The 56615-nt window shown below is 53.0% G+C and carries 56 protein-coding genes and 2 tRNA genes (2 of these 58 running past the window's edge); 33 read left to right on the top strand and 25 right to left on the bottom strand.

Going from position 1 to position 56615, the window contains the following annotated elements; translation table 11 throughout:
- From DWB63_RS04770 to rpsT, 7 genes are all read left to right on the top strand, one after another.
- Positions 1-211, top strand: partial view of a peptidylprolyl isomerase gene (locus DWB63_RS04770; protein WP_128327671.1) — the end only. The gene continues 896 nt to the left of window position 1, outside the view; only the last 211 of its 1107 coding nucleotides appear in the window; its start codon lies off the left edge, out of view; the stop codon is at positions 209-211.
- A gap of 96 nt (positions 212-307) precedes the next feature.
- Positions 308-1279, top strand: coding sequence for a SurA N-terminal domain-containing protein (locus tag DWB63_RS04765; RefSeq protein WP_128327670.1), 972 nt, complete (start codon positions 308-310; stop codon positions 1277-1279).
- Positions 1276-2244 carry a helix-turn-helix domain-containing protein gene (locus tag DWB63_RS04760; protein ID WP_128327669.1) on the top strand — a complete coding sequence of 323 codons (969 nt, stop codon included), beginning with the start codon at positions 1276-1278 and terminating at the stop codon, positions 2242-2244. Before DWB63_RS04765 ends, DWB63_RS04760 begins: the two co-directional genes overlap by 4 nt.
- A 29-nt stretch (positions 2245-2273) precedes the next feature.
- A complete protein-coding gene (gene recO, locus DWB63_RS04755) occupies positions 2274-3032 on the top strand; it encodes a DNA repair protein RecO (protein WP_128327668.1) in 759 nt (252 codons plus the stop codon).
- A gap of 13 nt (positions 3033-3045) precedes the next feature.
- On the top strand, positions 3046-3915 hold the full coding sequence (glyQ, locus tag DWB63_RS04750; protein WP_128327667.1) for a glycine--tRNA ligase subunit alpha: 870 nt from the start codon (positions 3046-3048) through the stop codon (positions 3913-3915).
- A gap of 41 nt (positions 3916-3956) precedes the next feature.
- A complete protein-coding gene (glyS, locus tag DWB63_RS04745; protein ID WP_128327666.1) occupies positions 3957-6065 on the top strand; it encodes a glycine--tRNA ligase subunit beta in 2109 nt (702 codons plus the stop codon).
- A gap of 119 nt (positions 6066-6184) precedes the next feature.
- Positions 6185-6451: a 30S ribosomal protein S20 gene (gene rpsT / locus DWB63_RS04740; protein ID WP_128327665.1), complete on the top strand. Its 267-nt coding sequence runs from the start codon at positions 6185-6187 to the stop codon at positions 6449-6451.
- Positions 6452-6529: 78 nt separating this feature from the next.
- Here rpsT and DWB63_RS04735 read toward each other — a convergent pair whose 3' ends face one another.
- Positions 6530-7204, bottom strand: coding sequence for a Crp/Fnr family transcriptional regulator (locus tag DWB63_RS04735; protein ID WP_128327664.1), 675 nt, complete (start codon positions 7202-7204; stop codon positions 6530-6532).
- An 86-nt stretch (positions 7205-7290) separates the two neighbouring features.
- Between DWB63_RS04735 and DWB63_RS04730 the strand changes: the two genes are divergently transcribed.
- From DWB63_RS04730 to DWB63_RS04700, 7 genes are all read left to right on the top strand, one after another.
- Complete coding sequence (locus DWB63_RS04730; protein ID WP_128327663.1) at positions 7291-8622, top strand: 4Fe-4S binding protein; 1332 nt, start codon at positions 7291-7293, stop codon at positions 8620-8622.
- Positions 8623-8651: 29 nt separating this feature from the next.
- Complete coding sequence (locus DWB63_RS04725; protein WP_128327662.1) at positions 8652-9443, top strand: 4Fe-4S binding protein; 792 nt, start codon at positions 8652-8654, stop codon at positions 9441-9443.
- A 12-nt stretch (positions 9444-9455) separates the two neighbouring features.
- On the top strand, positions 9456-9773 hold the full coding sequence (locus tag DWB63_RS04720) for a cupin domain-containing protein (RefSeq protein ID WP_128327661.1): 318 nt from the start codon (positions 9456-9458) through the stop codon (positions 9771-9773).
- 1 nt (position 9774) lies between these two features.
- Positions 9775-10440 carry a nitrite reductase gene (locus tag DWB63_RS04715; RefSeq protein ID WP_128327660.1) on the top strand — a complete coding sequence of 222 codons (666 nt, stop codon included), beginning with the start codon at positions 9775-9777 and terminating at the stop codon, positions 10438-10440.
- A gap of 25 nt (positions 10441-10465) precedes the next feature.
- On the top strand, positions 10466-11125 hold the full coding sequence (locus DWB63_RS04710; protein ID WP_128327659.1) for an NAD(P)/FAD-dependent oxidoreductase: 660 nt from the start codon (positions 10466-10468) through the stop codon (positions 11123-11125).
- 168 nt (positions 11126-11293) lie between these two features.
- Positions 11294-12661 carry a Trk system potassium transporter TrkA gene (gene trkA / locus DWB63_RS04705; RefSeq protein WP_128327658.1) on the top strand — a complete coding sequence of 456 codons (1368 nt, stop codon included), beginning with the start codon at positions 11294-11296 and terminating at the stop codon, positions 12659-12661.
- Positions 12662-14122, top strand: a complete 1461-nt coding sequence (locus DWB63_RS04700) for a TrkH family potassium uptake protein (protein ID WP_128327657.1) — start codon at positions 12662-12664, stop codon at positions 14120-14122.
- 23 nt (positions 14123-14145) lie between these two features.
- Here the strand turns inward: DWB63_RS04700 and DWB63_RS04695 are convergent, their stop codons facing one another.
- The 4 genes from DWB63_RS04695 to nadC all read right to left on the bottom strand — a co-directional run bounded on the left by DWB63_RS04695 (position 14146) and on the right by nadC (position 18544).
- Positions 14146-14403 (bottom strand): hypothetical protein, encoded by a 258-nt coding sequence (locus DWB63_RS04695; RefSeq protein ID WP_128327656.1) that lies wholly within the window; start codon positions 14401-14403, stop codon positions 14146-14148.
- A 602-nt stretch (positions 14404-15005) separates the two neighbouring features.
- Positions 15006-16595, bottom strand: a complete 1590-nt coding sequence (gene nadB, locus DWB63_RS04690) for an L-aspartate oxidase (RefSeq protein ID WP_128327655.1) — start codon at positions 16593-16595, stop codon at positions 15006-15008.
- Positions 16596-16622: 27 nt separating this feature from the next.
- Positions 16623-17663 (bottom strand): quinolinate synthase NadA, encoded by a 1041-nt coding sequence (gene nadA / locus DWB63_RS04685; RefSeq protein ID WP_128327654.1) that lies wholly within the window; start codon positions 17661-17663, stop codon positions 16623-16625.
- An 11-nt stretch (positions 17664-17674) separates the two neighbouring features.
- A complete protein-coding gene (gene nadC, locus DWB63_RS04680; protein WP_128327653.1) occupies positions 17675-18544 on the bottom strand; it encodes a carboxylating nicotinate-nucleotide diphosphorylase in 870 nt (289 codons plus the stop codon).
- A gap of 159 nt (positions 18545-18703) precedes the next feature.
- Between nadC and mgtE the strand changes: the two genes are divergently transcribed.
- Positions 18704-20038 carry a magnesium transporter gene (mgtE, locus tag DWB63_RS04675; RefSeq protein ID WP_128327652.1) on the top strand — a complete coding sequence of 445 codons (1335 nt, stop codon included), beginning with the start codon at positions 18704-18706 and terminating at the stop codon, positions 20036-20038.
- A 95-nt stretch (positions 20039-20133) separates the two neighbouring features.
- Here mgtE and DWB63_RS04670 read toward each other — a convergent pair whose 3' ends face one another.
- The 7 genes from DWB63_RS04670 to ileS are packed head-to-tail and all read right to left on the bottom strand — an operon-like array spanning position 20134 to position 26428.
- A complete protein-coding gene (locus DWB63_RS04670; protein WP_128327651.1) occupies positions 20134-20871 on the bottom strand; it encodes a protein phosphatase CheZ in 738 nt (245 codons plus the stop codon).
- Between the two features lie 21 nt (positions 20872-20892).
- Positions 20893-21411: a PilZ domain-containing protein gene (locus DWB63_RS04665; protein ID WP_128327650.1), complete on the bottom strand. Its 519-nt coding sequence runs from the start codon at positions 21409-21411 to the stop codon at positions 20893-20895.
- 16 nt (positions 21412-21427) lie between these two features.
- The gene (locus DWB63_RS04660; protein ID WP_128327649.1) at positions 21428-21871 is read right to left on the bottom strand and encodes an NIL domain-containing protein; all 444 of its coding nucleotides are present in this window, start codon (positions 21869-21871) and stop codon (positions 21428-21430) included.
- Positions 21872-21920: 49 nt separating this feature from the next.
- Positions 21921-22865 (bottom strand): tetratricopeptide repeat protein, encoded by a 945-nt coding sequence (locus DWB63_RS04655; RefSeq protein ID WP_128327648.1) that lies wholly within the window; start codon positions 22863-22865, stop codon positions 21921-21923.
- 2 nt (positions 22866-22867) lie between these two features.
- Positions 22868-23089 (bottom strand): PLD nuclease N-terminal domain-containing protein, encoded by a 222-nt coding sequence (locus tag DWB63_RS04650; RefSeq protein WP_128327647.1) that lies wholly within the window; start codon positions 23087-23089, stop codon positions 22868-22870.
- Positions 23090-23118: 29 nt separating this feature from the next.
- Entirely contained in the window at positions 23119-23607 is a 489-nt protein-coding gene (gene lspA / locus DWB63_RS04645) for a signal peptidase II (RefSeq protein ID WP_128327646.1), read from the bottom strand.
- A gap of 4 nt (positions 23608-23611) precedes the next feature.
- Complete coding sequence (gene ileS, locus DWB63_RS04640; protein ID WP_128327645.1) at positions 23612-26428, bottom strand: isoleucine--tRNA ligase; 2817 nt, start codon at positions 26426-26428, stop codon at positions 23612-23614.
- 213 nt (positions 26429-26641) lie between these two features.
- Between ileS and DWB63_RS04635 the strand changes: the two genes are divergently transcribed.
- Positions 26642-27262 (top strand): tetratricopeptide repeat protein, encoded by a 621-nt coding sequence (locus DWB63_RS04635; protein ID WP_128327644.1) that lies wholly within the window; start codon positions 26642-26644, stop codon positions 27260-27262.
- 64 nt (positions 27263-27326) lie between these two features.
- Here DWB63_RS04635 and epsC read toward each other — a convergent pair whose 3' ends face one another.
- The 5 genes from epsC to DWB63_RS04610 form a co-directional block, all read right to left on the bottom strand.
- Positions 27327-28247 carry a serine O-acetyltransferase EpsC gene (gene epsC / locus DWB63_RS04630; protein WP_128327643.1) on the bottom strand — a complete coding sequence of 307 codons (921 nt, stop codon included), beginning with the start codon at positions 28245-28247 and terminating at the stop codon, positions 27327-27329.
- A 10-nt stretch (positions 28248-28257) separates the two neighbouring features.
- Positions 28258-29178 carry a cysteine synthase A gene (cysK, locus tag DWB63_RS04625; protein ID WP_128327642.1) on the bottom strand — a complete coding sequence of 307 codons (921 nt, stop codon included), beginning with the start codon at positions 29176-29178 and terminating at the stop codon, positions 28258-28260.
- A 2-nt stretch (positions 29179-29180) separates the two neighbouring features.
- A complete protein-coding gene (gene nifS, locus DWB63_RS04620; RefSeq protein WP_128327641.1) occupies positions 29181-30377 on the bottom strand; it encodes a cysteine desulfurase NifS in 1197 nt (398 codons plus the stop codon).
- Positions 30378-30379: 2 nt separating this feature from the next.
- Positions 30380-31234 (bottom strand): Fe-S cluster assembly protein NifU, encoded by an 855-nt coding sequence (nifU, locus tag DWB63_RS04615; protein WP_128327640.1) that lies wholly within the window; start codon positions 31232-31234, stop codon positions 30380-30382.
- Positions 31235-31342: 108 nt separating this feature from the next.
- Complete coding sequence (locus DWB63_RS04610; RefSeq protein WP_128327639.1) at positions 31343-31603, bottom strand: DUF493 family protein; 261 nt, start codon at positions 31601-31603, stop codon at positions 31343-31345.
- Between the two features lie 216 nt (positions 31604-31819).
- On the opposite strand from DWB63_RS04610, the gene DWB63_RS04605 reads away from it, so the two are divergent.
- From DWB63_RS04605 to DWB63_RS17210, 5 genes are all read left to right on the top strand, one after another.
- The gene (locus DWB63_RS04605; RefSeq protein ID WP_128327638.1) at positions 31820-33958 is read left to right on the top strand and encodes an EAL domain-containing protein; all 2139 of its coding nucleotides are present in this window, start codon (positions 31820-31822) and stop codon (positions 33956-33958) included.
- A gap of 42 nt (positions 33959-34000) precedes the next feature.
- Entirely contained in the window at positions 34001-34183 is a 183-nt protein-coding gene (locus DWB63_RS04600; RefSeq protein ID WP_128327637.1) for a hypothetical protein, read from the top strand.
- Positions 34184-34330: 147 nt separating this feature from the next.
- Positions 34331-34747 (top strand): Hsp20/alpha crystallin family protein, encoded by a 417-nt coding sequence (locus DWB63_RS04595; protein ID WP_128327636.1) that lies wholly within the window; start codon positions 34331-34333, stop codon positions 34745-34747.
- 19 nt (positions 34748-34766) lie between these two features.
- Entirely contained in the window at positions 34767-37268 is a 2502-nt protein-coding gene (locus DWB63_RS04590) for an AAA family ATPase (RefSeq protein WP_128327635.1), read from the top strand.
- A 71-nt stretch (positions 37269-37339) separates the two neighbouring features.
- On the top strand, positions 37340-37510 hold the full coding sequence (locus DWB63_RS17210; protein WP_206613138.1) for a hypothetical protein: 171 nt from the start codon (positions 37340-37342) through the stop codon (positions 37508-37510).
- A gap of 53 nt (positions 37511-37563) precedes the next feature.
- Here DWB63_RS17210 and DWB63_RS04585 read toward each other — a convergent pair whose 3' ends face one another.
- A complete protein-coding gene (locus DWB63_RS04585; RefSeq protein WP_128327634.1) occupies positions 37564-38163 on the bottom strand; it encodes an NAD(P)H-dependent oxidoreductase in 600 nt (199 codons plus the stop codon).
- A 358-nt stretch (positions 38164-38521) separates the two neighbouring features.
- Here DWB63_RS04585 and ilvB point away from each other — a divergent pair, with 358 nt between their 5' ends.
- The 3 genes from ilvB (at position 38522) to DWB63_RS04570 (ending at position 41452) form a co-directional block, all read left to right on the top strand.
- Entirely contained in the window at positions 38522-40198 is a 1677-nt protein-coding gene (gene ilvB, locus DWB63_RS04580) for an acetolactate synthase large subunit (protein WP_128327633.1), read from the top strand.
- Positions 40191-40469, top strand: coding sequence for an acetolactate synthase small subunit (ilvN, locus tag DWB63_RS04575; RefSeq protein ID WP_128327632.1), 279 nt, complete (start codon positions 40191-40193; stop codon positions 40467-40469). Before ilvB ends, ilvN begins: the two co-directional genes overlap by 8 nt.
- Before the next feature lie 137 nt (positions 40470-40606).
- Positions 40607-41452 (top strand): flagellin, encoded by an 846-nt coding sequence (locus DWB63_RS04570; RefSeq protein ID WP_128327631.1) that lies wholly within the window; start codon positions 40607-40609, stop codon positions 41450-41452.
- Positions 41453-41926: 474 nt separating this feature from the next.
- Here the strand turns inward: DWB63_RS04570 and DWB63_RS04565 are convergent, their stop codons facing one another.
- The 3 genes from DWB63_RS04565 to DWB63_RS04555 form a co-directional block, all read right to left on the bottom strand.
- Positions 41927-42682, bottom strand: a complete 756-nt coding sequence (locus DWB63_RS04565; protein WP_128327630.1) for a transporter substrate-binding domain-containing protein — start codon at positions 42680-42682, stop codon at positions 41927-41929.
- Positions 42683-43089: 407 nt separating this feature from the next.
- Positions 43090-43165: transfer RNA gene (locus DWB63_RS04560), tRNA-Thr, on the bottom strand.
- A 65-nt stretch (positions 43166-43230) separates the two neighbouring features.
- Positions 43231-43307 (bottom strand) — tRNA-Pro (locus tag DWB63_RS04555).
- Between the two features lie 284 nt (positions 43308-43591).
- Between DWB63_RS04555 and DWB63_RS04550 the strand changes: the two genes are divergently transcribed.
- On the top strand, positions 43592-44131 hold the full coding sequence (locus DWB63_RS04550; RefSeq protein WP_128327629.1) for a chemotaxis protein CheW: 540 nt from the start codon (positions 43592-43594) through the stop codon (positions 44129-44131).
- A gap of 58 nt (positions 44132-44189) precedes the next feature.
- Here the strand turns inward: DWB63_RS04550 and DWB63_RS04545 are convergent, their stop codons facing one another.
- On the bottom strand, positions 44190-44915 hold the full coding sequence (locus DWB63_RS04545) for a Smr/MutS family protein (RefSeq protein ID WP_128327628.1): 726 nt from the start codon (positions 44913-44915) through the stop codon (positions 44190-44192).
- A gap of 146 nt (positions 44916-45061) precedes the next feature.
- Here DWB63_RS04545 and DWB63_RS04540 point away from each other — a divergent pair, with 146 nt between their 5' ends.
- From DWB63_RS04540 to DWB63_RS04520, 5 genes are all read left to right on the top strand, one after another.
- On the top strand, positions 45062-45820 hold the full coding sequence (locus DWB63_RS04540; protein ID WP_128327627.1) for an ABC transporter ATP-binding protein: 759 nt from the start codon (positions 45062-45064) through the stop codon (positions 45818-45820).
- Between the two features lie 22 nt (positions 45821-45842).
- Complete coding sequence (locus DWB63_RS04535; RefSeq protein ID WP_128327626.1) at positions 45843-47003, top strand: SufD family Fe-S cluster assembly protein; 1161 nt, start codon at positions 45843-45845, stop codon at positions 47001-47003.
- A gap of 153 nt (positions 47004-47156) precedes the next feature.
- Complete coding sequence (locus DWB63_RS04530) at positions 47157-47732, top strand: TetR/AcrR family transcriptional regulator (RefSeq protein ID WP_128327625.1); 576 nt, start codon at positions 47157-47159, stop codon at positions 47730-47732.
- A 32-nt stretch (positions 47733-47764) separates the two neighbouring features.
- The gene (locus DWB63_RS04525) at positions 47765-48220 is read left to right on the top strand and encodes a metal-dependent hydrolase (RefSeq protein ID WP_128327624.1); all 456 of its coding nucleotides are present in this window, start codon (positions 47765-47767) and stop codon (positions 48218-48220) included.
- Positions 48221-48352: 132 nt separating this feature from the next.
- Positions 48353-49441, top strand: coding sequence for a glycosyltransferase (locus DWB63_RS04520; protein WP_241648620.1), 1089 nt, complete (start codon positions 48353-48355; stop codon positions 49439-49441).
- An 18-nt stretch (positions 49442-49459) separates the two neighbouring features.
- Here the strand turns inward: DWB63_RS04520 and sucD are convergent, their stop codons facing one another.
- The gene (gene sucD, locus DWB63_RS04515) at positions 49460-51541 is read right to left on the bottom strand and encodes a succinate--CoA ligase subunit alpha (protein WP_128327623.1); all 2082 of its coding nucleotides are present in this window, start codon (positions 51539-51541) and stop codon (positions 49460-49462) included.
- A 146-nt stretch (positions 51542-51687) separates the two neighbouring features.
- Here sucD and DWB63_RS04510 point away from each other — a divergent pair, with 146 nt between their 5' ends.
- On the top strand, positions 51688-52461 hold the full coding sequence (locus DWB63_RS04510; protein WP_128327622.1) for a hypothetical protein: 774 nt from the start codon (positions 51688-51690) through the stop codon (positions 52459-52461).
- Between the two features lie 120 nt (positions 52462-52581).
- On the opposite strand, the gene DWB63_RS04505 is transcribed toward DWB63_RS04510, so the two are convergent.
- Positions 52582-53493, bottom strand: coding sequence for an exopolyphosphatase (locus DWB63_RS04505; RefSeq protein WP_128327621.1), 912 nt, complete (start codon positions 53491-53493; stop codon positions 52582-52584).
- Between the two features lie 116 nt (positions 53494-53609).
- On the bottom strand, positions 53610-54719 hold the full coding sequence (locus DWB63_RS04500) for a tRNA nucleotidyltransferase (protein WP_128327620.1): 1110 nt from the start codon (positions 54717-54719) through the stop codon (positions 53610-53612).
- A 51-nt stretch (positions 54720-54770) separates the two neighbouring features.
- On the opposite strand from DWB63_RS04500, the gene DWB63_RS04495 reads away from it, so the two are divergent.
- A complete protein-coding gene (locus DWB63_RS04495) occupies positions 54771-55637 on the top strand; it encodes a biotin--[acetyl-CoA-carboxylase] ligase (RefSeq protein WP_241648619.1) in 867 nt (288 codons plus the stop codon).
- Positions 55638-55709: 72 nt separating this feature from the next.
- A protein-coding gene (locus tag DWB63_RS04490) for a pyruvate carboxylase (RefSeq protein WP_128327618.1) crosses the window boundary here: on the top strand, positions 55710-56615 show its beginning. Its footprint extends 2796 nt past the window's final position; 906 of the gene's 3702 nt are visible here — the first part of the coding sequence; the start codon lies at positions 55710-55712; its stop codon lies off the right edge, out of view.

Genomic DNA, 56615 nt, shown 5'->3' with positions numbered 1-56615 from the left:
GCATCTCCTGGCAGAGGCTCAGGAGGAGGTCAATGACTTCCCGCTGATTCCTGATGAGCAGGAGGTCCAGGAGCCAGAACAGCCTGAGGAGATTGATATAATGGCCCCTGATGTCCCTGACACGGAAGATGATGCAGGGCAGGAATCGGTCGAGGAGTCCGTTGAGGAATCCATGCCGGCCGAAGGGGCGACCGACGACTCTGGAATCTGATCAGGACCATTCATTGCATAGTCCATACAAAGTGACTAGAATTCGACAAAATGGTCGAAGGGTATTCATTCCCTTCGATGCCAAGGAGTAAACCGCGTGGTGAAACTACTTTCCGTGCTCATCGGAGCCGTACTCATGATATCTCCTGTTTCTGCCCAGGCTGCCGAGACGGTGATTAACCGTATCCTGGTGAAGATTAATGATAATATCATCACACAATATGATCTTGATGAGGAAATGAAGCCGATTCTCGAGCAGGTGAAGGGGCGGCAGCTTGGCGACAAGGAAAAGGAACAGCTCAACGCTCTGCGCAAAAGGGCGCTGGAGAGTCTGGTCAATGACATTTTGATACAGCAGGAAGTGGCCAAATATGGAATCGGGGTCACTGATGAGAATATGGATAAGGAAATTGATCGGGTACGTGCGGAGCGCGGCTTGACGCTTGAAGAGTTTGAGAACGTGGTTCGTGAAGATGGCCTTGAGATGGAGGAGTTTCGGAGCCGGTTGAAAGAGATGCTTGAAAAACAGGAACTCATAAGCCATATGGTGACCAGCAAGGTGCTGGTCACGGATTCGGAAATTCAGGAAGAATATGAAGCCCGTCATGACGACTATCAACTCGACAAGATGGTTGAACTCGCCATCATTCTTTTGCCTTCGGATGTCTCGGCAGTGGAGGTCAGGGAACGCATTCTTGAAGGCGAAATGACTTTTGCCGAGGCTGTCCAGAAATATAGTGTGGGACCTGGTAAGGATTTAGGCGGATCCATCGGCGAATTGAGCTACGTTGACCTGGCCGTCGAGTGGAAAGAGTCCTTGGAGGGAGTGGCTGCTGGGGGAGTCGGCACGCCGTTGACCATCCAGGGCAAGGAGGCATTGTTGTCTCCGGTCACTATTGCCGAGGATCGTCTCGTGCCTCTCGATGATGTTCGGGACGACATATATAAACAATTGATGCAAAATAAGCGGGAAACGCTCTTTTCAGAGTATTTTGAAAAACTGAAACAAAGTTCGGTTATCGTTTATATGGATAAAACCCTGGAACCCGACAACGGAGTATCCCAATGAATTTTCAGGAACTCGGCCTTGCGTTGCAGCGTGAACGTGAAACTAGAGGGTTGACCATTAAGGAGGTCATGGAGTCCACTAAGATCAGTCGTATCAATTTGCTTGCCTTGGAGAGCGGTGACAGTTCTTCTTTGCCGCATCCCGTATATACAAAAGGATTTGTTAGGAGTTACGCACGATTGCTCGGCCTTGACGCAGATGAATTGTCGATGGTTGTTGATCGAGAGTATCAAATGGAAGAGCAAAATGCCGGGGGGCTTTCTTACGATGTTTCCCCCAACGCGGAAAAGGCCTTTCATGAAGCAGATGCGCCCGCTGTTCGCAAGCGGTCGGTTTGGCCCTCCATCTTCGTTGTCATTATCCTGTGTTGTGCCGCTTTGGTTCTCGTGTTGAATCTGAACAAGGGCGGCATGGAACAAACGGCTCCGCCCGCTACGTCCATGGAGTCAACGACAGAGCCTGTCCGACCTGCTGAATTGGCTGAACCCGAGGGGGTTCAGCCTGAGGGTGAAGGGGGAGAGGACGCTGCTGTTCCAGCGGACTCGGAGGTTCAATCCGAAACGGTTGGGCAGGCCGTTCCGTCCGACCAGGCCCTGCCGGTCGTGTCGTCTGAAAAGGCCACGCCCGTTGTCAAGCCTGCACCTGCGTCGACCATGTCCGAGATGGTCGACGATGAGGCTACGGATAATCAGGAGGCAAGTGCTGAAGCGGCAAAATACGCTCATGTGGTGATCATCAGGGCTAACACCAACAAGGGGTGCTGGATCGGCGTTTGGCGCGGGGATGAACTGGATATGGCCCGTGATTTTGTTTTGACAAAAGGAGAACCCCTGCGTTTGATGTTCAACAGTCCCCGCAGGATTCGCATCGGCAACGCGGCTGGTGTCAGCGTGACTTACAACGGAGCACCGTATCCCCTCGATCAAGCCAAGGGCAATATACAGACGATCCTCTTCGGTATGTAACCCGGTCACCGGAGCAGGACAGGTACTGCATGAACGGCACTGAAAAATGTCTCGTACTCAAGGTCGGACGTTTTCGGGAGGCCGATGTCTGGGTCAAGCTCCTTACGCCCACACGCGGCGTTTTCAACGGATTCGCTTTTGGAGGCAGCCGCAGCCGACGCAGGTTTGTCGGGTGTCTCGATCCTCTCAGCCATGTTCTCTTCACCATAGGAACCAACAAGACCGGAACGTATACGGTTCTTGAAGAAGGTTCCCTGCTGCACAATTTTCCGATGGTTAGAAAGGATCCTGTCAGGACCGGTCTGGCCGTCAATTGCATCAAGTTCATTGAAGCCGTCGAGATCGATCCCTCCGATGCCAGGCCTGTTTATTCTCTGTTGCTTGAAACATTGCACATGTTGGAGTCGGGTGGCGGTAGCAGCGACTTCACGCCATGGCTTTTCAGGGCCAAGCTGGCGTTCGAAATGGGCTACACACCGGACTTCCTCACCTGCGGAACCTGCGGTCTAACGATAGCCGGACAGGACGGGTACAGGTTCGGCGTCGAGAAGGGCCAGGTGGCCTGTCGGACTTGTCTTTCGGGCGGGAAACCGTTAGAGGGACTTGCTCGACCGATTTCCACGGGAGTGCTTCGCGCCTTGGATTGGATTCAACAAAGTCGACCAGCGGACTGGGTTACCGTTGCCATGGACAGTGAGGTCCGGCGTCAATCCAGTCAATTGATCGAACTATTCGTGGCCTACCACCTGGGTCTGTCCTGGGAAGGCGGCATGTATAAAAAGGTATGAGTTGGAGTAAGTCATGAATTTTCAGGATGTTATACTGAAATTGCAAGGTTTTTGGGCGGACTATGGCTGCGCTGTTGTTCAGCCCATGGACATTGAGTGCGGTGCGGGGACGTTCAATCCCTCCACCTTTTTCCGGGTCATCGGTCCCGAACCATGGAAGGTCGCCTATGTGGAGCCTTCGCGCCGTCCCACTGATGGCCGTTACGGTGAAAACCCCAACCGGCTGCAGCATTATTATCAATTTCAGGTGGTTTTGAAGCCGTCTCCCGACAATATTCAGGAATTGTATCTTGAAAGTCTGGGGGTGCTGGGCCTTGACGCAGCAGCCCAGGACATCCGTTTCGTGGAGGATGACTGGGAATCGCCCACGCTCGGCGCCTGGGGCCTTGGCTGGGAAGTCTGGCTCAACGGCATGGAGGCGACTCAGTTCACCTATTTTCAGCAGGTGGGCGGCATCGATCTCAAGCCCGTGTCCGTGGAAATCACCTACGGTCTTGAGCGCATCTGCATGTATCTGCAGGAAAAGGAATCCGTCTACGACCTCATGTGGAATGATGAGGTTACCTATGGTCAGATATTCCACCAGAACGAGGTGGAGATGTCCAAATACAATTTTGAGCTGTCCAACGCGGACATGTTGTTCGACCTGTTCAACAAGTTCGAGGCCGAATGCCTCAAGCTGTGCGAGGAAGGCCTGCCCTGGCCTGCCTATGACTGCTGCCTGAAATGCTCCCATTCGTTCAACATGCTGGACGCACGCGGTGCGATATCCATCACCGAGCGCGCCACCTACATCGGTCGCGTACGCAACCTGGCCTCCAAGCTCGCCAGGCTTTATGCGGATCAGCGGGAAGAGATGGGTTATCCCATGCTCAAGAAGTAAGCGACGCCACCGATAAGAAATAGAGAGAAAAGAGAAGAAAAATGGCCGAATTCATTCTGGAAATCGGAACCGAGGAAATGCCCGCCCGCTTTGTTCCTAAGCTGGCTGATGAACTTGAGAAGGCCTTTGCCGAGGCGCTCACCGAGTCCATGGTCGAAAACGGGGGCGTCAAATGCTACGCCACCCCGCGTCGTATCACCGCGCATGTTGCCTCCCTGGCTGTGACGCAGCTTCAGGAGGAGGAGACCGTCACAGGTCCTCCCGTTCGCATAGCCTATGACGGCGATGGCAACCTGACAAAAGCCGGGCAGGGGTTTGCCAAGACCCAGGGCGTGGCCGAAGACGCCCTGTTCAAGATGAAGACCGACAAGGGTGAGTATCTGGCTGCCAAGAAGACCGTGGGCGGTGGCAAGACAGCTGACATTCTGCCCGCCATTTGTACCAAGTGCATAGAATCGCTTTCTTTTCCCAAGAAGATGCGGTGGGGCGGATATGACTTCGCCTTTGGTCGTCCCGTGCGCTGGCTCCTGGCTCTGCTCGACAGTGAGGTCATCGAATTTACCCTGGAGAACCTGACCTCGGGCCGCGAGACCCGCGGTCATCGGGTCATGGGTTTCGGCCCGTTTGCCGTGAATTCGGCGTCTGAATATTTTTCCATAGTCCGGGACAAGGGCAAGGTGGTCATTGATCCCGAGGAGCGCAAGAAAATCATCGTTGACCAAGGCAATCGTCTGGCCGGTGAGTTGGGCGGCGAGATCGTCTGGAACGAAGGCTTGCTCGATGAGGTCGCCAACCTGGTGGAATACCCCAAGCCGCTTATCGGGGATATCGACAAGCTCTACCTGGAACTGCCCCGTGAAGTGCTGCTCACCTCCATGCAGTCTCATCAGAAGAGCTTCGGTGTTCAGGACGGCGAGGGCAATCTGTTGCCGCACTTCCTGACCACTCTGAACCTCGACCCCCTGGATGTTGCCCTGGTCAAGAAAGGTTGGGAGCGTGTACTCAAGGCCCGCCTTGAAGATGCCCGCTTCTTCTGGGAGGCGGACTGCAAGGTCGACTTCAAGGTCTGGCTGGACAAGCTGGAGAACGTGGTTTTTCTCGGCCCTCTCGGGTCCGTGGGCGACAAGTCGCGTCGTATCAAATCCCTGTGTGCCAAATTGATTGAGAAGCTGGGTGAATCAAAGTCCATCCTGCCTGGAGAGTATGAAAAGTTCGCCATGGCCGGACGGCTGGCCAAGGCGGATCTCGTTTCCGAAATGGTCATCGAGTTCGATAGCCTGCAAGGCAAGATGGGGGGCATCTACGCCGAGCGCGCTGGCAAGGGCGAGATCGTTTCCAGCGGCATCTATGAACAGTATCTGCCTGCTGGGCCGGACAGCCCGGTTCCGTCCAGTCTGTCCGGTGCGTTGGTCTCCATGGCCGACAAGGTGGACACCATGGCCGGTTGTTTCGGGCTGGGCAAGGTGCCTACCGGGGCCAACGACCCCTATGCTCTGCGCCGTTGTGCCTTGGGTATCGCCCGCATCATCATGGAACACGAACTGAACGTGGACCTGGGTGTACTGCTCAAATGGGCTCAGGAAGCGTATACCGGGGTCAAATGGAAGATTGAGAAACCAGAGGCCCTTGCCAAGCTCAAGGACTTCTTCGGTCAGCGTCTGCGTGCCCTGTTTATAGGCCAAGGGTTCGACACGCGTGTGGTTGATGCTGCGCTTGGTGCCGGATTCAGCGACATCCGGACCTTGAAGGCTCGGCTTGAGGCCTTGGGTGAGTTCAGCAGGGAAGCGGATTTCGAGCAGGCCGTGCTGACCTTCAAGCGTGCTGCAAATATCATCCGCAAGCAGGGCGATGAGGCTGGTCAGCCCCTGACCGGCAGCTATGATGCGGATCTGTTTGAGGACGAACACGAACAGGCCTTCGGCACCAATCTGGAGGCGTTGGCACCTCGCTTTGATGATCTGTGGGAGAACGGCGATTTTGCCGGATTATTTGGACTTCTCGGGGAGTTGCGTCCTTCTGTGGACGGTTTCTTCGACAATGTCATGGTTATGTGCGATGAGGTTGATGTCCGGCTGAACCGTTTGAATCTACTCAAGGCATTGGTCGACCGTCTAAGCCGTTTGGCCGACTTCAATGCTTTGCAGGTGTAGTTCAAATTAGAAAACGCTTGACATCGGGGGAAGAGTCCATATAAAAAGCTCTCCCTTCGGGAAGAATAGCAAACAAACGCTTTTTTAATACGATAATTTATTGATCAGGAGAAATTACCTTGGCTAATCACAAATCCGCCTTGAAGAGGCACCGTCAGAGCTTGAAGCGTCGCGCCCGTAACCGCATTTCCAAGACCCGCATCAAGAACACCGTCAAAGCTGTTCGTCTTGCCATCGAGGAAAAGGACGTTACCAAGGCACAGGAAGCCCTCAAGGAAGCCTCTTCCATTTTGGACAAGGCTGCCCGCAAGAGCATTATCCACGAGCGCCAGGCTCAGCGTCGCATCGCCCGCCTTCAGACGGCCGTCAACAAGATCGCTGAATAGTCTTTTCCGTTGCCATGTATCAGCCCGCTGCACGTATGTGCAGCGGGCTTTTTGCGTTGGGCTGGTGTCTGGGCTTCATCAGCGTCCCTGATCTGCGATCTCCCCGAGGGCGGCTTTGTCGAGGATGGTGATCTCTCTGCCGTTCAGATGGATAAGTCCTTCCTCGGTAAACCGTTTCAAAATGCGGGACAGTGTTTCCTGAATGGTGCCGAGATAGAGAGCGATCTGTCCCTTTGGAAGGTCGAGTTTGAAGGTGTCCGATTCTTGGGATGAGCGGAGCAGCAGGAGATAGGACGCCAGCCTTGACGGCGTCTCCTTCAGGCTCAAATCGTCTATTTTGCTGACAAGAATGCGCAGCCGCTGGGAAAGCATGGCCATCATTTTCATGGCCAGGTCAGGGTCTTCCCGAATGATGTTCCTGAAATCCTGGCGCGGAAAGAACAGGGCTTCACAGAGTTCCACGGCTTCGCATTGGGCAGGAAAGTTGCTGCCTTCGAAGACCGGGACTTCTCCCACTGCTTCGCCTGGTCCGAATATGTGGATGATCTGTTCCTTGCCTGACGGCGAGCTTCGGAAGACCTTGACCCGTCCAGTTACAAGGGAAAAGAACCCATGGGCCGGGACATCAGCCAAGAATAAAGTCTCGCCTTTCCCATACCGCTTGATAACGGCGATGTCAGCCAGTTTGCCGAGTATCTCGTCAGGCAAGCCTTCAAAAAATGTGACATCCTTCACGGCTTCAAGTTTGTTCATTAATCATTTGCTCCATTTTTCATTGTAGTATGGGTAATTTGACCTAAGTCATGGTTCCCGTCAAAAAAAAGGTTCATCTTCAAATCATGAAGACCGCAACAACAAATCGATACCTCTTGATTTTCCCTGCCTTGGCCTTGCTGCTTTTGAGCGCGCATGCCCTCAGGCAAGGCGATTACGGTTTGAGTATTTCCTTTGCAGCTCTGGTCGGACTTTTGTTAACCCGTCAGGCGTGGGTGCGCATGCTCGTGGTGGCAGCGCTTGTGTGGGGCGGGTACATCTGGGCGAACGCCACTGTGGAATTCATCTCTTTCCGCCAGGCTTTCGGGGCTCCGTGGCAGCGGCTCGCCTCCATCATGGCGGGTGTGATCCTTCTTGACGGTCTGGCCCTGGCCGTGATGCTGGGCAATCGTATGCGGACATATTTCCATGCGGGGGCGCAGTGGGCCGTGCCGCGCGCAGTCCTTTTCATGCTTACCGCCTCGGGGTTGGCCATGATCAGGAGCATGACGCCTTTTCCGATGCTGCTGGCTGACCGCTATCTGATCGGGTGGGGGTGGTTGGAAATATTCGGATTGGCTCTGTATGCCCAGTGGATCGGAAACCTCATGCTCTCGCCCAAGGGACACAGGAAGTACCGTCCTCGTATCTGGGAATTCTTTTCTGTGCTGTTTTTCCTGCAACTGGGGCTTGGCCTGCTCGGCATGGACCGGATGCTCATGACCGGCAGCCTGCATCTTCCGGTCCCGGCTTTGATCGCGGCTGGTCCGGTCTTTCGCGGCAGCGGCTTCTTCATGCTCATCCTGTTCGGCGTCACAGTGATGCTGGTCGGTTCGGCCTGGTGCAGTCATCTGTGCTACATAGGGGCCTGGGACGATGCCATGAGCAGCATTGGGCCGCGTCCGGCCCATTCTTCCGTGATTGGTCGTCTGAGCATGATTGGACGCGGGGCTACACTGTTGCTGGTCCTGATCACCGCCTGGATTCTGCGTTGGGCAGGCGTGCCCGGCATCACGGCCGTTTGGTTCGGAGTAGCTTTCGGGCTGGCAGGTGTGGGGATCATGGCGTTTATTTCCCGTAAGAGCGGAATGATGGTACACTGTACTGCCTATTGCCCCATGGGGTTGGTTGGGAATCTCTTTGGCAGGATTTCGCCTTGGCGCATTCGCATCGATGCGGATTGCACCCGGTGCGGTGCCTGCTACTCGAAGTGCCGCTACAACGCATTGGACGAGCATAGGATGGAATTGGGCAGCCCGGCTCTTTCCTGTACCTTGTGCGGCGATTGTGTTTCGGCTTGTGCGCATCAGCAGATCGGATACGCTTTTCCGGGCCTTTCAAAAGAAACTGCCAGGACCGTGTTCATAGTCCTGGTCGTCAGTCTTCACGCCATTTTTGTCGGCGTGGCAAGAATGTAAATAACTTAATAATAAAAGAGGATAGTAAAATGATAAGTAAAAGAAAAATGATCACCATCAATGAGGAATTGTGTAATGGCTGCGGCCAGTGCGTACCTTCCTGCGAAGAAGGGGCCTTGGCAATCGTTGACGGCAAGGCCAGACTGGTCAAGGAGATTTATTGCGACGGCTTGGGCGCGTGTTTGGGCGATTGTCCCACTGGTGCGCTTAAGGTGGAGGTCCGCGAGGCGGATGATTTCGATCCCGATGCCGTTGCCCGGCACCTGAAAGCCCAGGGACGGACTGTGCCGAAGCACATGCCGGATCCCGAGAGCCTGCGGCTGGACAAGCCGGGCAAGACACCCGGGCGCGGCGGTTGTCCAGGGGCGGCCTTGAAAACCATGACTCCGTGTGGGCAGGCCAATATCCCCACGACACAGCCTGCGGGCGGTTCTGCGTTGTCCCATTGGCCTGTACAACTCCGGCTTGTGCCGCCCACTGCGCCGTTTCTCAAGGGAGCCGACCTGCTGCTGACAGCGGATTGTGTGCCTGTGGCAATGCCGTCCTACCATGGTGAGTATGTACCCAATCGAGTGGTGCTCATGGGCTGCCCGAAATTTGATAACCAGATGGAATATATCGAGAAACTTGCAGAGATCATAGCCGAAAACAATCTCAATTCAATTACCGTCATGGAGATGGAGGTGCCATGTTGTGCGTCGATGAGTGTCATATTGCGCGAAGCGGTCAAGCGGGCTGGCAGTGCCGTCGACACGGTGCGCGTGACCGTGGCCCGCACCGGTGCTGTGCTGGAAACCGTTCCGTTGAATTTTGAAGTATAAGGAGCAGGACTCATGAAGAAGATTGAATTATATAACGAACATGGTTTCAAGGACTTGACGTTCTCTAACTACCTGGTACACGAGTCTGAGTTCATGAAGGTGATTAATTTCAACTTCAAGGCCGGACAGAAGCTTCCCGTACATTCTCACGATCTGGAAGGGGAACTGACCCTGACCATCCTGGAAGGTGAGGGCGAGTTCCTTGCAGCGGACGGTGCAAGCATGCCCGCCCACCCTGGTGATGTATTGGTTTCGGATATTGCCGAGCCTCATGGCGTTCGGGCCATAACGGACATGCGTGTCCTTGTAACCATAGCCCCTCCGATCTGATATGGATATTAATAGCTATATTGAAAAGTTACCGATGCGAGCCGTCAAGTTGAGAAAAGACGGCTCGTATACGGTGGTGCCACGAATGAGTCAGGGGCGGATCAATGCCGAACAGTTGCTGGCGATCTACAGCGTGGTGCAGGAACACAACCTGCCAGGCGTGCGTCTGACCGCCGGACAGAGGCTCATGCTCGATGGCATCCCGGCAGAGGTACTTGAAGCCGTTGTCGAAAAAATCGGGCCGGTGGGCGATGTCTATCGCCACAAGGTTCAGGCCTGTCTGGGAACTGCCGGGTGCAAGCTCGCCATGCAGGATTCCATGTCCTTGGCCGAGAAACTTGAAGAACATATCAAGGATTTCGTGCTCCCCACCAAGCTCAAGTCGAGCGTGTCCGGTTGCTCCATGTGTTGCGCGGAATCCATGATTCGGGACGTGGGGTTGATCGGGCGAAAGACCGGTTGGACCGTTTCCTTCGGCGGCAACGGCGGCAAGCGTGTGCGCCGGGGGGATATCCTTGCCGAGGACGTATCCAGTCAGGAGGCGTTCGATATCATAGGCAAGGCCCTTGCTTTTTATGCGGAACATGCCAAAGTCAAGGAACGTACGGCACGATTTGTCGAGCGTGTGAGTGTTGACGCGGTCAAAAAAGCTGTCCTTGGCAAATAATGTGTTTTTCAATCAGGAGCCAATCATGAATGATACCGATACCCCCAAAGGTGCGATTCTCCAGCGCGACAAGAAAACCTATGCCATTGTCCCCAGGACTCCGGTGGGTCTCGTGACCCCGGATATTCTCGAGGCTCTGGCCCGTGTGGGGCGCAAATTCGATATCCCGATCATGAAGATTACCTCGGGTCAGCGCATCGCCCTGGTGGGTCTTGGTGCTGAACAGGTGGATCAGGTCTGGGACGATCTCAAGATGGACATCGGTCCGGCTGTGGGTTTGTGCGTCCACTACGTGCAGGCGTGTCCCGGCACGGCGGTCTGCAAGCTCGGTGTCCGGGATTCCTTGGGGCTTGGCCTGGAGCTTGAGGAAATGTTTGTGGGCAAGGAATTGCCTGCCAAGCTCAAGGTTGGGGTGTCCGGTTGCCCCATGTGTTGCGCGGAGAGTTACGTGCGTGACGTTGGCCTCATAGGCAAACCCAAGGGTTGGACCATGGTGGTGGGCGGCAATGCTTCCGGTCGGCCGCGTATTGCGGATGAAGTGGCCAGCAATCTGTCACGGGATGAAGCCGTGGAACTGGTGAAACGGTTTTTGGAGTATTATCGTGAGCATGGCGGAAAGCGTAATCGTTCCGCACGGATGCTGGAGAAAGTAGGGATTGATGCGGTCAAGGCAGCTATTCTATGACCTTGAAAAACAATCTATTTCAAGGTGGCCCTGATGAAATTGGGGCCGTTGTTGTGTGTAACAATCTGATATCGTTGACTGGTCTTGTTTTTCACAGTGTTGCACTGGGGAGAAAAGCCGGGTAGATAGAGTGTTGTTTTTCATTCTCACAAATGTAGGAGCTGAGATTTGAGGGTTATCATAATAGGGGCTGGTGAGGTTGGGTTTCATCTCGCCCAGAGGCTGGCGGTAGAGAACAAGGAAGTCGTTGTCATCGACAAGAGTGACGAGGCCCTCAGGAAAATAGCCGAAACCTCGGATGTTCAGACCATCAAGGGGTCCGGCAGCAGTCCCAAAGTCCTTGAAGAGGCCGGCATTGCCGATGCTGACATTTTTCTCGCCGTCACCGATTCGGACGAGATCAACCTCATTGCCTGCTTTTTTGCCAACATGCTCAGCAAAGGTGTTACCAAGCTCGCCCGCATCCGTAGCGAAATGTACACCGATTACAAGCACTTGTTGACGGGTGAAGGAGCCAATATCACCAAGATCATCAATCCCGACGAGGAGGTGGTGAACTCGGTGCTCAGGCTCATGAGTGTTCCCGGTGCCGTGGAAATCAACGAGTTTGCCAACGGCAAGATTCGACTCATCGGGATCAACCTGCCTGACGATAGCGCCATCATGGGGTGTCAGCTCATTCATCTTCGAGATAAGATCGGCGATGATCTTGGTATCGTCATTGCGGCCATAGTTAGGGAAGGTCAGCTTATAATCCCCAGCGGTCTCGACGTTATCCAGAAGGACGACGTGGTCTATTTTGTTTGCGACATCCGCGACCAGGAAGAAATTCTGATCAGGCTCGGCATTTCCACTGAACCGGTTCGCAAGGTCTTGATCATAGGCGGCGGCAATATCGGGTTCCGTCTGGCCAAGGCGCTGGACAACAAATACTACCACACCCGGCTATTGGAGAACCGTCAAAAAAGGTGTGAGTATCTTTCCGAGCATCTGGACCGCCCCATTGTGCTTATGGGCGATTCGACGGATCAGGAGATTCTCCGTGAGGAGAATATTCAAGACATGGATATGGTTATTGCCGTGACCGGCGACGAGGAGACCAATATCCTGTCCTGTCTTCTGGCAAAGAGCCTTGGAGCCAAGAGTACCGTCACCCGAGTCAATAATTTCGGATATATGCCGCTCATAGAACCCATCGGCATCGATTATGTGGTCTGCCCAAGACAGTCGGCCATCAATTCCTTGCTGCACTATATCAGACGGGGAAAGATCATTTCGTCGGTATCCATAAAGGGCGAGGCTGCCGAAGCCCTGGAAGCTGTGGCCCAGGAAGATTCCCCCATTGTCGGCAAGACGGTCAAGGAGCTCGGGTTTCCTCGGGGTTGTCTGGTTCTTTGTTTCCAGCGGGGCGATGATGTCGTCATTCCGCGAGGCGACACCGTTGTTCAGCCCAATGACCGTTTGATTATCATCTCCACCCGTCAAAATATTCCCAAGGTGGAAAAAGTGCTGACCACCAAGGTGGAATTCTTCTAGATGCGCTGGAAATACGTACTGCATATCATCGGTGCACTTGTCGCCTGCGTGGGATTGACCATGGTTTTTCCTCTGGCTTGGGGTGTCTACTATGATGACGGCACGGCCATTCCATTGGCTGCCTCCATGGGCATCACAGTGAGTATCGGTGGACTGCTTTTTCTCGTTTTCCGTGATCGAGAGGCCTATAAGTCATCGGTCATGACGCATCGTGAAGGCATGGCCATCGTGGCGTTGGGCTGGTTCGTGGCAGGGGCCTTCGGCGGACTGCCGTTTCTGCTCGGCGGTACCTTCGAATCCGTGGTGGATTGCGTTTTTGAATCACTGTCGGGGTTCAGCACTACCGGGTCATCCGTGCTGTCCAATATTGAAGCCGTGCCTCGGGGGTTGCTGTTCTGGCGCAGCCTGACCCATTGGCTCGGCGGTATGGGCATCATCGTGCTTTCTCTCGCCATTCTGCCGTTCCTGGGTATTGGCGGTATGCAGCTCTACAAGGCAGAGGTTCCGGGACCGTCGCCGGACAAGCTTAAACCGCGCATCAAAGACACGGCCATGACGCTGTGGAAAGTCTACGTATTATTCAGTGCGGTTGAGACCGTCCTGCTCATGTTCGGCGGCATGGATCTGTTCGATGCCCTGTGCCACACCTTCGGTACCATGGCGACAGGCGGTTTTTCTACCAAGAATGCCTCGGTGGCCGGGTTCGACAGTGCGTATATCGATTATGTCATCACCGTGTTCATGCTCATCGCGGGCATCAATTTTTCTTTGCACTACCTTTTGCTCAAATGGCGGCCAAGCGTCTTGTTCAGGGATCCGGAGTTCCGTGTCTTCGCAGGGTTGGTTCTGGTGTTCACGGCAGTGATTACTGCCTTTGTCTATCTTGCCGGGAACTATGATAATATGTCCGATGCCATCCGGTACACCTCATTTCAGGTGGCATCCATCCTGACCACCACGGGATTTGCCACGGCAGACTACGAGCTGTGGCCGGGCATAGCCCAGGCCATTCTGCTTTTCTGCATGTTCGTGGGCGGATGTGCCGGGTCCACGGGCGGCGGCATGAAGGTCATGCGCATCATGCTGCTCTTCAAGCAATCCTACCAGGAGTTGTTCCGGCTCATACACCCCAGGTCCGTAACGCATGTGAAGATGGGAAAGACCGTGGTCAAGGATGACGTTATCAGCGGAGTGGAGGGCTTTTTCGTGCTCTGGCTCGGTCTTCTGGTGCTGGCTGCGTTCGTGGTGGCTGCCACCGGCGTTGACGTGGTCACGTCCTTTGCCGCTGCCCTGGCCTGCATCGGCAACATCGGTCCGGGTATCGGAGGGGTTGGACCGACCGACAATTTTGCATGGTTGCCTGACACCGCAAAGTGGGTGCTGACTTTTTGCATGGTGCTTGGTCGGCTCGAAATTTACACGGTCATTATTTTGTTTGTCCCTGAATTCTGGCGTAAATAGTCGTTTCGCGTGATGAGGTCACGCTACAAATCGCCTTTCTTGGCACATCCGTGATAAATCATGCCGTTGATGACTGCTTGCGCAGCCCATCCGAATTGTTCACCGCTCATGGTGTCAAGGCATTGACCCCGTTCCAGGGTCAGGGTGAGTGCGTTTTCTGCCGAGGTGCCCTCGTATCGTGTCCTGCCATCCGACAGTATCATGGTTGAATAACGGAATATGAGCGGCTCTTGGTGTTGGGCGGAAGTGATGGTGACGGTCTCGGGGGTAAGCAGAGCCATCCATCCTGGTTCGTTCTCCAGAATTTTGTATATGAATTCCCCGTAGTTTTCGCCACATCCTCACCCCTCCTGTGCAGAGGAGGCGTGGACGAGTAGCGCCGCGATCGTCCCACTGTATTCCTCGGCAAACCCATCTAGGGCGGACGGCTCCTGGCGACCAAGAATTTCTATGAAGAATGGTCGGTAGGGGGTATCTGAAAACCGCTCGGAAGCGTCTTTCAGTTGGCCGACAGTCCTGTTGTTGATCTGGAATTCCGTATCCGACCCGCACAGGGCGAGCGAACGGACCTCGTGGCCGTGGATAAACAGCCCTCTCTACGTCTTGAGATTTTCTAGAGTATCTTTAGAGTTGTTGTCTCCCAAGGGGCTTTCGGCAAGAGAAGGTGATTGGCCGCTGCTTGTGGCTGGAGAAGCACTGTGGCAGCCGCCAGCGGCGAACAGGGTGCAACCGAGTACGAAAAGAAGTAAAAAACGATAGGCAAACAGGGCGGTTGGAGCCGATAGTGCAGTACGCATGAGACCCTTGTGGTGTTTATCCAGAAGGTACTATAGTTTTCCGCCAACCGTCATTGTCATACGCGGAACAATGGAAATCGAACCGATCAATCAATGCGGTAGTGGCAGCCTTTGGTTCCCTTGTTCCGCAGGGCGGCCAGGGTGATGATGTAGGCGGTCTGGGACCCGTGGAACAGGTCTATGATGGGCTTGCTCAATTCGGTTTCGCGGTAGAAATCCTGAAGATTCTTTGTCAGTTTGCGCATGTCGGAAAAGGCCCGCTCAAGCCGGTTGCTTGTGCGCGTGACTCCCACGTAGTTCCACATGGTGTTGCGGATGTTGGCCCAGTCCTGGGCAATGAGGGCCGGGTCTTCATTCTGTATGTGGCCGTTGGAAATCCAATCGGGAATGGAATTGTCAAGTTTGCGGTTGATTCCGGCAGATTTGTGCATTCGTGCGGCGATGTCCAGTGCTGAGGAGTGGCCCCACAAGAGCCCTTCAAGCAGGGAGGTGCTGGCCAGGCGGTTGGCACCGTGTACGCCGGTACAACTGCATTCACCGGCAGCATACAGTCGGTCCAGAGTGGAGCGGCCCCGGTTGTCAACCAGGATGCCGCCGCAGAAATAGTGCGCGGCCGGAACCACTGGAACCGGTTCGTTTTTCATGTCGATGCCCATTTTGCGGCATTTTTCAAAAATGGTCGGGAAGCGGGTGCTGACTTCCTGCTTGATTTTCGAGCAATCCAGGTACACGCAGTCGTCATCCGTATCCAACATCTCGTCCATGATAGCCCGGGTGACTATATCGCGGGGGGCGAGGTCTGCACGGGGATCGTAGCGGGGCATGAAATGATCGCCCTTGTTGTTGACCAGTAGGGCTCCTTCACCCCGGACCGCTTCAGACACCAGAAAACGCCGTTCTCCGCGTTTTGAGCCGCCGAACAGGGCTGTGGGGTGGAATTGCACGTATTCGCAGTTCAGGAGGCGTGCTCCGGCCCTGTGGCACATGGCCAGGCCGGAACCGATGGAGCCGGTGGTGTTGGTGGTGTGGAGGTAAATCTGTCCGATGCCGCCGGTGGCCAGCAGGGTGAAGTTGGATAAAATGGTCTCGACTTTGCCGACCTCTTCGTTGAAGACATAGGCTCCCACGCATTGGTTCGACAGATTGTACTTGAAATCCATATGTTTTGCATGGTGCTGCGTGGTCAGCAGGTCAATGGCTGTCCGTTTGGTCAGCACCCGGATATTTTCATGTTTCTCAACAGCGGTGCTGAGGACTTCCATGATATTTTTCCCGGTGTGGTCGTCGCAGTAGAGAATGCGTGGCAGGGAGTGGCCGCCTTCCCGGGTGAGGAACCAGTCGCCGGGTTCGCGTTGATTGAAGGGAATCCGGTACTTTTCCAGAAATGTTTCTTTCAGTACCTCAGGCCCCTTGCGTGCCAGGAACCGGACTGCGCGGGTGAAGTTGTGTTTCCAACCTGCAGTCAGGATGTCCTTTTCGAGTATCTTGGGGTCGTCGTTCTCGTTGCGGTATACTATGCCGCCTTGGGCCAGGGAAGTGTTGCCGTTGGCCAGGTCTGCCCCGGCCGTTATCAGGATGACGTCACATCCCTGGTCGGCAAGGGTGAGAGCGGCCACGGAACCGGCAATGCCGGAACCGATGATCAGAACGTCGGAGTGGAGGCGAAAATCGTTCATGGAGAATTCCCTATTTTGTTTGCCTGACTAGGAGCAAGCAGCCAACATGCGCTCAAGCGCCAGTTTGGCCGGTTCCCTGATGTCGTTTTGTACCGTGACCGGGGTTGCGCTCTCCAGGGTTTCCAGGGTGCAGGCCAGTTTTTCCACGGTGATCTTGCCCATGTCCTCACACAGGGCCGTGTGCAGGGGCTTGATGATCTTTTGCCCCTGGTACAGGCTTGCCAACCGTTTTACGAGATTTGTTTCCGTGCCGATATATATGGTGGAACCTTCAGGGGCTTGGTTTGCGTATTTGATGAGATAGGTGGTGGAGCCGTTGCCGTCTGCGGCGTCGACGATGGCCGGGTCGCATTCGGGATGGACCACTATTTTAGCTTCTGGTTCGTTCCGGCGAATGGTTCGGACGGATTCCAGGGTGAATTCGTCATGGATCGGGCAATAGCCGGGCCAGAGAATGAGCTGTTTGTTTTCGGCAGCAGTGGGGTCCACGGATAACCTTGGTTGGCCGTCAATGACGTCTTTGGGCAGGATGAATCTTTTTTCCTTGGGGATGCCCAGGGTATTGGCGGTGTTGTTGCCCAGATGTTGGTCCGGCAGAAACAGAACGGCGTCGCCTTGTTTTAAAGCCCATTCCAGCATGATGCGTGCATTGGCCGAGGTGCAGACCGAGCCGTCATATTCACCCACCACCCCTTTCACGGCTGCCGAGGAATTCACGTAGGTCAGGGGGATGATCTTCCGGCCGCTCTTTTGGAGGATGTCCAGCGTTTCCCGCACCCTTCCTGCTTCGGCCATGTCAGCCATGGGGCAGGTGGCAGAGACTTCGGGGATATGGATTTTCTGGTCAGGGCGTCTGAGTATGGCGGCGGATTCCGCCATGAAGAAAACGCCGCAGAAGACGATATGCTCGGCCTTCAGGGCGTTGATCTTGCGTGCCAGTTCAAGAGAATCGCCGCGAATATCCGTGTAGGCGATGACATCGTCGGACTGGTAGTGGTGGCCGAGAATGGACAGGGAGTCACCCATGGCGGCTCTTATGCGCGAGATGGTGTCCTTGGCATTTTCCACAGTGTTCCTCTTTATGCTAAAGGTATGATTTGCATACTGAAATCAGAAGATGGGGCAGAGTGGGTCAGCTTGCCCACTGAGATGAAGTCCGGCCCTATTTCAGCAATTTCCCTGATGTTTTCCAGGGATACGTTTCCGCTGATTTCCGTTTCTATGGTGTTGGGGATGATGCCCAGGGCGGTACGAGCTGTCTCCCGGTCCATGTTGTCGAGCATGATGCGCTGGATTTCGCACTGGCTTGCCTCCTCCACTTCCTCAAGGGTGCGGCACTCGACCTCGATGGGCGGGCAGGGGGAGTGAACGTTGCGAAGCTGGTTGACCGCCTGGGTGATGGAGCCGGCCCGGTCGATGTGGTTGTCCTTGAGCATGAGCATGTCGGAGAGGGTCAGGCGGTGGTTTTTACCGCCACCGGCGAGCACGGCGTATTTTTCCGGGAAGCGGAGTCCCGGCAGTGTTTTGCGCGTGTCGAGCAGGGTGGTTTGCGTCCCGTCCAGGGCTGCGACATACTGTGCAGTCAGATTGGCTATGCCGGAAAGGTGACAGAGAAAATTGAGGATGACCCGCTCCGCCTTGAGCAATTGCCGGGCCGGACCCTGTAGGGCGGCTACCATGGTCCCCGCAGATACGGTTTCGCCATCGTCAACATTGAGGTGAACCTGGCAGTCCTCACCGCCGAATTCGAGGATCATGGGAATGATGGGCAATCCGGCAACAACGGTGTTCTGCTTGGCTACAATCAAGGCCTGGGCCATGTCGTTTTCCGAAAATAATCCCATACTTGTCAGGTCCGAAGCGTCTTCGGCCAGAGCTATACGTATGGTTGCAAGAAGAAACATCCTTGCTTCAGCCTGGAAGAAATCGTCGAAAGTACTGGTAGGCATGATTCGTATCCAATTATTTTGTAGTAGATGTTGGCAAGTAAAGCACGGATGTTGTTTCGTCAAGAGTGTAGGGGTTGATGAAATATTTCACAATAATATAACACAGGTCGAATCTGATTTCTTTGACCTGAACCGTGAATTGGGCTAGGAATTTTCCCTATGAGTGTACACGATGAACATTCCGTTCACCAGAGCGATGAATTTGAAGAATTGATCCCTGCCGATATCGAGGTCCAGCATCCTGCGGATGCCGCTGTGACCATGGAAGGCCTCGACATTGCCGATCAGGTCAAGTTTATCAAGCAGCTTCCGATCAAGGACGCCGCCGATTCCATTGCGGAGATGGACGATCATGATCAGAAAGCACTCATTTCCAATTTGAATCGCGGCTTGGCCGCCCGCATCGTCGAGGAAATGGCTCCTGATGACGCAACCGATCTGCTTGAAGGCCTGACTGACGATCTGCAGAAGGCTCTGCTCAGCAGGGTTCCGGCCGAAGACAGGGCCGAGCTCAAGACGCTCCTGACTTTTGATCCCGATACGGCCGGCGGCACCATGAATACAGAGGTGGTCATCCTTGACCAGGACCTCAGTGCCGACGAGGCCATTGCCAAGCTTCGTGAAGAAGTCGAAGACAAGGAAATTCCGTATTACGCGTATCTGACGGATAAAAAAGATCGTCTCGTGGGTGTTGTTTCCCTGCGAGAATTGCTCTTGGCCAAACGCGGAGCCATCCTCAAGGATTTGGTCAAGGCGCAGAATTTGATTACGGTCGGCTATAATGTGGATAAGGAAGAAGTGGCCCACCTCATCGCCCACTATAACCTCTTGGCCTTGCCTGTTGTGGATTTCGGTAATCGCCTCCTCGGTGTCGTCACGGTTGATGACGTCATCGACATCATTCATGAAGAGGCTTCCGAGGACATGCAGGCCATGGTTGGTGCCGGTGCGGACGAGACCACTGATTCTCCCTGGCTCTATTCCGTGCGTATGCGGCTACCCTGGCTCATCATCAATGTGATTTTCTCAGCCATGTCAGCCTGGGTGGTCCACCTCTTTGAAGGCAATATCACTGAAATGGCTGTATTGGCCGTGCTCATGCCGATTGTCGCCAATCAGGCGGGAAATACCGGACAGCAGGCCCTGGCCGTCATGATTCGACAGTTGGCCATGGAGCGGTTTGATAGAAAACGGGCCTGGATGGCAGTGTTGCGTGAACTGCGTATCGGGCTGCTGAACGGCGTGATCATCTCATCGCTGGTTTTTTGTGCGGCCTACATGGTTTCGGGCAAATTGGCTCTGGCCCTGGTCATGGGGGCTGCGTTGGGAGTGGATATGGTCCTCGGCGCTTTGGCGGGAGCTTCCATCCCTTTGTTGCTCAAGGAGATGGGACGTGATCCGGCCCAGGCCTCAAGCATCTTCCTGACTACCATAACCGACTCCATGGGTTTCTTTTTCCTGCTTGGTCTTGCCGGGTTGGTCCTGCTTTCCTGATGCTGCCCAGGGTCGCAGTGTAGTATAAAAGATTAAAACGAAGGCCGTGCCGGATATCCGGCACGGCCTTCGTCTGTTCATGAAAATGAAAGGTGTCAGTCAAGTCCGAGGGAGGCGAGGAGGTCGTCCACATCGCCCTGGTTCGATCCTTCTGACGGTCCCTGAAGTTTGGAAGTCGCTTCATGCTTGGCCTCTTGGGACAGGGAGGCGATGTCTTTTTCCGGTTCCACTTGGCGATGTCGTATCATCAAGCCGGTGGAAAGCATGACTTCACGAACGATTTGCTCGATTTGACGGATGGAGTTGATGATTTTCTTGATGCGCTGGCCGGTCAGATCCTGGAAACTGAGGGATACCATGATATTGGAGAGATCCATTCCAAGCGTATCATTGATTTCCTTGAGTTTTTTTCGACTTGTTTTGGTTACGCCGCCGGATTCAAACCCTTTGACAATCGTTGCAACCGTCCCTTGCAATTCCTGGAGATTCTCTACGATATCAATGATCTCCACAGCGGCTTTTTCTGTTGTCCGGAGAACCGCATCCAATTGATCCGATGTTTCGGAAAACAATTCTTCGGGGTCGATTTCGGCCTCGATGCATTTGATTTCGGTGCCGCCTCGGGCGGCCTTCACTTCCTGGTATATTTGTTTCAACCCGTCTTGGAGATCGTCATTCATTCTGCGATAGAACTCTCCTTCCAACAAGGCGGTGGAGAGGTTCTTGGTGATTTCTCTTTCAACGGATGCGATGATGGTTTCTTTGAGGCTGCCCACAAGTTGGTCGGAGACCTTTTCCATCAACGCAGCAACCAATTCATCATTGCTTGTCATGCGTCATACTCCCAGGGAATTCTACATTTTTGAATTGCGTATCTGTTCGCGTTGTTCCTTGAAGACGAATTGTACAATTGCTTCCATGTCCGAACCGCGCATATCCACGAATTCAAAACGATACAAGCCTGTGTCCGATTCCTTGTCCAGGATACGTCCTTTGCTTCCAGCCATGTGTAGTGGGGAATGGCTGAGAAACAGTACTATTTCGAGAGGGGTGCCAGCCTGGAACTGCTGGTCGCTGCGGAATTTCAACCCCGCTGCGGATATCTCCTTCACTTCAAAGTCATAGGAAAAGTCTGTTTTGACATAATCCTGGCTGAGCAGGCCGATGACCTGGTCGAGCTTTCTGTCCATTTCAATGAGGAAAGAGGTCAACTCCTCGGGGAGTTTGCTTTTCTGGAAGAGTTCTTCGCGTGCCACGACATGAGCCGTGGCGTCGCCCGTGAAGAGTTGCGGGGAGTCCACAGACTGCATGATCCTGGCTTGGGCCTTGAGTCTGACTTGAATGCGTGAGAATGATCGCTTTTCTTCGCTCATGGAACTCTCGGTATGGTTATTGTCTTCGGTTATCGTCCAGATCCAGCGTCATGGCCTTGACCGGACAGACCCGGGTGCACATGCCGCAGGCAGAGCATTTGTCCACGTCAAATATAATGGTTTTATTGCTTTTTTCAAGAGACAGGGCGTCCGTGGGGCACATGGCCGTGCAAACCCCGCAGTGGATGCAGGATTCCTCATTGCGGAATATCTTGTGGGCAACCGGAGTGATGCGGATGCCGTTTTCCTTGAGGTAGCCGATGCCCTTATGGAAATCTTCTTCCATTCCGGAGAGTTCCAGAGTCATTGTCCCTTCGTGTCGCGGACTGATATCCGCTTTGAGAATGTTGAAGCTCAGATCGAACTGGCGCAACAGATTGCACACGACGGGTCTACCGGATACTTCCGGAGGAAATGACAGATAGACGATTTTTCTAAAACCCTTGATGACTTCTTTCATAAATATTTCCTGAGAAATGTATGTGGCATGGGTGGCTGAGTTATAGCAATTATTTCATTTTTTCCAGTGACCGTTTGGCCTGGGTGGCTTCCACGGATTCGGGGAATTTCTTGACCACTTCCCCCAGGCGCATCTTGGCCAATTCGGGTTTTCCAAGATATTCCCAGGAGTAACCGGCCTTGAGCAGGGCTGCCTTGTATTTTGAACTCTTCGTATATTTTTCGATGACGTCTTCGTACAGGATGACGGCTCGGGCATAATCCTTGAGTTTGTAGTAACATTGCCCCTGCCAGAAGACTGCGCTGGGGATGAATGTGTGACCCTTGAACGTATCTGTGAATTCAGCCCAGTAAGAGCGGGCTTTTTCGAATTGACCTTCCTTGTAGAGGTCGTAGGCCTTGTCGTAGAGGGCTTTGGCCGGGTCAGTGTCCGCTGGAGAGGGTGTAGCCTCGGCAGGCTGATTGGCGGCAGGTGCTGCCACGATGGGTTCCCCGTTGGCATCCACGGTTTCTGCCGGGGCGCCTTGAGGGCGAGTGGAGACGTTTTGCGCTGCAGACAGGGTGGCGGTCCGTTCTTCGCGTACTTTGGGCAGGTCCACCTGGAGTTGGTTCTCCAGAGCGAATTCGATCTCGTCCACTTTTTCGGCCAGTCCTTCCACTGTAATGGCGGATTCGATACCGCCGACCTGACGGTCCATGCGAATGTTGAGTGAGTCCATTTCGCCGCGAAGCCGAGCAAGTTCGGCGCGCAGGGATTGGATTTCGGCCCACATGTCAGCGGATTTTTCTCTGATGGGGCTGTTGGATTTTTCGATTTTTTCCTGGAGAAGTTGTTTGGATTCCGAGAGCTCGGTCTCCAACTGCCTGATTCGGCTCAAGTCCTGCTGGCGTTCATATTGTATGGCTTGCATGTCGGTTTTGCTTGCGCAGCCGAGCATGGAAAACAACATGGCGACGATTATTGTTAATGCTAAATACTTGAATATTTTATTCATAATTATAATCTCCCTCTTTGTTTACCGAGAAAAAGATACGACAGAGCGCCAATAATGGGAATAAAAATACAGATTTGCATCCAGAGGCTTTTTTCCATCGGAGATTCATAGGTGCGTTTCCAGACGTCCAAGATGGCCCAGGCGCTAACGGAAAAGCAGAGTGCGATGGAAACCAGCAGAATGGTCCATTGCATTGGAGTAAGGGCTGAAAAGTCTGCGATCATATATTATCTCCTTGAGAGTGGCGGTGGGGTTATCCCTGTGCCTTCTTTCGGTTCAAGAGCGTTGACAGGATGATGCATCCCGCCCCAACGGTCAAGGCGCTGTCCGCCACATTGAATGCGGGCCAATGATAGGCGTCCACGTAAAAGTCGAGAAAATCGATGACCGAACCGAGCCAGATGCGGTCTATGGCATTGCCGATGGCTCCGCCCGCGATCATGCCCAGGCCCGAGATCATCCATTTGTCATGTTCTTTGGTCAACAACAGCATGTAGGTTATGACCGCCACGGCAGCCAGCGAAATGATTATGAATAATGGGCGTTGCCAGTTGATATGGTCATCGTCCAGAAAGCCCCAGGCCGCACCCTTGTTGAGCACATATACAAGATTGAACAGGCCGGGAATGATCTCTTTGCCGGTCCATGGTTCCATGGCGTTGTGGACCCACAGCTTGGTGATCTGGTCGAGCACTATGGTGACTGTCGCCCATGCGGATGTCAGCTTGTACTTGTGTAACATTTTTCTAATCCAGTTTTTTCAGGACAGCCGTGCAGCGCGGGCAGGCATCGGGATGAGCCGGGTCTGACCCCAGATCTTCCGAGATGCGCCAGCATCGTTCGCATTTCTTGCCGGTGGCAGCTTTCACGCTCACCTTGAGATTGACCATTTCTTCACCCTGGAAGGCGTCCGCAGGCGCGTTGCCCGCATTGTCCAGTACAAGATTCGAAATGATGAAGAACTCGCGCGGGTCAATGTCTTCGGTGGAAACCAGAGTGCGGATATCCTCGGTGGCGTAGAGTGTCACCTGAGCGTCCAGGGACTTGCCGATGACGCCTTCCTTTCGTTTGGGCTCAATGGCTTTGTTCACCTCGGAACGAATCAGGGCCAGCTTTTCCCAGCGGGCGCGCTGCGTGTCATCCAGATTCGTTTGATCGGGCGTAAAGCGCAGGGCGAATACCGTTTCGCTTTGCGGAAGGGCCCCCTTGATGGCGTCAGGCAGATTCTGGAAGGCTTCCTCGGCGGTGAAAGAGAGGACCGGGGCCATGTCCTGAAGCAGCATGAGCAGGGTCTGCCACAACACGGTCTGTGCAGAACGGCGTTTGAGGCCGTTTTGTTCCTCCACGTACAGCCGATCCTTGATGATATCCAGATAGAAGGCGGACAGATCGACCACGCACAGGTTGTGCAAGGTGTGGTAAACCTTGTGGAATTCAAATTTCCCATAGGCTTTCTGAACCGTCGCATGGCGTCTGGAAACCATGTCCAGGGCATAGCGGTCCAGCGGCAGCATGTCTGCCGGTGCAACCCTGTCCGTCGGGTTGAAATCGTTGAGGTTGGACAGGAGATAGCGGCAAGTGTTGCGAATGCGCCTGTAGGCGTCCACGAGCCGATTCAGGGTCTCATCTGAGATACGGATGTCTTCCTGGTAGTTGGAGGCAGAGACCCACATGCGCAGAATCTCGGCGCCGAATTTGTCGATGATTTCCTGCGGCGCGAGGACGTTGCCGATGGACTTGGACATCTTGCGGCCTTCGGCGTCCACCACGTAACCGTGTGTCAGGACGGTCTTGTAGGGCGGCACGTCGCGGGTGCCCACGGAGGCGAGCAGGGAAGAGTGGAACCAGCCTCGATGCTGGTCGGACCCTTCCAAGTAGAGATCGGCCGGGAAACGGGTCTCTTCGCGCTGCTCCACCACGGCGGCATAGCTTGTGCCCGAGTCGAACCAGACGTCCAGAATGTCGGTTTCGCGTTTCCAGTGAGTACCGCCGCACTTGGCGCAGGTCAGTCCCTTGGGAACGATTTCTTCGAGCGGAGCTTCGAACCAATAGTCGCAACCGGTTTCGTGCTTGGCGTATTTGTCGCAGATGTCATAGACCCACTGGGCATCGAACCATGTCTCGTCGCAATCTTCGCAGATAAGCGCGGAGATGGGAACGCCCCAGTTGCGTTGACGGGAGATGCACCAGTCGGGCCGGTTCTCGACCATGTTGTAGATGCGCTCCTCGCCCCAGGACGGGACCCACTGGACATCGTTGCGGATGGCGTTCAAGGCCCGTTGGCGCAGGTCGTTTTCGTCCATGCCGATGAACCACTGGGTCGTGGCCCGGAAGATGACCGGTTTCTTGCAACGCCAACAATGCGGGTAGGAATGGGAAATCTTTTCGGAGGCCATCAGGTTGCCGATTTCGGTCAGTTTCTCGATGACCTTGGGGTTGGCGTCCCAGACGTTCAGGCCGGCGAAGTGTTCCACTTCCTGAGTGAATTCGCCCCGATCGTTCATGGGGGAATAGATTTCCAGGCCGTACTTGAGGCCGGTTTCGAAATCTTCTCGACCGTGGCCGGGCGCGGTGTGTACACAGCCGGTGCCGGTCTCCAGGGTGACGTAATCGGCCAGAACCACGGCGGATTCGCGGTCATATATAGGATGTTTGGCCTTCAGCCCTTCAAGTTCGGCACCTCGGAAGGTGGTCAGAATCCTGGGTGCATCCCATCCGAACCTTCCGGCGCAATCCTCGAGTAGTCCTTCTGCCAGTATGTAGAAGTCGCCCTTGGCCTCCACCAGCACGTAGTCGAAATCGGGATGAACGGCCACGCCCATGTTATCCGGGATGGTCCAGGGGGTGGTGGTCCAGATGAGGATGAACAGTTTGGATACGTCGATCTCGCTTATTTTCTTGAAATTCTGGTCAGCCATGGGGAAGCGGACATAGATGGACGGGGAGCTGTGGTCCTCGTATTCCACCTCGGCTTCGGCCAGGGCAGTGCGGCAGTCGCAGCACCAGTAGATGGGCTTCTTGCCGCGTACCACGCCGTCGCGTTCCATGAATCGGCCCAATTCGCGGGCGGTAGCCGCCTCATATTCGGGCTTCATGGTCATGTAGGGATTATCCCACACGCCGAAAACGCCGAGCCGCTTGAATTCACTGCGCTGGGTGTCCAGCCATTTCGCAGCGTAGGACCGGCAGATCTTGCGGATGGTCAAGGTGTCGAGTTCCTTGTCCTTTTTCTTGAGTTCCTGTTCGACTTTGTGCTCAATAGGCAGGCCATGGCAGTCCCAGCCGGGCACGTATTCGGCCTTCTGTCCCTGCATGTTCCGGGATTTGACCACGATATCCTTGAGAACCTTGTTCAGGGCCGTGCCCATGTGAATGTGGCCGTTGGCATAGGGAGGACCGTCATGCAGAACGTACCGGTCTTCGGGGTTTCCGGCGGCGATCATCATGTCATAGGCCTTGATTTGTTCCCAAAACTTGAGCATCTCGGGCTCGCGCTGTTTGAGGTTGGCCTTCATGGGGAATTTGGTCTGGGGCAGGAGCAAAGTTTTCTTATAGTCGCTCATGGGTTTTCAAGTCCTCCGGGAACCGTATATTTCTTTATATCAAAGTATGCGTTCAAATGAGACGGCGTAGATTGGTATAACACGGCTCGGAAGTCAAGCATTGCACGGCTTTTGAGGATGATTGCACATTGTTTACACTGTGTCGGAAACATGCTTTGGTGGCAACGGACTGAATGTGTCATTTTTGTTGCAACCAATGATCCAGGAGGTGATATGGGAGTACATAAGAGAGAACGAGAATTGGAAGACATAAAAGATCAATATATCAAGAAAAAATCAGTCATTCTGTTGGTGGTCTTGGCCTTGTTGGTCGGTGCCTTCATCGGGAACGCCATAACCATGCTGTATATCGGACAGAATCAACAGCGAGCCGATATCGAATCGCAGCCGGTGCAGGAGGGCGGCGTGCCGCATACGGCTGATCCGGTCGCTTTGGCCAGTATGGAAAATGCGGCCGCAGCCGATCCGACCAATGCGGATTTATGGGTAAAGCTTGGCAATTTCTGTTTTGATCACAACTTGCCTGCCAGGGCGGTCAATGCCTATGAGCGCGCTCTGGAACTCAAGCCGATGCTGGTTGATGTCTGGTCTGATCTGGGCGTCATGTACAGGCAGACTAAGCAGTTCGAAAAGGCTGTCGATGCCTTTGGCCATGCCGCGTCCCTGGACAGCAAGCACGTTACCTCGAGGTTTAACATGGGTATCGTGTATCTGCATGATCTGAACGACAAGGCGTCTGCACTCAAGGTGTGGAAGGAGCTTTTGGCTTTGGACCCCAGCGCCAAGACGCCCACAGGACAGAGTCTTTCAGTTCTGGTGAAGGAGTTGGAGTAAAACTTAAAGCTTTTGATTATGAAAATGGAGCAAGGATGTGTCTTTGCTCCATTTTTTTATACTATTAGATGCCGCCACCTTGTTCGAAAGACTGTTGCACGGCGCGGGATTGCACGATGTGCGCCCCTGGCGGGACGTCGCGAGTGATCCAGATGTTACCGCCTATGACAGCCTCTTTGCCGATGGTGACGCGCCCGAGGATTGTCGCTCCTGCATAGATAATCACATCATCCTCCACGATGGGATGTCTTGGCAGCCCCTTGATCAGCCGCTCATCATCCCCTTTGGGGAAGCTTTTTGCCCCCAGGGTCACGCCCTGGTAGACGCGGACGTTGCTTCCGATGATGCAGGTTTCGCCGATCACGGTACCTGTGCCGTGGTCGATGAAAAAGCTTTTGCCTATGGTCGCTCCCGGGTGGATGTCGATGCCCGTATCGGAGTGGGCCATTTCCCCGATGATCCGAGGGATGATGTCCACGCCGAGCCGATAGAGTTCATGGGCGATTCGATGATTGGTCAGCGCCCGGATGGAGGGGTAGCAGAATATGGTTTCTCCGTGGGTCTTGGCTGCGGGATCGCCGTTGTAGGCCGCCTCCACATCCGCCAGGAGATAGTGCCGGATTTGAGGCAGTTTCGTGATGAATTCACGGGCTATGCGCTTGGCTTTCTGTTCGCAGTCCTTACACTGTTCCGTGGTGGTCGCTTTGCAGACGAAGCAATAGCCTCGGTTGATCTGATCGGCCAGTTTGCGCACCATCTGGTCCAGGGTGGAACCAATGTAGTAGGGCATTGTGTCCGGGGTGATCTCGGAAGGACCGAAATAGCCCGGAAAAAGAACGCAGCGAAGACTTTCCACTATTTCCGACAGGGTTTCCACGGACGGCATTGGTGCATCTTCCGAATACCGATGCGAAGTCGAGCCGTTGTCGCCGGATTCCACGAGCAGGGCCACCACGTCAGCCAGGGTGTAATCATTATCTGTCATGCCGGGTACCTCAATCGAAGAGCGGGGTGCTGAGATAGCGTTCACCGGTGTCGCAGACGATGAAGACGATCACCTTGCCCGCGTTTTCCTTGCGTTTTGCCAGTTCCATGGCTGCGGCGCAGTTGGCACCGGAGGAAATGCCGCATAGAATTCCTTCCTGCCGGATCATCTGCTTGGCGGTTTCCAGGGCGGTTTCATTGTCGATTTGAATGATTTCATCTAAGATATCGACGTTCAGAGCGTCGGGCACAAAGCCTGCCCCGATGCCCTGGATCATGTGCGGTCCCGGTTTTCCGCCGGACAGGACTGGTGAGTCTTTGGGTTCCACCGCCACCACCCGGAGTCCGGGTTTCCTGTCCTTGAGTACTTCACCTACGCCGGTGACGGTGCCGCCGGTACCAACACCTGCCACAAAGATATCCACTTCGCCGTCCGTGTCGTCCCAAATTTCAAGGGCCGTGGTCTTGCGGTGTGCGTCTGGGTTGGCCGGGTTGGCAAACTGCATGGGCATGAACGCGTTCTCCGTTTCACGAACAATCTGTTCGGCTCTGGCGATGGCCCCCTTCATGCCTTCAGCGGCAGGGGTAAGAACCAGGTTGGCACCAAAGCCCTTGAGCAGCTTGCGTCGCTCCATGCTCATGCTTTCGGGCATGGTCAGGATGAGACGCAGTCCCTTGACCGCACAGACAAAGGCCAGTCCGACCCCGGTGTTGCCGCTGGTCGGTTCCACCAAGACCGTGTCCGGGGTGATGGTGCCGTTTTTCAGGGCCGTTTCGATCATGCTCCTGGCGATACGATCCTTGACCGAGGCACAGGGGTTGTTGAACTCCAGTTTGGCCACCACAGTGGCTTCAAGCCCCTGGGAGAGCTTGTTCAGACGAACCATCGGTGTTTTCCCGATGAGCTCCGTCATGTCATTAGCTATTCTCATGGTTACTCCGAAAAGCTCTTGGTGCAGGCCGGGGCGCTTTTTTCTGCCGAAAAGGGCGAGAGTTTACGCAGATTCTTGATGATGGCCGGCAGGGTTTCAATGACGAAATCCACTTCCTCTTCGGTATTGAATCTGCTCAGGCTGAAACGGATGGAGCCGTGAGCAAAGGTGAAGGGAACGCCCATGGCACGCAGGACGTGCGACGGTTCCAGACTGCCGGAGGTACAGGCGGAGCCTGAACTGGCCGCGATGCCCAACTGGTCCATCATCAGGAGGATGGCTTCTCCTTCCACATAGCCGAAGGAAATGTTGGACGTGTTGGGGAGCCGGTTGTCCCTGTCGCCGTTCAGGATGCTGTCCGGAATGGCGTTGAGCAGTCCGGTTTCCAATTTGTCTCGCAGCCTGCGGACCTCGGTGTTTTCCTCGTCCATGTGCGCCAGAGCCAGTTCGCACGCCTTGCCCAGGGCGATGATGCCCGTGGTGTTTTCCGTACCCGCACGGCGGCTTCCTTCCTGGTGCCCGCCGATGAGCAGGGGGCGGAAAGGAAGTTTCTTTCGGACGAACAACGCGCCTACGCCTTTGGGAGCGTGCAGTTTGTGACCGGACAAGGAGAGCATGTCAACCGGAACGCTTTTCAGGTCAATGGGAACCTTGCCCACTGCCTGGACCGCGTCGGTGTGGAAAAATACGCCGTTTTGTTTGGCTGTTTGGGCCATTTTTCCAATGGGATAGATGTTTCCGGTCTCATTGTTGGCCCACATGATCGAGACAATGGCAGTGTCAGGCCTGAAGGCTGCCTCGTATTCTTCGAGATTGAGCCGACCGTACTCGTCGGTGCCGAGATACGTGACGTCGTATCCTTCTTTCTTTTCGAGGAATTTGCAAAAGCTCAAGACGGCCGGGTGCTCCACGGCGGAGGTGATGATGTGCCTCTTGTCCGGCTGTGCGTTCAGGGCGGATCTGATGGCCGTATTGTCCGATTCCGAGCCGCAGGAGGTAAAGATGATTTCACTTGGTTCACAGCCCAGAATGGCGGCAACGGATGCACGGGCCTCTTTCAGTTTGGCGCCCACCTGCCCGCCGAAGCGGTGCATGGAGGAGGGGTTGCCGTACAACTCCGTGAAAAATGGTTGCATGGTCTCAAAGACGACCGGGTCCACCTGTGTGGTGGCGTTATTGTCCAGGTAAATGGTTTTCATGGTTAGCCCTCCCGGACCTGCAGTTCTGGGTCGACCTTTTCCTTGAGCGTAGCTTCCACCAGGTTTTGCAAGGTAGCCTGGCTGGACGGGCAGCCCGAGCACATGCCCATGAATTTGACGAGAACCGAGTTCCGGTCGATGTCCACCAACTGGATATTGCCGCCGTCAGCCTGAAGTTTGGGGCGGATGTCGGTATCGATGACGGATTCGATGAGATGCATACGCTGGATGTTGGTCATGCCTTCTGCCGGGAAGGCGGGCCGGGCCGAAGGAGTCTTGCAGACGGTCCCGCCGTGGGCCTCTGCCAGGAGTCTTTCCAGGTCATCGATGCACTTGCCGCAACCACCGCCAGCCTTGGTGAAATGGGTTACGTCCTCCACGGTCTGGAGGTCGTTTTCCTTGATGGCACGCAGGATTTCTTCGTCAAAAATGCCGAAGCATTCGCAGATGAGTTCACCCTCGTGGGAATGTTCCGCCTTGGACGGGGCTTCACCACGCATGTTTTTTATGGCTTGCTCAAGGGCTTCCTGGCCCATGACGGAACAGTGCATTTTTTCGCGGGGCAGACCACCGAGATATTCGGCAATGTCCTTGTTGGTCAGCTTCTCAGCCTCTTCAAGGGGCTTGCCGATCAGCAACTCCGTCAAGGCAGAGCTTGAGGCAATGGCGCTTGCGCAGCCGAAAGTCTGGAATTTGGCATCGGTGATAATGCCTTTGCCATCCACTTTGATATATAATGTCAGGGCATCTCCGCAGGCCAGTGAACCCACCTCGCCCACGCCATCGGCGTCTTCGATGGTGCCAACGTTACGGGGATTCAGAAAATGATCTTTAACTTTATCGGTATATTCCCACATGTTATCTCCAAAATGAATAATTATATATGAACAGTCGTCACAAGTGTGATTTGATCACATTAAAAATTATAAGTCCGCCTTGGAAGTGTGTAAAGGTTTGCAGCCCAACTAAAGGGACATAAGGCCAGGAACCTGCGATGCTTTTTCATAAACAGCCATTACTTCATCGGAAGAACACATGGTGGATTCGAGGCTTACGCTTGTATATTTGCCTGTCCTTGATTTGCGGGTATCGATTTTTTCGTCGGGGAAAAGCGCCCTCAATTGATCCATGTTTTCAGTTGGGACGATAAATTTATATACATAAGGGCAGGGCCATTGGTGATGTTGATCCAGAACATTCTTGAATTGTTTTATTTTGTCAGTCATTATATTACTCCTGTGTCATGTGCTTAGGAGGGGGCTATATTGAGATTTTAACACGGTTGTCAAACAGCAGTTCCTTGTACCCTGATGAGTTGTTTTTTCCAAACTAATATCCTGCAAATAAACGGAAATTATAACGCAGTTCTCTGAAATTGTCAGATATGGTATGCCATCAACTATAGACGAAAAATGCTGACGAGCGGACAATAAGGGAATGAAATGATTGAAATAGTTGATGTTCTCGTCGTTGATGACGAGCGGATCAATATTAGATTGATCGAGGGTATACTCAAGGACCAAGACATCAATCTGGTGTCTGCTTCGTCCGGTTTCGAGGCGTTGAAGTATTTGCCGGATCATGACTTCGCCTTTGCTCTTCTTGACGTCATGATGCCGGGTATGGACGGTTTTGAGTTGGCGGAGCGATTGAGACAGTCCGAAACCAGCAGAGATATACCGATTATTTTCATCACTGCCATCAGCAAGGAACAGAAGCATGTGTTCCGCGGTTATGAACTCGGTGCGGTGGACTATCTGTTCAAGCCGGTTGAGCCTGAAGTCCTGCGTGGCAAGGCCAACATCTTTGCGGAGCTGCATCGTCATAAGCGGTCTCTTGTTGAAACAACCAAACGTCTTGAGGTCACCGTAAAAGAACTTGAGGAATCCAAGGCCGCTCTTCTCGAGTCGGAACAGCGATACCGTATGGTGGCAGACTATAATTATGACTGGGAAAGCTGGATAGATCCTGACGGAAAACTTCTCTACATATCACCTGCATGTGAACGTATCAGCGGGTATGACCGTGCAAGTTTTTTTGATGATTCCGAGTTGATGCAGCGCATAGTCCATCGTGACGATCTGTCTCGGTGGATGCTTTTCATGACGGACGACACTGTCGGCGACGATGAGAGCTTGGATTTCAGGATCAACGACGTCAATGCCAAGGTGAAATGGCTGAGCCTGGTCAAACATTCAATATATGCTGATGATGGCAAACCCTTGGGTATTCGATTCAGCATGCGTGACATTACCAGTCGCAAGCGAATGGAAGGACTGCTCAAACACAGTGCGTTGCACGACACTCTTACGGGGTTGCCCAACAGGGTTCTGTTTCTGGATCGGTTGAGCCGGGCAGCGGGCCGTTCTTCCCTGTCCGGAGAGTTGTTTGCGGTGCTCTTTATTAATCTCGACCGTTTCCAGGCCGTCAATGACAACTACGGGCATACGGTCGGCGACAAATTGATGGTTCATATCGGTGTCAAGTTGCAGCAGATAGTCCGTTCAATTGATACTGTGGCCCGGTTTGGCGGGGATGAGTTCGGTATCCTTATTGAAGAAATTTCGAGAAAAACCGAAATTCGCGCTCTTGTTAAGAAGATTCATGAATCATTCAAGGAATCTGTTGTCGTGGATGGGATCATTTTCACTATCTCCGCCTGTATCGGCTATGAGATTGCTTCCGACAGCAATATCGAGTCAGAGGAGATCGTTCACAACGCCCAGGTGGCAATGAAGAAGGCCAAGGCAAGCGGGAAAAATCGCATCGTGCCTTATACCAAGAGTATGCGCGAGGGGATCATCAATATATTGGCAGTGGAAAATGACCTCAAGCGCGGGTTGGAGGCCAGGGAGTTTGAGGCGTATTACCAGCCCATCGTGAACCTAGCCGACGGCAGCCTCTATGGATTCGAGACATTGGCCCGGTGGCGTCATCCTGAAAGGGGAATGGTCAGCCCTGGGGAATTTATCCCGGTTGCCGAAGAGACCGGCTTGATTGTCAAACTCGGCTCTCAGATTTTGGAAAAGGCTTGCGTTGTCATGAATCGCTGGCGCAACAAATATCCCATTGCACGAGAGTTGACCATGGCCGTGAACATTTCGGCAAAACAGTTCGACGAGTCCTCACTGGCCAGCAATGTTGAAAGCATTTTGCGTGAATCCGGTCTCCCGCCCGAATGCCTGAAGCTGGAAATTACCGAAACTGTTGTCATGTTGGACGCTCTTAAGTCCGTTAACCAACTAAAACTGTTGAAGAATCTTGGAATATTGCTTTCCATTGATGATTTCGGAACCGGGTATTCTTCCATGAGTTATTTGCAGAAATTTCCTACGGATCAACTCAAGATCGACTTGAGTTTTGTGCAGCGAATGGAATCATCGCCGGAAAATATCGAGATCATCAGAGCTATTGTGAACATGGCGCACAGCCTCCGCCTCAGGGTGGTCGCCGAAGGTATCGAGACCGAGCGTCAAAGAGACTTGCTTTATTCATTGCAATGCGATTACGGTCAGGGCTATCTTTATTCCCGGCCGCTTCCCGAGGATAAGGCCGAGAAGTTCGTCAGGGATTCCGAGTAGATCCTTGATTATTTTATGCCACAACTACTGGAGCTTTACCCTATGAATCTCAGCGCCCCGCAATTGCTCACCTGGATTGTAGCCGTTATTATCGGCCTTCTGGGCATTTTCATCCAAATCGATGTCATGTCGGTTCCGGCCCTTGAAGATGCCGTCCGTCCCTTTTGGCTCGTCTCCACGGGCTTTGTTATCTTGGCCGTATCGAATCTCTTTCGCAGATTGTAACCCTTTTGGGCTTTTGGCGAACGGACAGGGGCTTGACGGAAAAACGTCAAGCCCCTGTCTTTTTTCTACTTAGTGTTATATGGTCTATCTATATTTTGCAGTACAGGTAGTTTTGTTCAATGGGTTTGGACAGGAGGCTGATTGTCAATGGCTAATTTGAAACGCTGGAGTCGTGGTGAGATCATACGCATGCGCAGTGAAGTAGACCGGCTTTTTGATGATTTGTGTGCAGACTTCGATCTGCCGGTCATGGTTTGCCGTATGGCGGGGGATCTTGAGCTTTATGAGGAGGGAAATGTTCTGGTGGTGCGGCTGGAACTGGGCAACATGAGCCCGGATGATGTCCTTGTTTCAGTTTCGGACACACGCCTGACCGTTTCTGCCAAGTCCGTTGGATCACGGATTGGACGCAGCCGGTTGCGGACCTTCAGGAGGGAACTGCGGTTGCCGTGTGTCGTCAGAAGAGATGAGGTCTTGGCCGAATTTGAAGATGGAATTTTGGTGATCAGACTGCCCAAGAGCACTACTCAACTTGGGCAAAACATCGAGATCGCAAAGAAATAGCAATATACGGAGATGGAAGATGGTAAAGAAGAACAGTACATTCGAAGTGCCTCTCGACAAGCTGAAGTGGACACCGGGACCGAAGCAGCTTTCCATCAAGACCACTGACGATCTTGAAGCGCAGACAGACATTATCGGTCAGGGCAGGGGGGTTGAAGCCTTCCGGTTCGGCATGGGGATGCTCAAAAAGGGGTACAATATATTTGTCACAGGTGAACCCGGCATTGGGCGTTTGTCTACCGTGAAAAAGCTCCTTGCAGAAATGGGCGACAAGACGGAGACGCCTTGTGATTTGTGTTATGTTAATAATTTCAAGCACCCGGAAGCACCGATTATGCTCAGGTTCGAGCCCGGTCAGGGGGCGTATTTCAAGAAGGCCATGCAGGATTTTCTTGATTTCGTGAAACGTGAAGCCCCGCAGCTTTTTGAGAGCGAGGAATACATTGCCCGCAAGAATCAGATAGCTGAAGCGCATGAAAAAAAGGTCATGAATTTTTATAAGGCCATTGAGGAGCAGGTGAAGGATACCGGTTTGGTGGTTGTGCGCATGCAGATGGGTCCCATCCAGCGCCCGGATGTGGTCCCCCTGGTCGATGGTGAGCCTCGTCGCATGATCGAGCTGGAGGAGTTGGTGGAAAAGGGGCGGTTTCCCCGCGAGGAATATGAGCAGCTTCGCGACAAGAGGTTGGAGCTCAAGGAAGAAATCGATCATATTGTCCAGGAACTCAAGAACATCCAAAAAGAAGTCGGCGAAAAGCATCAAGAAGTGGATCGTCTCATGTTCCTGGCTCTGGCCCAGGATTTCATAAAGCCTGTTCGAGAGACATACCCAGATGAGAAGGTATCGAAATATCTTGATTCTGTTCTTGAGAACATGGTTGACGAGCTGGACAGCATCAAGGCCCTCGGCGGCCAGGGCCAGCCGGGACCCATACCCGGCATGATGATGCCGGGACCGTCTCCTGAGATTGTCTTTCGTCCGTATCAGGTCAATTTGCTGGTGGACAATTCCGAGACTCAGGGGCCGCCGGTTATCGTGGAGTCCTATCCCACCTATCGCAATCTGTTCGGCAGCATCGAGCGGATTATGAACCACAACGGGGGCTGGCATACGGATTACACCAAGATCACGGCCGGGTCGTTCATCAAGGCCAACGGTGGGTATCTCGTGATCAACCTTATGGATGCGATCATGGAGCCGGGGGTCTGGCAGACCCTCAAGCGGGCCCTCAAGACGGAAAAGATCGAGATTGAGACCTTTGACCCGTATTACTTCATCAGTTCAACCGGTCTCAAACCGGAACCCATTGACATGGCGGTGAAGGTCGTGGTGCTTGGAAGCCCCTATCTCTATGCCATTTTGAAAAATTATGACGAGGATGTTTCCAAGATATTCAAGGTCCGGGCCGATTATGCTTCGAGCATGGACCTCAACGACGACTCCGTGCACCAGGTTGCAAGGCTCATCAAGACGGTCGTTGATCGGGACAAGCTCAAGCCCTTTGACGTGGGCGGCGTGGCGACTGTCATGGAAGAGGCCGTGCGCTGGGCAGGCAGGCAGGAAAAAATATCCACCGCCTTTCCGGCCATGGGTGATCTTTTGAGCGAAGCCGATTATTATGCCGGGCTGGCCAAGTCTGCCATAGTAACCGGAAAGCACGTCAAGGCGGCCATTGAAGCCAAGGTGTATCGTGCCAATCAGGTGGAAGAGCGCATCCAGGAAATGATCGACCGGGGTAGTCTGTTCGTGGACACGGATGGCGAGGCGGTGGGCCAGGTCAATGGCCTGGCTGTGTATTCCTTGGGTGATTACATGTTCGGCAAACCTACCCGTATCACCGCAGTTACCTCGATCGGCAAGGATGGCATTATCAACATCGAGCGTGAGGCCGACATGTCCGGTCCCAGTCACAACAAGGGTATGCTCATTCTTTCTGGTTTCTTACGCAGTCGTTTTGCCCAGGATAAACCCATGTCCCTGGCAGCCAGCATTGCCTTTGAACAGTCCTATGGCGGCATAGATGGCGATTCTGCTTCGTCCACGGAGCTGTATGCCTTGTTGTCGAGTCTGTCCGAGGTCCCCATTCGGCAATATATAGCCGTGACCGGTTCCGTGAATCAGTATGGCGAGGTGCAGCCCATCGGCGGTGTGAACCAGAAGATCGAAGGGTTTTATTTGTGCTGCAAGAATGCCGGACTGAACGGAAAGCAGGGGGTCATGATTCCGCACCCCAATGTCAAGGATTTGATGTTGCGCGATGAGGTTGTCGAGGCGGTCAAGGCCGGGAAGTTCCATGTATGGTCCGTCAGGACCATTGACGAGGGGATCGAGATTCTCACCGGGGTCAAGGCGGGGAGCAGGAAAAAGAGCGGTTCCTATCCCGCCAATACCATCAATAGATTGGTGGACGATAAGCTCAAACTGCTGGCTGACCGCTTGGCTGTGTTCGGTAAGGATGCTAAGGAAGAGAAAACGTCCGCCAGGAAAAGGGCGGTCAAACGCAAGCCCGCCGGAAAGTAGGGTGCCCACGAGTAGTGATCTAACGTAAAACAAAAGGGTTACGATACGTCGTAACCCTTTTTTGGAGCTTAATGATGAACCTGTTGCGATTGAATATTTGGCGAAAGTGTATCCTGATCGGGTTTGTGGTGGCTGTGGTCGCCATGTTCACCATCGACTGGGGTTACCATTTTCACGTGGGCCATGTGGTCCGGCTGTTGGTTGGGGCAGGGGCTTTCTGGTTGGCGGTGGACAGATTGTAGGCAGGGGGATCATGCGTGATCGTAGACGCTTCAAGGCCTGACCTGTATTTTGATCAAGCCCTTGGAGGGAATTTATCGGTCACGATTGTTGCCACTTCCTCCAGCCATTGCAGCCGTTCTTCATGGCTGCTGGTGACGATGATTTGAAACATGTGTCGAGTGATGTCCCCAACTCCGCACAAGTCGAAAATGCAGTTCTTCCAAATGCGTTCCAGCGGGTCGCCGAAAATGGTTTTTTCCCTTTGGGCAGAGGTGTTCGAGGTGTTGAAGATGATGGCCTTGTCCGCCTTGAGTAATCCCACGGGCACACCTTCTCCACTGTCGCCTTCCACGAATTCGTAGGCCACGCCTGGCCGCATGATCCGATCCACCCATCCGGCCAGAATGGCGGGCGGCATACCCCACCAGTTGGGATGAACAATAATGATGCCGTCGGCTTGCGCCGTTTGTTTGCAATGGTTGTCGATAGGGTCGGGCAGGGTGGCATTGCGGGGAATTTCGTGGGCAGGCAGATTGGGGTCAAAGCCTTCCGCGTAAAGGTCGTAAAGAATGACGGCATGGCCGTTGTGTTTCAGCGTTGCTGCCGCTTGAGCCGCAATGGCGTGATTGAAGCTGTGCTTGTCGGGGTGGGCTAGGACAATGAGAATGTGCATGGCGAACTCCTGAATGATGATGCCAAGTGAAGTAAGGTTATGGAGGGAAAAAGGCAAGTGCATGACAGTTTGTGGAAAACCCTTGACCTTTCTTTTTGCGGCGGTTAGTCAAATTCCTTAAGAACAAAAGGATTTTTCATGTCGCGCTTAGAAAACACCATTTCCCTTATTCCCACCAGCCTAGCCGTGGTCAGCGTACTCGTCGTAGTAGACGTAGTAGTACGTGGTGTTCTCTCGGACGCGCCATAGCGGGTAGGTATCAAGCGATTTTTCAACCCCCGTCGGTGCGAGCCGGCGGGGGTTTTTCTTTTGACCCCGTAGCGGCTGCAGGCAGACGAGACAAACAGGAGGCTTTCAAATGAAACTCAGCGGTGCGGAAATCATCATCAAATTATTGGAACGACAGGGCATTAAAACCATCGCCGGAATTCCCGGAGGCGCGAACCTGCCCATGTACGACGCACTCGGACGCAGCGACGCCATCCGGCATATACTGACCCGACACGAACAGGGAGCCGGATTCATTGCCCAAGGCATGGCCCGCGTCAGTGGCAAACCTGCGGTTTTCTTTGCGACTTCCGGTCCCGGAGCCACCAATACCCTGACGGCCATAGCCGATGCCAAGTTGGATTCCATCCCCATCATCTGCATCACCGGCCAAGTGCCCCTGTCCATGATCGGCACCGATGCCTTCCAGGAAGTGGACACCTACGGTCTGAGCGTTCCCATCACCAAACACAATTTTCTGGTCCGTTCCGTGGAGGAATTGCTTGAGGTCATCCCTGCCGCCTTCCGGATCGCTTCCAGCGGTCGCCCCGGACCTGTGGTCATCGACGTGCCCAAGGATGTCCAGGCGGCTCAGTTGGAGTTTGACGTCTGGCCCGACCCAGGACAGCCCGTGCCAACCCCGGAGCTGTTTCCGGGCGAAATTGAGCATGCTGCGGGCATGATCAACAAGGCGGAGAAACCGATTTTGTACCTCGGAGGAGGCGTGATCCAGTCCGATTCGGCGCCCCAGGCCTTGGCCATGGCCGAAAAGGGGGGAATTCCGTCCGTCGTGACCCTCATGGGGCTGGGGATCATGCCCACTGATCATCCTTTGAGTTTGGGGATGCTGGGCATGCATGCAGCCCGATATACCAATATGGCTCTTGAGGAATGTGACCTGCTCATTGCCGTGGGTGTGCGTTTTGATGACCGGGCCACAGGTAAGGTGCCGGATTTCTGTCCCAAGGCCAAGGTCATCCACATGGACATCGACCCCAGTGAACTCGACAAGATCAAAACGGCCCACGCCTCTGTCACAGGTGACGTTGGCGAGGTGCTCAAGGCCTTGATTCCACTTATCAAAGAAAGGAAACGATCCGTATGGAACGAGGATATCCGGCAACTCAAGGAAGCCAACCCCATGGTTATTCCGCAGGCCGAAGATCCCATGTCTCCATACGGGGTCATTCTCAAGACGGCTGAGCTGGTTGGGGAGAGCGCGGTCATTTGCACTGACGTGGGGCAGCATCAGATGCGTACGGCCCAGGTGTACCCATTCAAGTATCCTCGGCAGTGGCTGACCTCCGGCGGCCTTGGAACCATGGGATTCGGAATGCCTGCCGCCATAGGGGCCGCCCTGGCCGCTCCGGACAAGCCGGTAGTCTGTTTCAGCGGCGACGGGTCCATCATGATGAATATTCAGGATCTGGCAACGGCCATGGAGTATGATATTCCGATCAAGATAATATTGACCAATAACAATGCGCTCGGCCTTGTCCGTCAACAGCAGGACCTCTTTTATGGCAAGCGGTATACTGCTTCCGATTATTCGAAGTCGGTTGATTTTATCAAGATTGCTGAAGGGTTCGGAATCGGCGCCTATGACTTGGGAACCAGTAATGATCCAGCCCGGACCTTGGCCGAGGCCCTGGCCGCACCCGGTCCTTGTCTCATTCACGTGCCCATCAGCCCGGACGAACCGGTGTATCCGATGGTTCCTCCAGGAGCCGCGAACTCCGAAATGATAGGAGGAGAAAATCATGTGTAAACAAACTGTTATTGAACTTTTGGTGAAAAATCATCCCGGCGTGATGTCCCATATCTGTGGGCTGTTTGCTCGTCGGGCCTATAATGTGGAAGGCATTGCCTGTATGCCGGTCAATGGTGGCGCCACGAGCAAGATATGGCTTCTGGTCAATGCCGATCAGCGATTGGATCAAATGATCAAGCAGGTGGATAAGCTTGAGGATGTATGTGGCGTCGAACGCCATGACAGCGGTCATGCCGTCTTCGCAAAGATGGCTGAATTTGTACAATGAGATTAGATTGATATCAACTTTAAAGGCCAGCGGAAGCTGGCCTTTTTCATGGGATGGAAAAAGTGTTCATGCCCTCTAAAGATATTGCCCGGACAGCCGATAACACATCTGGGAAACTAGAGTTCATTGGAGACGTCATGGCCCTGACCGACATAGAAAAGAGTTATCTCTACGACTACTCCATGCAGCTTCTTCAGCAGGACATGCTGACCAATAAGCTGTTTGGGGCTTCGGGCGTCGGGAGGGATCTTCGCAGCCTGGTGCTGGGTGCGCCAGTCAGAGCCGCGACATTCACCAATCCCTTTGAGGAAGCCATCAGCGGCACATTGAGAGGCGATGCCGCTGCTGTCCGGCAGGCGTCTAGGAATGTGGGCGAGGCCGCATCCATGATGGGGGTGGCCCGGACCGAGATGGCGACGATCAATGACGCCCTCAATGACATGGAAGACATGATCGACAAGATCAACTCAGGAGAGTTGGACGGTACCAGCGCCGTGGTACAGAGCGATTACGATGCTCTGGTGGATAAGATCAACGGCACCATTTCCAATGCGGATTTCAACGGTATTGCCATGCTGGACAGTTCCCAGTGGGGTACTGATCAGATCGACGCCAACGGGAATGTGTATATTCAGTCCAGCAAGGATGGCGGATTCAACATCACTTTTCATTCCGTGGACACTCCGTCCAGTGGTGTGGCCTGGGCAGACCTGGACGGTACCGATCTCGGTGCAGACGGCACCAGGGCCACTCAGCTCGGATACGTGCAGACCCTACAAAGCGAGATGTCTTCGATCTTGAACGTCTACGAGGGCAAGGAAGACAGCTTACAGTCTCAGGAACTCAATCTTCAGAGTCAGGCCCAATTGCTGGATCAGGCCGCACAGCTGCGAAAGCCGTCCGACCCCGATTATTCCCTTGAGCAGTTGCTGGCCGATCTCATTGCTCGGGATACCGGGACGATCTACAGCGGGAGCGGGTAGAGTCGCTGTACGGTCTTCGAAATGAGAAAACCGCCGGTCTTTGGACTGGCGGTTTTGATATATGGAGCTGACGCTATGGGGGGGCGCCATCTGATTCAGGGGTAAAGCAACATTTAGGATTCCTAATCCTGGTGCCGCGTATTCGAATCGCACCGGGGGCACCATATTTCACAAGGATATCAGCTGATAGTGTTGGCATCCTTTTTTGTTGTCTTTGCCGGGGTGAAGACGTGGTGAGTGAGATATAATAATCGGGGATAATTTTGAATATCGCTACAAGATATGACAATCCTTTCGGGAGTGCTTGTCATGGATTTTATCTGTCATTCATTCCATTTCACGGGGACAAGGTAACGATCAAGAAAAGTGGTACCAATTTAAGGATTCTTGGCACTCCCCATGGTAGCAGGGACTTATTCGCACTTTTCCTAGTCTTGAATCTGCATGGCCGTTAAGGGATTACCTTAAACCCGCTTACCTTAAATATTTTTCTATAACTCGGTCTCTGAGGCCTGTTGCTATGACCTCTTCCAAAGATTCCTGAATCTTTACGAGAATCTCAACAGGAGTCTCTTTGTTTGCTACCATGTAATAACCGCCTTCGTCAGATAATAAATATGCCACTTCAAGCTCCGAATATTTGGATCCCAAACTCTTCATTTGATAGGCTAAATCCAAAGGGTCGCCTGGGATAAGATCGAACCGTCCTATAAGCAGCATTTTCAATAATTGCACAGAGTAATTGACTAAATGATAATATTCATCAGAAAGGCCACTGTCGATGAAAAATTGTTCAACGGACCCCCCTGAAAGGACGCCTGTACGATATTTTTTAATATCTTCTAATTCATTGATCTGAATATCAGTTCGGTTACTCAGTTTAAAAAGATATACTTTTCTGGGATGGAGTGGGCCAATCCATGCGAACTCATCTTCGCGTTGAGGAATGCGCGCCGCCGTATAGAGCATTGTGTATGGAGTGCTCCGCACAGTAGCTAAGCCTCGTTTAAAGGGATATTTAACAAGTTTGTATTGAATGTTAGCCCTTTGTAACGCTGCTTCTATCAACTCCGTGCTAATCCCAACAATCTTGTCATTTTTTATGAAGTTATATGGAGGCCAGTTGTCTACATAAATTGTAAGTTCTTGAGCTTTCGCAGCTCCAACAAGACCAAACAATAGAATGATTATGAACAGCTTGAAGGATTTTATCATTTTTTTAAAGTTCATTTGTAATCCCTTTTCGCTCAAGCCTTATTACCAGCGGACAAACTTTCTTGAAAGTATATTTTATATGTTTTCCTGTGCAAATCAAGTTGGTTAATGACAAGTGTCCCGAGATTCACATGGGATGCAGAACAGGTTGCAACTATTTGTTTATTGAATATTTTATTGTACATTAACACGACAATTCTGTTGCAGCAATAGACTGCGGCAGCAGTTCTTTTCATTGCTTCTTCGGGCTTCATGCCCGGCATGGATGAATCCGAAGAAGGCCGGAAATTCGCATAAAGTGCTGGACCTGAGACGGGGAGCTTTACAGGTACAGAATTATCCCTGGAAGTCGTTGGGACCTCGGAACAATGCACGAAAAAAGAAAATCGCCTCTCATTCGAAAGGCGATTTTCTTATATATATGGAGCTGACGAGCAGGATTGAACTGCCTACCTCGTCCTTACCAAGGACGCGCTCTACCGATTGAGCTACGTCAGCATTCCGTCTGTTTTCGATGAAACGCCGGACCGATTTGATTCGGTCCAGCGGGGTATCTCATCGTTTGGTCGGGATGAGAGGATTTGAACCTCCGGCCCCTTGAACCCCATTCAAGTGCGCTCCCAGACTGCGCTACATCCCGACGCGAAGTGAGTAACTAGCCGCGCCTGTGAAAGTTGTCAATCATTTTTTGAGAAAAAAAGTCAACATGGTGTTATTTTTGAAAATTATTTAAGTTCTATGGATGATGGTTGCCGCAACGCTCAAAGGTGGGTATATTTATAATGGTTTTTGTCTGATTGTGTGTATAGTTATTACAGAAGAAATTGAAAAGCTCATGGGTGGATGTTAGATAACATTCATATGGGCATGGCATGGTCAAAATGTTTTTTTTGACAATAAATGATAATTAATTAGGGGGTTGGCATGGCTGATGAAGCATTGAAAGATATCAATCAGTTTTTGACCTTCACGCTGGGCAAGGAAATTTTTGCTCTTGATATCGGAACGGTTCGGGAGGTGCTGGAATTGACCTCCATTACCAAAATTCCACGTACGCCCAAATTCATGCGCGGCGTTATCAACCTTCGTGGCCACGCGGTACCTGTGGTTGATATGCGTCTGAAGTTGGGCATGTCCCAGGGTGAGGATACCGTGGACACTTGTATCATCATCGTGGAGATCGAATTCGAAGGAGAGTTCACGATTATGGGCGCACTGGTCGATTCGGTGCGTGAAGTTTTCGAGATGACCCCGGATACCATCGAACCCGCCCCGAAGATGGGTGCGGCCATCAATGCCGAATACATCAAGGGCATGGGACGTCAGAACGAACAGTTCATTATAATTATTGATATCAACAAGATATTCTCCGCAGAAGAGCTGTCCATTGCCAAGGGCATGTCCAACCTCGGAAGTGGAGCAGAACAACCCAAGATTGAAGAAGTTGTAGCCGCACACGCGTAACAAAAGAACCCGCCCGAAAGGGCGGGTTCTCTGCTTTCATTCGGTCCAATGGGTCCGGCTAGCCGTTATTGTCCCAATTCACCATGGTATCCCACTTGACCTTGCCCTGAGTCTTCTTTTGCTTGCGCAGGAGAACATACAGGGCTCCTGCGCCGCCGTGTTTGGGCTGTGCAGTGCAAAAGGCCAGGACAACGCGTCTGAGCGGTTCCTTGGTCAGCCAGGTCTCGGCCTCTGTGCGCAGGATCGCCTGGCCGCCAGGGGAGTTCTTGCCACGTCCGGTCACCACCAGCACGCAGCGATGATTTTGCAGGTAGCTTTCGTGAATGAAGAAAAGCAGGCTGTCCCGTGCCTGGTCCGAAGTCATGCCGTGCAGGTCGAGATGGGCTGCCACGCTCAAGGAACCGGCCTTGAGTTGCTGGAAAATCTTGATATCCAACCCGCGTACATAGCCGTACATGAATTCCTCGGTGTATTCGAGTTCGAATTCGATGTCGCCGTGCATGAACCGTTGCAGGTCGTTGGTGGCCTCCTCTTCGGGAGAGACGCATCTGGACGGGCCGGTTTCTGCGGGCACAGGGACCTGGCGGCCGCCTGAGTCGTTCATTTTTTCGACTCCCTGCATGGCTGCCAGAAAAATTTCTTCATCAGGAGGTCCGTCACAGGGGTTGACTTTTTCCTTTGGAGGCTCATTTTTCACATACGGAAGGGAATAGAAGTCTTCTTTTTCCTTCTTGAATTTGATCTGCTTGAGATCGCCAAGGTTGTTTATGCGCTTTTTCTTCATTGCTCATCCTTCCTTCGGTCGAAACGAGTACATCCAAAACCCCCGGCGGGGCAAGTGAAAGGGGCCTCCTGCGTATCAATCGCTGGACTTCCATGACGTGCTTAAGTATTGACCCTTTTGCACATCGATTCAAAGTGAGGGAATACATGCTGACCATAGAAGACTTGCATGTCAACATCGGCGACAAAGAGGTTCTCAAAGGAATCAATCTCCAGATTAATGCTGGGGAGACGTTCATACTTTTCGGACCAAACGGGTCGGGCAAGACTTCTCTGCTCATGGCCCTGATGGGGTTCTCCGGGTATGAAGTCACCAAAGGGAAAATTATTTTCAAGGGTGAAGACGTCACCTCCGCTCCCATGTACGAGCGCGCCCGTCTTGGTTTGGGCATGTCCTTTCAGCGCCCGCCGACCATTCATGGACTGCGGACCCGCCACCTGGTGGACATGTGTTCCCGCAAGGGAACCGTGAACACCGACATGCTTGCAGAAATTGTGAACATGACCGAATTCCTGGACCGGGATATCAATGCCGGATTCTCTGGTGGCGAGATCAAGCGTTCGGAATTGCTTCAGCTCATGGCCCAACAACCAGATTTGGTGCTTTTTGATGAGCCGGAATCCGGCGTGGACATGGAGAACATGCAGTTGGTGGGCAAAGTGGCTCGGGACGTGCTGGACGGCAACTTCAAGGTTGCTCCCGAGCTGAGTCTCAAAGAGCGCAAGCAGCAGACCCGGACCGCTGGACTGATCATTACACACACCGGGTATATTCTTGACTATGTCAACGCTGACCGTGGTCAGGTGCTGTTTCAGGGGCATCTGTGCTGTGAGGGTCGCCCCAGGGACATTCTGGACCACATCCGCGAGCACGGCTACCAGGAATGTGTCCGCTGCATGAACTAGCCACTCCGCAAGGGAAATTCATATGAACAAAGTAGATCTGAAAGATTTCAAATTTGACGGGCTTCAGCAGGAGGCCATCGTTGACCTGAACGCCTTGTCCGATGATGACAAGAACCAGCTGCTCATGGCTGGTGTGGTTTCGGACTTGAGCACACGTTCGGCCTCCTATCTGCAAATGGACCAGTCCGCAGTCCACTGTCAGTCCAGGGACGAAGGCGTCGAGATTATGGATATCAAGGATGCCTTGAAGAAGTATGACGGCCTCAAGGACTACTACTGGACACTGGTGGACAGGGATAAGGACGAATTCACCAAATCTGCCTCTGACAATCTGCACGGCGGCTATTTCATTCGGGTCAAGGCCGGTGCCAAGATCAAGGATCCCATCCAGTCCTGTCTCATGCTCAAATCCGAGCATGTAGGCCAGAATGTCCATAATATGGTCATCATCGAGGAAGAGGCCGAGGCGCACATTATCACCGGATGTTCAGTGGCGCATGGGACCAAGGCCGGGGCGCATTTGGGTATATCCGAATTTTTCGTGAAGAAAAATGCCTCGTTGACCTTTACCATGGTTCATAATTGGTCCGATGCCGTGGCTGTCCGGCCCCGATCCGCCGGTGTTGTCGAAGAGGGCGGCACGTTTCTGAATAACTATGTCTTGCTCAAGCCGGTCAAGGATCTTCAGATGTATCCATCCATCGCATTGAACGGTCCCAATGCCGTGGCCCGCTTCAATTCCGTGGTGGTTGCCACCGAGGGATCGCACCTGGATATGGGCAATCGCGTGATCATGAACGCTCCCAATACACGGTGTGAGATCATAGCCCGGACCATTGCCGCAGGCGGTACTATCATCAACCGAGGACATATCGCGGCTCATCATGTTCCCAGCAAGGGGCATCTGGAATGTCAGGGCCTGATTCTGGGCGGTGGACGGATTTGGGCCATCCCGGAGTTGGATGGCACGGAAGAGGGCGTTGAATTGTCCCACGAGGCTTCGGTGGGCAAAATAGCCCAGGAAGAGATCGAATATCTCATGGCTCGTGGGCTGGACGAGAATGAAGCGACCTCCACCATTGTCAGAGGGTTTCTGAACACCGACATAATGGGGCTGCCGGACCGGCTGCAGAAAGAAATTGATAAGCAAATCGAAGAATTGCAGAATTCTGATTCTATGTAGGACTAATGAGATGTTGAGAGAAAGGGGTGGGGGCCGAGGCTTCCGCCCTTTTCTTATTGGTTCCTGAATTGAATTTGCTCTTGAACAAACCGGATTCACGTACTAGATAGTGTCTCATTTGTCCATTTCAGAAGGTTTACAAGGGAGTACTGAATGTCGAAGAAAGAGAGGATTCTCCTGGCTGCCCAGGAAATATTCGCTCGTTGCGGATATGCTGGAACAACCATGAAGATGGTTGCCGAGCAGGCCGGTGTAGCCTCGGGATTAGTCTTTCATTACTATGATTCCAAGGAAAACCTGTTCATGGTGGCGGGTTCTGAGTTGATTGATACCATGATCACCGTCCTGCGTGACAAGACCATGGAAGCCCGGAACGGGTGTGAAGCGCTCAGTGTGTTCGTCAAGGCGTATCTTGATTTTACCATCGAGAATGAAAGCACTTTTCCTACGATCATCCGCTGTTCACCGTTCAGCGATGATAACCCCGATCTCGACAGAAATAAAATTGGTGCAAAGTTTCGTGAGCTTATTGATATGATTGATGAATTTATAGTTCGTGGAATGGAAGACGGATCTATTGTCGACCTGCCTGCGACTCAGACGGCGTTCATGGTTTACGCCAATATTGTCGGTGCGGTCCGCACTCGGTTCCTGACCCCCTATGATATTCCCGGACTCTATGAGGAAGCTAGGGCGTTCGTTGTGCGCAGTGTCTGTGCTACGTCCTGATTGAATGTCCTGGTTGCCATTGAGTAATAGCGATGCCTGATTACAGAGGACATCTTGCCGGAGGTCTTTTTTTTGGCGTCATGGGATTGGTGGGAGCCATCCTGTTGGGCTGGCTGGTCTTTGAGCCGCTACTTGCCGGCGGATTGATCGGTTTCTGTCTTCTCGGGGCTCTTTTCCCGGATGTGGATACCAATTCCAAGGGACAAAATCTGTATTATGCGGTGTTTGTTCTGGTGGATCTCGGGCTGATCCTCAAGGGGCTTTACGCATGGGCCGCCTGGTTCGGGTTGTTTTCCATGCTTCCTGCTGTGGGGACTCATCGCGGTTGGACACATACTTGGTGGGCGATGCTTGTCGTCCCCCTGCCCATACTGGTTATTCCGTTTTTCATGCAGTCGGAGGGTCTGGCACTTGGATTCATTCCGTTTTATGGAGCCTTTGTTCTGGGCTACGCTTCTCACCTGATATTAGACGGTAAATTCCGATAGCAAAGTGGTTGCTGTTTTGACGGCAATGCGTTGCGCTCAGGGCGGCATGCGTTTTTCGTGCTTGCTTCGCTCGGATAAGTTCGGTTAGGGTGCACGCCTTTGGAAACGTACAGTTATGGTATGGAGGGAGTTTTGAAAAGGGTCTGTTTTTTCAACACAAGCAAGGCGTGGGGCGGTGGCGAACAATGGGTGTTTGAGAACAGCCGTATCGCCAGCCGTAATGGCTATGTCGTTCACGTTGTTGCGAACGAAGAGAGCGTGTTGGGTGATCGTCTTGAAGGACTTGAAAATATAATTGTCCATCGATTCCCTGTCACCAATCTGAGTTTTCTCAATCCCTTGATGATGGTTCGGTTGATGATTCTTTTCATACGGAATGCAATCAATTCCGTCATTATTTCCCTGCCCAACGATGTCAAGATCGGAGGTATGGCAGCTCGTTGCGTTGGAGTTCGCAATATTATTTATAGGCGGGGCATAGCCGTACCCGTCAGGAATTCCGCGTTCAACCGTTTTCTCTTTAAATCGATCATAACTCGTATGGTGTGTAATTCGAGCGAGACAAGGCGTCTCGTTCTCAAGGAAAACCCTGAACTCATTGATCCTTCCAATGTGAATATCATCTATAACGGGTTTGATTTTGACTCATATGATGAGCGTCCCTCTGCTCCTATATATCAGCGCCTTGGAAAAGAAATTGTAATAGGGAACGTTGGCAGGCTGACACGACAGAAAGGGCAACATTTGGTTATCGAAGCAGTCAGAATACTAGAGGAACGGGGCCATGATGTTCGTCTTCTCCTCGCAGGGACCGGAGAGCTTGAGACTGAGTTGAAAGAGTACGCTCGGTCGCGTGGACTTGGGAAGACCATCTTCTTTCTTGGTTTTGTCAAGGAGATGAAAGGGTTCTATCAGTCAATAGATATATTGGCTCATTCCGCTTTATGGGAAGGTTTCGGCTATGCCCTGGTCGAGGCGCAGGCGACACGGAAACCTGTGGTGGCATTTGATGTCAGTTCAAACCCGGAAGTCATTGAGAATGGTTTCACCGGGGTGTTGGCAACCCCGGAAGATGTCACTGACTTTGCTGATAAAATTGAGTCCTTGATTCTTTCCCCCGAGCGCCGCATTGAGTTGGGCAACAACGGGCGAAAGCGAGTTGTTGCTAAGTTTGGCAGCGAACATGCCTTTAAAAAATTGGCTGAATTAATCGATTCATAATAGACCAGCCTTCCTGCCCTATAATCTCAGAGCCTTTGAAGTCATTTCTGTAACAGCCTCAAGACTGGGACAGACAGCGAAACCGGCGTTGCTCATGGTTTTGAGTTTGCTTTCAATGCCGCCGCCAGTATCCAGGATGGCTCCTGCATGTCCAAGTCGTTTTCCCGGAGGAGCGGTCTGGCCTGCGATAAATGAAATGACTGGTTTGTCGAACCCGGTGCGGACGACGTATTCAGCCAGATTCTCTTCAGCCTGCCCACCGATTTCACCGAGCACGATCACGGCCTTGGTCTTGTCATGATTACGAATCATTTCGAACATATCAATAAAATTGATCCCGATGAAAGGATCACCACCGATGCCGACACACAGGGATTGGCCGATGCCGACCGAAGTCAGCCGGTCTGCAACCTCGTAAGTCAACGTGCCGCTTCTGGACAGAATGGCCACAGGGCCATCCGTGAAAGGCGTGGTGGGCAAGATGCCTATCTTGGTTTGTCCGGGCACGATCAGGCCCGGCGTGTTCGGGCCAATGACGCGGGTGGGGGACCGTTTGATCTGTTCGAAGGTGGTCAGCATATCATGCTGTACGATACCCTCGGTAATGCAGATGACCCAGGGGATTTCGTTGCCTGCTGCTTCAGCCACGGCATCCGCTGCCATGCGGGGCGGAACAAAGATAATGCTGGCGCCGATATGATGGCAACGCTTGGCTTCGGCTATGGAGTTGTAGACTGGAACACCCAACACTTCTTGTCCGCCCTTGAAGGGGGTCACGCCAGCAACCACATTGGCTCCGTATTCAAGCATGAGGCGGGTGTGGAGTTGCCCCTCTCGACCGGTGATGCCCTGAACCAGAATGGGGGTGTCCTTGTCGATGTCGAAGAGCGCGGAACTGCGGTAACCAACATTTTTGGGTGCTTTGCCGAGGGGGCTATCCATGGGGGCGGGAAAGTCGACGGCAGGGGGGGCCTTGGGCTTCAGGGTTTTCAAGGTTGCGATGGCCTCTTGCATGTCGGTGGCCATGTGGAGGTTGTCCACATGGAGATTTTTGAGGATTTCCAAGCCGGATTCGGCGTCCTTGCCGGACATGCGGACCACGAGGGGCTTTGGGGGGGCAGCCCCGGCAAGGGCGCCCTTCATAGCCAATGCAACTTTTTCGCAGGAAAGGATTCCGCCGAAAAGGTTGATGAAAACCGCTTTGGCCTGGGTGTCCCCAAAGAGCAACTCCAGGGCGATTTCCATGCGTTTCTGGTCAGCCGCTCCGCCTAGGTCCAGGAAATTGCTGGCCGGTAGTTTTGAAAAGTTAAGCATGTCCATGGTGGCCATGGCCAGGCCAGCACCATTGACCATGAGGCCGACCCAGCCCGAGAGTTTGACAAAGGACAAACCTGCGTCTCGGGCCTTGTTTTCTTCGGGTGTGGAGTTTTCTTCCTGATAATATTTATCCATACCCGGGTTGAGATCGACATAATTGTCGTCAATCTCCACCTTGCCGTCCAAGGCCAGGAATTCGCCGTCAGGAGTGGTGATCAGGGGGTTGATCTCGGCCATGAGCAGCCCATTGTCGAGCATTCCCTTGAACAGAGAGGTCAACAATGCCCCGAAAGAGCTGAGTTGACTTTTTTCCAGGCCGAGGTGGAAGAAAGCCGCTCTTATCTGGTTGGGGGCCAGCCCTCCGGGCAGCGCGACCTCCTGGACAAACAGGTTGTCTTTGCCGTGGTTTTCAATCTCCACGCCGCCTTCGCGGCCTACGGTGAGGAGAATACATTTGCGTTCTCGGGAAACGGTCAGGGATAGATAGAATTCACGTTCGATCATCGCACCGGGTTCTACACGGATAAAGGGGACTGTTTCCCCTTTGATATCCAGGCGGAATAGTTTGACAGCGGCCTCGGGAAAGTCGTCGGCATCGTCAATGCGCAGAATGGCGCCGGCCTTGCCACGGCCGCCGACCAGGACTTGGGATTTCAGAAACCAGGGAAGGGCGAAGCCTGGCTTGAAATCCGCTTCTTCACCGGGAAAAACGATCACGCCCTGAGGGACTGGAATCCCGGCCTTTTCAAAAAGAATTTTACTCTTGTGTTCATTCAGCAACATACCGTGCTCCTGTGTTGTCTTTGCATTGACCGTAGAACATTAGTGGGTTTGGACGGTTGAATCAACGTAAATATATTGACCGTGATAACTTAAAAGGGGAAAAAGCATGATTAGGTGAAAAAAAGTGGAGATAATCGGGAGGAGTTATGCCTAATATCAAAGAGTTTGCCGATCAGTTTCAGGCGGAAGTGGTGGCTGATATGGCCGATTCCTTTTTCGGCACAAGAAAGGAGATGGACAACGCCCTTGAGGCATTTTCCGGCATGGTGAAGGAATTCCTGCCCACGGTGGAACTTTTGTTTCAAGCAGCCTCCACACTGCGTTTGTTGCTGATTGATGATCATGCCGTCAGTGATTTTTGCGAATCTCTTGGTTTGAAGCCTTCCGATATCCTACCTGCAGAGGGTGCTCCTCCGCATATTTATACTTCCGTTCCATTTTCTTTGACGGCCCGCGGTCGATACATTCGTTGTGTTTTCAAGGCGTATGGTGCATTGCAGGCCATTGTGAACGAATATGTGCATGGTCGGCATTACAATGACCCTGAAAGCCCGGGGAGAAAGCGGTTAACCATGCATTATACCCGCCTTGAGGAAATAGCCCGCCTGATCAACCACAAGATCAGGAAGGTGAACGAGACAGTTTCAACCACTGCGATTCTTCGGCAGGTCAAGGGCATGAATCCTGATCAGTTCGAGCGGGAGCAGATCATGGGTGACCTCAGCCTCGTGGACGGGTCTACGCTTGATAAGGATATGTGTTTCATGCCGATCGACTTTGAGGGGTATGGCTTGCCGCAGGTCAGGGAGTTGCCGCCAGTGAAGGAAGTAGAGGATGTCATTCGTCGTTTTTGCAAGAAACTCTATGCCAACCGCAAAGCCGAGGCGAATAGGGCCATGACCGTTTTGAGGGGACAATGAAACATGTGATTTGAGATGCACAGAGGTTCCTTTCAGGATTGCCCGTGGTGTGTTTCTGGAAATAAAAGACGGCTGCACCTTGCTCCAAAGAGAAGTGCAGCCGTTTTTAGTGGATCATGATCAGGCGTTTGTGTTGATGTGGTCTATCATTTTCTTGAGTGTTGCCGAGGCTTCACTGTCCGCAACCTGGCAGGTGCCGACGGCCTTGTGACCACCTCCGCCAAAGGAAAGCATGAGAGCGCCGATATCGACCTTGCTGGTTCTGTTGAGAATGGAGTGGCCGACCGTGAATACCACGTTTTGTTTCTTGAAGCCCCATATGACTCGGATGCTGACGTTGCACTGGCTGAAAAGTGTATAAATCATGAAACGGTTACCGCAGTAGATCGGATCCTGATCGCGCAGGTCCAGGATGATCACATTGCCTTCTACTGTGGCGTTATCATTGAGCATCTGAATGAAATTAGTCTGGTCTTCCTGATACTTTTCTATCCGTTCCTTGACGTCGGGAATTTCCATGATTTCTTCTGCGGTTTTGCTGCGGCAGTATTCGATCATGTCCAACATGAGTTGGTAGTTGCTGATGCGGAAATCCCGGTAGCGCCCCAATCCGGTCCTTGGGTCCATGATGTAACCCAGAAGAATCCAGCCGGTGGGGTTGGCTATTTCATCGGCGGTCAGGTTGGCAGAATCCACTTTATCCACGGCGTCCACGAAGGATGCATATGAGGCCGGGAATTTACTGGCTCCGTAATACTCGTAAATAACCCGGGCACAGCTAGGCAGTGGTTTGCTGGCTCCTTCAAATTCAATGTCGCCCAGTCGGTCGGTCTCGCTGGTGTGATGGTCGAACCAGAGTCCACATCCTTCCACATAGGGGACATTGGCCAGGATGTCCTTTTCGGTGACTTCCACCTTGCCGTCCTGCAAATCTTTGGGATGTGCAAAGAGATAGTCGTCGATGAGGTTCAGTTGTTTAAGCAGGGTGGCGCAGGCCAAACCGTCGAAATCGGATCGTGTGACAAGTCTCATTCAGTGATCTCCAGTTTAATCGAAATGCTGTAGTGATGGGGGATGGTGTGCCATCCGAATACTAGTTGATATTTTAGTAGACGTTTCAGCTATATTTGTCAAAAAGATGCAGGAGATTATAAGACGTCATCAGTAAGGACGTGTGCGCGAAGCTGCCTGAGTTTTTTGCCGGATTCTGCTCCGTGGTTCATGTCTGTTGGTGCAAGCTTGATGGGAAGAATCATTTCCAGGTTTCTTTTTGCCCGAGAAAGAAAGTCCTTGTCGTGATCGGCCAGGACCAGACGGAAAAGGGGAGCCAGGATGCCCGAAAGATGGGCGTCCATCAGCAGATCCACCTTGGTTCCCGGTCGAAGCTCATCGAAATTGGCGGCAACCATGTGCCATCTCGCTGCCTTCATGCCGGCGATCTTGAGGGCATTGGGAAGCCTGATGCGTTGAGCCAATGATCCGGCCAAAGGGACGCCTGAGAGGTCGTGCCCATAGTGGTGCGGGAGATTTTCTTCATTCGTGAGCGATTTTCCCAGGTCGTGACACAGCCCCATCCAAACCGCGACGGCATCTCCTGCCAGTTTGTCCATGACCTGACAGGTGTGCTCCAGAACATTTGTATCGTGATAGGGGCGAGGACCTGCAGGGATGGTTTGCGCGGGGTCCAGCTCTGAAAACCACGGCAACAGGCAATCCGTTTTTGATAGAAGCCGCAGGAAGTTTCCGGGAGCAGGCGCTTCGAGCACCTTGCGCATCTCCTGACCGATTCGGTCGGCGGAGATGGTTTTGAGCAAGTCTTTGCGGGCTGCGGATTGCATGGCTTCAAGCAGCTCTTCGTGGGGTGTGAAGTCGGGGAGCTGGCTCCAGAATCGGGCAGCACGAAACACACGAAGCGGATCTTCTTCCATGGAGTGTGCGGAAGCAGGTCTAAGGATACGTCTTTTGAGATCGTCAAGGCCGTTAGGATGGCAGATGAGTTCCCCGTTCTCGTCGAGCAGTTGTGCATTGACAGTCAGATCGCGGGCTCTTAATTCATTGGCTAGAGAGTCGCTTCTGGGAAAGGAAAATTCGGTCTTGTCCACAAGGAAGATCGGGAACGTTAGTCCTACTTCCTGGGCGTTGGGAAAAGCTTTTTGAAATTCCTTGCGGGTGGTTTTCGTGACCAGATAGTCTCTATCGGACAGGGGCCTGCCCAGCAGGAGATCGCGGACAGCGCCGCCAGCCAGGTAAATATTCATTGTCCACATTGTAGCACAAGGTAACTCATGCTTCCACCAGGAATTTTTCTTATGAAAACGGCCCCTGAAGGCCTTGAAAGTGTCCATCCTGTATGGGATTCGGACCTGCAGGAGCTTGGGCCTTGGACGCCTCTCGGTGGCGGGTTCCCTGTGGATTTTCTGGCCGGTAACTCTTCTGTGGACAGTTCTGTCGTTGTTGTCGGTGCATGTGAAACAACCATGGAATTGGCTTCGGAAATGGTCCAGAAAGGCCAGCTTGGCGAGTGGGGAGCGGTCTTATGTGCGGAACAATTCAGCGGCAGGGGGCAATTGCGGCGACCATGGAAGTCTCTGCCGGGAAACCTCCATGCCTCCATTGTGTTGCCTTCTCCGCCGGTACAGGGCGAGTGGGCCGAAGCGATGCCACATCTTCTTCCGTTGGTGGCCGGCTATGTCGTTGCTGAGGTGTTGGAAGGACTTGGAGCGTCGATTGAAATCAAATGGCCGAATGATATTCTACAAAATGGCCGGAAGGTCGGCGGTATTTTGATTGAAGAACGAAATGAAGTGTCGATTGTGGGACTGGGGTTGAATCTTACGGATTGTCCGAAGGATGTCGAATTGCGAGAAGATCATTCTGTATCCGCCGCAAAAATCACAATTCCCTCCTTTTCCGGTGGCCCGGTGAAGCTATTGGAAAACCTTGTAAACCGTGGGAAAAATGTGTATGCAGTCATGCTCGACGAGATTCCACCCACTCGATTCACCGCAATGGTCGAGAGCAAGCTCGCCTGGTTCGGACGAACTATCTTGGTCAGGGAGGGAGATGACATCTCCTATGAGGCTGTTCTTTCAGGTCTTTCCCAGAATGGGGGGCTCGTTTTACGTCGTGGTGAGAAAGAAACCGTTCTGTATTCAGGTTCGATTTTTCCTCTCTAGGTTCTGCATTAGGCGGGACGGAGCCGAGAGGGTTATTTTCAGTTATTTCTGTCTAGGAGACCAGTGAGATTCATGAAGCCGAAGTCCTTTGAGCAGGTACTGGAAGAGGTCAAGGGGAAACGGATCCTTGTAGCCAACCGGGGAATCCCGGCCAGGCGCATTTGCCGTTCCATAACCGAAATGTTCGACGCCAAAGCGATCATGACCGCGACCGATGTTGATAAAACCTCGCCTGCAACGTCCGGGGCCAACGAGTTGTTGATGCTTGGTCCTGATCCTCGAGCCTATCTCGATTTGGACAGAGTCATACGAGAAGCCAAGGCCAATGACATAGTCGCTATCCATCCCGGTTGGGGATTCGGTGCCGAAGATGATTCGTTTCCTGCCAAATGCAAGAAAGCGGGTATCATTTTTATTGGTCCTGATCGGGAACCCATGCGTATCCTTGGCAACAAGGTGGCTGTTCGCAAGCTCGCCATAGAACTGGGCGTGCCGGTGGTTCCTGGCTCCGAAGGGGCCGTTTCCATTCCGGAAGCTCGTCAAATGGCAGAGGAAATCGGATTTCCCGTCATGCTTAAGGCCGAGGGCGGCGGCGGAGGCCGTGGTATATATGAAGTATATCAGGAAGAAGATCTGGAAAGTGCCTTTTCCAAGGCTTCAGCCCTGGCTCAGGCCTCGTTCGGCAATCCCCGCCTCTACGTGGAAAAGTTGCTGACGTCGGTTCGCCACATCGAGATTCAGGTCATTTCAGATCAACATGGCAATGTCTTCTGCATGGATGAGCGCGACTGTTCGGTTCAGCGTAATCACCAGAAGCTCATTGAGATCACGCCTTCGCCCTGGCCCAAATACACTGCGGAACTGCGTGCGCAACTCAAGGAATACTCAAAGCAATTGGTGTTGGCCGTCGGATATCACTCTTTGGCCACTGTTGAATTTCTGGTCGATGCCGATGGGATTCCGTATCTCATCGAAGTC

This window comes from Pseudodesulfovibrio sp. S3 (genome assembly GCF_004025585.1).
Taxonomy (GTDB): Bacteria; Desulfobacterota; Desulfovibrionia; order Desulfovibrionales; family Desulfovibrionaceae; genus Pseudodesulfovibrio.
This window is presented reverse-complemented; position numbering and strand designations above follow the sequence as displayed.

Coding starts and splice junctions, on each gene's coding strand:
- DWB63_RS04760 (WP_128327669.1), top strand. CDS start 1,276: ATGAATTTTCAGGAACTCGGCCTTGCGTTGCAGCGTGAACGTGAAACT.
- recO (WP_128327668.1), top strand. CDS start 2,274: ATGAACGGCACTGAAAAATGTCTCGTACTCAAGGTCGGACGTTTTCGG.
- glyQ (WP_128327667.1), top strand. CDS start 3,046: ATGAATTTTCAGGATGTTATACTGAAATTGCAAGGTTTTTGGGCGGAC.
- glyS (WP_128327666.1), top strand. CDS start 3,957: ATGGCCGAATTCATTCTGGAAATCGGAACCGAGGAAATGCCCGCCCGC.
- DWB63_RS04735 (WP_128327664.1), bottom strand. CDS start 7,204: ATGAACAAACTTGAAGCCGTGAAGGATGTCACATTTTTTGAAGGCTTG.
- DWB63_RS04730 (WP_128327663.1), top strand. CDS start 7,291: ATGAAGACCGCAACAACAAATCGATACCTCTTGATTTTCCCTGCCTTG.
- DWB63_RS04725 (WP_128327662.1), top strand. CDS start 8,652: ATGATAAGTAAAAGAAAAATGATCACCATCAATGAGGAATTGTGTAAT.
- DWB63_RS04720 (WP_128327661.1), top strand. CDS start 9,456: ATGAAGAAGATTGAATTATATAACGAACATGGTTTCAAGGACTTGACG.
- DWB63_RS04715 (WP_128327660.1), top strand. CDS start 9,775: ATGGATATTAATAGCTATATTGAAAAGTTACCGATGCGAGCCGTCAAG.
- DWB63_RS04710 (WP_128327659.1), top strand. CDS start 10,466: ATGAATGATACCGATACCCCCAAAGGTGCGATTCTCCAGCGCGACAAG.
- DWB63_RS04700 (WP_128327657.1), top strand. CDS start 12,662: ATGCGCTGGAAATACGTACTGCATATCATCGGTGCACTTGTCGCCTGC.
- DWB63_RS04695 (WP_128327656.1), bottom strand. CDS start 14,403: ATGGCTCTGCTTACCCCCGAGACCGTCACCATCACTTCCGCCCAACAC.
- nadB (WP_128327655.1), bottom strand. CDS start 16,595: ATGAACGATTTTCGCCTCCACTCCGACGTTCTGATCATCGGTTCCGGC.
- nadC (WP_128327653.1), bottom strand. CDS start 18,544: ATGCCTACCAGTACTTTCGACGATTTCTTCCAGGCTGAAGCAAGGATG.
- mgtE (WP_128327652.1), top strand. CDS start 18,704: ATGAGTGTACACGATGAACATTCCGTTCACCAGAGCGATGAATTTGAA.
- DWB63_RS04670 (WP_128327651.1), bottom strand. CDS start 20,871: ATGACAAGCAATGATGAATTGGTTGCTGCGTTGATGGAAAAGGTCTCC.
- DWB63_RS04665 (WP_128327650.1), bottom strand. CDS start 21,411: ATGAGCGAAGAAAAGCGATCATTCTCACGCATTCAAGTCAGACTCAAG.
- DWB63_RS04660 (WP_128327649.1), bottom strand. CDS start 21,871: ATGAAAGAAGTCATCAAGGGTTTTAGAAAAATCGTCTATCTGTCATTT.
- DWB63_RS04655 (WP_128327648.1), bottom strand. CDS start 22,865: ATGAATAAAATATTCAAGTATTTAGCATTAACAATAATCGTCGCCATG.
- DWB63_RS04650 (WP_128327647.1), bottom strand. CDS start 23,089: ATGATCGCAGACTTTTCAGCCCTTACTCCAATGCAATGGACCATTCTG.
- lspA (WP_128327646.1), bottom strand. CDS start 23,607: ATGTTACACAAGTACAAGCTGACATCCGCATGGGCGACAGTCACCATA.
- ileS (WP_128327645.1), bottom strand. CDS start 26,428: ATGAGCGACTATAAGAAAACTTTGCTCCTGCCCCAGACCAAATTCCCC.
- DWB63_RS04635 (WP_128327644.1), top strand. CDS start 26,642: ATGGGAGTACATAAGAGAGAACGAGAATTGGAAGACATAAAAGATCAA.
- epsC (WP_128327643.1), bottom strand. CDS start 28,247: ATGACAGATAATGATTACACCCTGGCTGACGTGGTGGCCCTGCTCGTG.
- cysK (WP_128327642.1), bottom strand. CDS start 29,178: ATGAGAATAGCTAATGACATGACGGAGCTCATCGGGAAAACACCGATG.
- nifS (WP_128327641.1), bottom strand. CDS start 30,377: ATGAAAACCATTTACCTGGACAATAACGCCACCACACAGGTGGACCCG.
- nifU (WP_128327640.1), bottom strand. CDS start 31,234: ATGTGGGAATATACCGATAAAGTTAAAGATCATTTTCTGAATCCCCGT.
- DWB63_RS04610 (WP_128327639.1), bottom strand. CDS start 31,603: ATGACTGACAAAATAAAACAATTCAAGAATGTTCTGGATCAACATCAC.
- DWB63_RS04605 (WP_128327638.1), top strand. CDS start 31,820: ATGATTGAAATAGTTGATGTTCTCGTCGTTGATGACGAGCGGATCAAT.
- DWB63_RS04600 (WP_128327637.1), top strand. CDS start 34,001: ATGAATCTCAGCGCCCCGCAATTGCTCACCTGGATTGTAGCCGTTATT.
- DWB63_RS04595 (WP_128327636.1), top strand. CDS start 34,331: ATGGCTAATTTGAAACGCTGGAGTCGTGGTGAGATCATACGCATGCGC.
- DWB63_RS04590 (WP_128327635.1), top strand. CDS start 34,767: ATGGTAAAGAAGAACAGTACATTCGAAGTGCCTCTCGACAAGCTGAAG.
- DWB63_RS17210 (WP_206613138.1), top strand. CDS start 37,340: ATGATGAACCTGTTGCGATTGAATATTTGGCGAAAGTGTATCCTGATC.
- DWB63_RS04585 (WP_128327634.1), bottom strand. CDS start 38,163: ATGCACATTCTCATTGTCCTAGCCCACCCCGACAAGCACAGCTTCAAT.
- ilvB (WP_128327633.1), top strand. CDS start 38,522: ATGAAACTCAGCGGTGCGGAAATCATCATCAAATTATTGGAACGACAG.
- ilvN (WP_128327632.1), top strand. CDS start 40,191: ATGTGTAAACAAACTGTTATTGAACTTTTGGTGAAAAATCATCCCGGC.
- DWB63_RS04570 (WP_128327631.1), top strand. CDS start 40,607: ATGGCCCTGACCGACATAGAAAAGAGTTATCTCTACGACTACTCCATG.
- DWB63_RS04565 (WP_128327630.1), bottom strand. CDS start 42,682: ATGAACTTTAAAAAAATGATAAAATCCTTCAAGCTGTTCATAATCATT.
- DWB63_RS04550 (WP_128327629.1), top strand. CDS start 43,592: ATGGCTGATGAAGCATTGAAAGATATCAATCAGTTTTTGACCTTCACG.
- DWB63_RS04545 (WP_128327628.1), bottom strand. CDS start 44,915: ATGAAGAAAAAGCGCATAAACAACCTTGGCGATCTCAAGCAGATCAAA.
- DWB63_RS04540 (WP_128327627.1), top strand. CDS start 45,062: ATGCTGACCATAGAAGACTTGCATGTCAACATCGGCGACAAAGAGGTT.
- DWB63_RS04535 (WP_128327626.1), top strand. CDS start 45,843: ATGAACAAAGTAGATCTGAAAGATTTCAAATTTGACGGGCTTCAGCAG.
- DWB63_RS04530 (WP_128327625.1), top strand. CDS start 47,157: ATGTCGAAGAAAGAGAGGATTCTCCTGGCTGCCCAGGAAATATTCGCT.
- DWB63_RS04525 (WP_128327624.1), top strand. CDS start 47,765: ATGCCTGATTACAGAGGACATCTTGCCGGAGGTCTTTTTTTTGGCGTC.
- sucD (WP_128327623.1), bottom strand. CDS start 51,541: ATGTTGCTGAATGAACACAAGAGTAAAATTCTTTTTGAAAAGGCCGGG.
- DWB63_RS04510 (WP_128327622.1), top strand. CDS start 51,688: ATGCCTAATATCAAAGAGTTTGCCGATCAGTTTCAGGCGGAAGTGGTG.
- DWB63_RS04505 (WP_128327621.1), bottom strand. CDS start 53,493: ATGAGACTTGTCACACGATCCGATTTCGACGGTTTGGCCTGCGCCACC.
- DWB63_RS04500 (WP_128327620.1), bottom strand. CDS start 54,719: ATGAATATTTACCTGGCTGGCGGCGCTGTCCGCGATCTCCTGCTGGGC.
- DWB63_RS04495 (WP_241648619.1), top strand. CDS start 54,771: ATGAAAACGGCCCCTGAAGGCCTTGAAAGTGTCCATCCTGTATGGGAT.